Source organism: Peribacillus sp. R9-11 (genome assembly GCF_031345095.1).
Classification (GTDB): Bacteria; Bacillota; Bacilli; order Bacillales; family DSM-1321; genus Peribacillus; species Peribacillus butanolivorans.
This window is the reverse complement of sequence record NZ_CP133763.1, coordinates 5510524-5568194: the sequence shown is the minus strand read 5'-3', so window position 1 is coordinate 5568194 and position 57671 is coordinate 5510524. Positions and strand designations below refer to the sequence as shown.

Here is a 57671-nt window from a genome sequence, read left to right as displayed (position 1 = left end):
TTTCATTTAAGCAAGAAGCAGTTAGGGAATTAATCAAAGAATGCGGAAAAGCAAATTGTCTGGTTGTTTTGGATGAGGCTTTTTATGATTTTACGGAAAACGCCTTTACTTATGCTTCTTTAATTACGCAATTCCCTCATTTACTGATTCTACGATCAATGACGAAAATTTTTGCAATTCCAGGCTTGAGGTTGGGTTATTTGCTGGCGGCACCAGATATCATAAATCAGGCAAAAACCTATAAATCGCATTGGAGCGTCAATCATGTGGCATTAGAAGTCGGGAAAATCTGCCTTGCTGAAGAAGAATATATAGAAAAAACAAGAGCGTATATTCAATTCCAAAAGCAGAAACTTTTCCGGTTTTATGAAGAGCATGAGTTGATTGTCTCAAATAGCACGGTCAATTTTTATTTAGTGAAAGATGAATCCTTATCCCTTTTGCCTTTTTTATTAAAAAAGGGCATCGTACCACGTCATACGTATAATTTTCCAGGGTTAGATGGAATGTGGCTCCGGTTCGCAGTGAAGAGTGAGCGTGATAATGCCATGCTAATGGAGGGGGTAAGACAGTGGAGAACTCTAGGCTCTGTTTTATAACCGGTGGTGTCCGGAGCGGTAAAAGCCGTTTTGCAGAAAAAAAGGCAATAGAATATGCAATCCAATTGAGTGGGAACTTGCATTACCTCGCTTGTGGCCGAGTCAGTGATGCTGAAATGGAAGAACGCATCCGCCGGCACCAAAGGGATCGCAAAAGTAGTCCAATTGCTTGGAGGACTTGGGAATACTCGACGAATATTACACGGATAGGTGCAGATCTAAATCAAGATTCAATAATCCTACTCGATTGCCTGACAACCCTACTCGATAATGAATTATTCGGTCCCAATATACCGCTTGAAAAGGAGTTTTTACATAGTGTTTTCACAAAAATAATCAGCGGAATTAATGAGATAAGAAAACAAGCCAGCTGTTTGATAATCGTAAGCAACGAAGTGGTACAGGAGCCGATTTTTCAAAATGAGTTCCTCCATATATACGGAAAAATACTTGGCCTGCTTCATCAAGCGGTCGTCGAACAGGCAGATGAGGCTTATCTTGTTGAATCAGGGATTCCGTTATTGATGAAAGGGTGCATGCAGGAATGAACGGATGGATTGGATTCTTGATTAACCTGCAGTTCTTTACCGTGTTCCCAATAAAGAAACAGCTACCGATGGATAAGAAATATATCCACCGTGCGATTCAAACCTTTCCTTTAGTAGGGCTTTTCCTAGGCTTGATATTGGGAGGTGTTTTATACGCGTTAGTAGAATGGACCCCATTGTCATCCCTTTCGATTGCGTTTGTGGTTTGGTTTTTAACGATGGCATTAACAGGCGGTTTGCACCTCGATGGTTGGATTGATGCAAGTGATGCCTTCTTTTCCTATCAGGATAAAGAGAGGCGTCTAGAAATCATGAAGGATTCCAGGACAGGAGCATTCGGTGTCATCTCCGTCATCGTACTTTTGGCCGCCCGGTTTATATTTATTTATGAAATCGTCGATAGAGTCAATGAGTGGACATACTTTTTAATTATTAGTCTTCCACTTTTAAGTAAATGTGTGATGGGCTATTTACTTAGCCGGATGCCCTTGGCAAAAAAAGAGGGACTTGGTGCTTTCTTTCAAAGTGCAGTAAGGAAAAACAGTTTATATATTTATTGGTTGTATTTTATTGTGAGTTTTGCGGTTGCATGGAGCATCGATTTCAAGCTGGTCACTTTATTTTTTATCATGTGTCTGGCTGCTCTACTCTTCCTATTGTATATAAAGCGGAAAATCGTTAGTTGGTTCGGTGGGATAACGGGGGATGTATTGGGAGCATCCGTGGAAGGAGTTGAGCTTTGGTTATGGCTGATTCTGTGGCTATTACACTACTTCGCCATGGGCTGACAGAAGCAAATGAGCGAAGATCCTATTTAGGCTGGACAGATTCTCCATTAAGTCTGAAAGGAGAAAAGGAAATTCTAGACTTAAGGGGCTCTTACCCACAGTATGAAAAGATTCACACGAGTGATTTGCCTCGTTGTATTGAAACCGCAAGACTGTTGTTTCCAGATGTTGTTCCGATAAAACACCCTGCGTTCCGTGAACTGAACTTCGGCAGTTGGGAAGGGCGAACTTATGAAGAGTTGAAGACTGATGGCGATTATCAAAAATGGCTAGAGCATCCTATGGAGGCAATGGTTCCTGGTGGTGAAAGCTATCCGGCATTTTCCAAACGTATTCAAAATGGCTGGAGCCAATTGATTTCCGGTGAGGAAAGCCAATATGTATTAATGACTCATGGGGGTGTAGTACGTGAATTACTTGTCCGCTATGCACCGATGGAAAAGTCTTTTTTTGATTGGGAAATTTCCCACGGTATGGGATATGAGCTGATTTGGGAGGACCGGAACAGCTTAAGGAGGGGTGAACGTTGCACTTTGTTACAGGTGGCGCCTATAATGGGAAAACAAAATGGGTAAAGCACTTTTATGGGTTGGAAAGTGAGACTCTTTGGCTATCCGGTTATCAAAAAGAACAGCCGACTATGACGGATTTTCAAGGTAATACAGTGGTATTGCATGGCTTGGATGCATGGATCCAACAAGATGCAGAAAAGATGGATGCAGAGTCGATTCGAAAACGGTGGAAGGAAATCATGGCTGACTGGCGAATATGGGAGAAGGAAAAGGATGATCACAACTGTATTGTAATCGGATCAGATATTTCCAAAGGAATTGTTCCGATGGAGGCACAAGATCGCAAATGGCGCGATGCCTGCGGCTGGGTCTTTCAAGATGTAGCCTCCTTATCAAACCGTGTGGATGTCATTTGGTACGGTATCAATCAGCAAATTAAATAGAGGAGGAAATAGAGATGAAAATTTATACACGTACTGGGGATAAGGGACAAACTAGCGTAATCGGAGGACGTCTGGACAAGGATGACATCCGTGTAGAATCTTACGGAACAGTGGATGAAGTGAACAGTTATATCGGCCTTGCAGTAACTGAATTGGACTCAGCGATTTTTGCAGACGTACTAACGGACTTGGAAAAAATTCAGCATGAGTTATTTGACTGTGGCGGTGATTTGGCGACAGTTTCTGAGAAAGCCCCGCAGAAGCTAACGGATGAGGCGATTACCTATTTGGAAGAACGAATTGATGCCTTTATCGTCGAAGCACCGGAATTAGAAAAGTTTATCCTTCCAGGAGGCTCAAAAGCGTCTGCAACCATACATATTGCCCGGACGGTTACACGCAGGGCGGAGCGGTTGGTTGTTTCTTTGATTAAGTCGGGTGCGGCAGTTTCACCACTATCTCTTCAATATTTAAATCGTTTGTCTGATTACTTTTTTGCTGTAGCACGTGTGATTAACTTCCGCCTTGGCGTAAAAGATGTGGAGTATATCCGCAGCGCAAATGTATTCCGTGGAGGAAAAAGAAAGGAAAAAGAGTAAACATGAACGTAAGAAAAATTAGTACAATTGCTATTTTTATTGCTTTATCGGCGGTTGGGGCAATGATTAAAGTCCCTTCCCCTATAGGCAGTATGGCTTTAGACAGTTTTCCGGCCCTTTTGGCGGCTGTCATACTTGGCCCGGTGTCCGGAGCTATAGTAGCTGGACTTGGTCATATTATTTCAGCTTTCATCGGTGGCATGACACTAGGCCCTTTCCATTTTTTGATCATGGTAGAAATGGCGGTCCTCGTATGGATGTTTGGCGTTTTATATGTACACGGAAAGAAAATAGGCGCATTTTTCCTCTTTTTTATCGGTAATGCCTTCATCTTAGCTCTACCTTTCATATTTCTGGTTAGCCTTGAATTTTACACGATGCTAGTTCCGGGGTTAACAGGTGCTACAGCAATAAATGTAGTGTTGGCGGCCCTTTTACTTCCACGTCTAGAACCAGTTTTGAAAAAAGTGATTTTAAAAGATGGATTCGTAGAATGAATGATTCATTGATCTTACCGTTTACGGAGTCACAATCATTAGTCGTTTCTTGTGATAATAGTGGCGGAATTGGGTTGAAGGAAAAAGATCTTGTTCGAGTCCCATACGAAGTTGTTGGATATTTTTCGTTCCGGGTTGCCGTTATGGAGTGCCTGGCTGCTGGCGGAAGTCCAATGACCGTTGTCCTTCATAATTTCTGCGGCGATGAAGCCTGGGAGGCCTTGAAAATAGGCGTCATGAAGGGAATGGATGAAATCGGTCTGGATCTCTCTATTACAGGTAGCACCGAAAGTAACATGCCGCTTCTTCAATCCGCACTTGGTATTATGGTGATTGGAAAACGCAGGAATGAACGTGTAATGAAGCCAATTCTTCAACGGAAAATGGCCCTTATTGGCAGGCCACTTGTTGGGGAAGAAGTTATGAAACAACAAGAGTGGATCGCGCCGTTATCTTTATATAAAAGCCTTTGTGAGCTTGAAGAAGTTCAGGTACTTCCTGTTGGCTCAAAAGGGATAGCAAATGAATGGAAGCATCTGGACCCAAATGGGGAAGGTGTTTCTGCACATATAAGGAGTCAAGTCGATATCGAAAAATCGTCAGGACCATCTACTTGCTTTCTTATTGCTTATCCTGAACATCTGGAGGATGAAATCAAGCTCCAATCCGGTTCTTTTTTTATGGGTGAATGATTATTTTCTGAATTAATTAGGCATCGAGTTTAGTTCATAATGCTGGTTAGATGCTTTTTTTTGCAATTTAGGTTTGTACGGGTCACACTTTGTATATCTTTATGCTAAACTTCTTTAGAAACACTGTGAATTGCTATTTCTTAGCGTGGGTCCAGCCAATATTTCGATGAAAACATAAGGTGCCGTCAAAATTTTGTCAAACCCGCGCTAAGGCAACAAATGGAAAAATGAACTGATTTCCCCTATGTAAGGGAATGCAGTTCCTTTTTTATGTGTATAAAACCACCCTTTGTAGATTTTCAGCAAAGTAAATGATTAACTCAGGAAACAGTTTTTCACGGTTTCTTCCTGTAAAGTTTGATTTAGGATTTCTTTCTCTATAGCTGATTTCTTCGCAATCGCTCCAGCAGCCGTCAATCATGATTGAGGATCTTCAAAAGCGCGCTAAATCAGGACTATTTTCCATCAGACTTGCCTTCATTTGACTTACCTTCATTTGACTTGCTTTCATTTGACTTACCTTCATTTGACTTGCCACTAGCTTTTTTCCCTTTCGGCATGCAGACCCCTCCTTTATAAAAGAATAAAATATAATATGCAAAATAGCTCTAACATGTACGTTAGTTAACAAAATCGAGCTAAAATAAAATTAGATTAATATATCTTTTATTTTTCGAAAAGTTTCATTTTCACATGACCAACATTGCGAATGGAAGTCAGCTATGGGAGATTTTTCTGTATGGTTATCAACAAGCGTTTGGAAAACAATCCGACGATGATTTCATTTATGATTTGATCAAAAAAAATCAATATTACCCCATTAATTAATTCCCTAATGAAGCCTAATAGCATATTAATATTGGTAAATACCTACGCTGGCTAGTTGGAACAGTTTGTACAATGAAGAATGACGGGTTTACTCACATCCATTCCCTGTATCCGCAATAGTGAGTTTGTTCGAAATTATTCCTTGGGACAATGATGCTTGGGTAAAGTAAGTCAACGGTGGGAATCATGGAGTACAACACTTGCGTCCCTATATTTATAAAGCACCTAGGGAATTTAGATTAAAAGAGTACCTTAATACTAGACTTTATACTTGAAAAGTTATTAATAATTTCAGAAAGGAGCTACTACTGTGGCACCAATATGTATTAAAAATACTGGAAAGTATGGTAGAGGGGTATATTCTACACGTGATATTAAAAAGGATGAACTCATTGAGGCATCACCTGTTGTAATATCACCTGAAAATGAATGGAAATATCTAGAGAAGACTATACTCTTTAATTACTGCTTCTTTTGGGGGGATCATAATGACATAGCCATTGCATTAGGATATGGAGCACTATTTAATCATTCATACACTCCGAATGCGACGTTTAATAATAATGAAGATCATTTATCAATAGACTTTTATGCAATAACTAATATTAAGGCGGGGGAGGAAATCACCATAAATTATAATGGTGACCCTGAAGATAAATCTCCGTTATGGTTTAATGTGATTGAGTGAATGTTTCTATATTTCAGGTTGTGACGGTGGTAGTGGAGGTTTCGCCTTTATAGTCGTTTTGTTTTTACTCTTAATCATTGTTGGATGTAGTTGTGGCAGCGTTCCGGATAGGGCGCCATCTGATAAAAATAGTATGCAAAAAGCTGACCTTTATTGGTCGGTTTTTTCAAATTTGATTCCTATTTCAAGGGAAGGATTCCATTTGGGGATCCTAGTAGTAAGTTGAATAAGAAAAAATCAACAATGTCCATTAACATAGCAATAATTTAAGTAATGAGCTATTTGTATTAAAAATATAATTATTTACTGTATTGTTATATTTTATATAAAATATTATTTTCAGTTAGTTTATATAAATAGAAAGAATAGAAGGAATTTAAAAGATTTCAGCTGGAAGGGAAGTACCAAACAATCTTCGCAATCGATCCAATCTTTTTTTTTAACTACATAAAGAGATGCAAGATGTCTAGTTTATTTGGACTAAGATATAATAATAGTTTGTTGGTTTATGCGCTAATTTCAATTATTTTCTTAATCGTTATCATAGCTTAAACGAAATGGCACCCATTTATTGCGTTACTTCTTGCTTCCGTTATTTTAGGGATCATCGCATGTATGGATATTCCGGATGTTGCAGATGCTGTTCAGACAGGGGTAGGAAATACACTTGGTTGTCGGTCTGGGTACGATGTTTGGGAAAATGATGGCCGAATCAGGCGGAGCCGATCGGATTGCAAATACGCTTTTAGATAAGTTTGGAGAAAAGTAGGTACATTGGGCCATGATTATTGTTGCTTTTATCGGTGGTATGCCCGTATTCTTCGAAGTTGGCCTCGTCTTATTAATTCCAATCGTTTACACAATTGCTAAAAGAACGGATTTACCCCTTTTAAAAATCGGGATTCCGATGGTAGTTGGATTATCGACAGTACATGGCTTGATGCCTCCACATCCAGCACCAATGATTGTGGTTCAAGAATTTGATGCAAATGTTGCTAAAACCATTTTATATGCTTTGATTATCTGAATTCCAACAGCCATTATAGCTGGTCCAGTTTTCGGTTCCTTCATATTAAAAAGAATTAATGTACAAGCTGCTGAGGAGTTATCGGAACAGTTCTCTAATAAACATAATCGCAAGCTTCTAGGTTTCGGAATTACACTAATCACGATTTTAATGCCATTTATTTTGATGTTAGTGGGAGCTGTCGGTGCCGTTTTTTTCCAACGAGTCGATACTGAATGATTGGATTACATTCCTTGGAAAGCCAATTATCGCTCCATTGGTCTCTGTTGTGGTTTCTTTCTTTACATTAGGCTATGCTAGAGGTTTTAATATAGAAGAACTTAACCAATTTATGTCTGCCTGCCTTGCACCAACTGCATCCATTATCTTGATTATCGGAGCAGGTGGCGCATTTAAAAATGTATTAATCACGAGTGGAGTGGGCGGAATTTATTGCAAGCCGCATCCTTTGAAATTTCACCAATTCCGAATTCTTTAATTTAACAGTGACACAAACGTTTAAATCTGGGACGGTTATGGAAACGATAATTTCAGTCGTTTCTCTTATCCTAATCTTACTATTGAATTCAATTGTTTAAGAGAAAGGAGTACGATGTAAAAATATGAAACATTCAGGTTATATGATGGGGATCGATATTGGTACGACGAGCACGAAAGTTGTTCTTTTTTCAAAGAGGGGCGAGGTCGTCCATTCATGTTCTAAAGGATATCCGCTTCACAGTCCAACTCCGTCTGTTGCGGAACAAGATCCGGAAGAAATCTATAAAGCGGCTATTATTGCAATCGGTGAAGTGATGATTGCAAGCGGAATAGCAAAGGATGAACTAAGTTTTATTTCGTTTAGTTCAGCGATGCATAGTTTGATTGCCATGGATAAAGACGGTAAGCCGCTCACAAATAGTATTACGTGGGCAGATAACCGAAGTGTAGCCTATGCGGAGCAATTGAAGGCATCGGAACAGGGGACGCAATTGTATCACAGAACGGGAACACCAATTCACCCTATGTCCCCAATCACGAAAGTTATGTGGCTTAGAAAAGAGCATCCAGAAATCTTTAACAAAACGGATAAATTTTTAGGGATTAAAGAATATATTATCTATAAATTTTTCAAAGAGTTTGTAATGGATTATTCACTTGCATCTGCAACAGGTATGTTCAACTTGAAAAACTTGGCGTGGGATGAAGAGGCATTGGCCATTGCGGGAATTGGATCGGACAAGCTTCCTATGCTCGTGCCAACGACCCATATCCTTTCTGGATTGAGCCAGGAATTGGCAGAAAAAATGAACATTTGTGCTGGTACTCCATTTGTTATTGGTGCAAGTGATGGGGTGCTTGCCAACTTAGGCCAAAATGCTATCAAGCCTGGTGTGCTTGCGGTAACAATAGGAACAAGCGGTGCAGTGCGAACCGTCAGTGACCGTCCGCTTACTGATCCGAAAGGGCGGACGTTCTGTTATGCCCTCACTGAGAATCATTGGGTAATTGGCGGACCAGTCAATAATGGGGGAATCACTTTCCGATGGGCCCGGGATCAATTTGGTCGGGTAGAAATCGAAAGAGCTAAGGCCTCGGGTCAGGATCCATATGAGATATTGACCGAAATGGCTTCAAATATTGCACCTGGCTCAGACGGGTTAATATTCCACCCGTATATGGCAGGGGAACGGGCGCCATTATGGAGTGCTGATGCAAGAGGTTCCTTCTTTGGACTAGCTCTTCATCATACTCGCGATCATATGGTGCGGGCTGTGCTTGAAGGTGTGATGTACAACTTATACAGTGTCCTCCTTGCTGTAAGGGAACTGACAGGTGCTCCGGAGAAAATCCATGCAAGTGGCGGATTTGTCCGCTCCAAGCTATGGCGGCAAATTATGGCTGATGTATTTAATCAGAATGTGACAATCCCAGAAAGCTTTGAAAGCTCGAGTTTAGGTGCTGCCGTTCTAGGATTATATGCTTTAGGTGAAATTGAAAGCCTGGATGAGGTTGAAAACATGATTGGGCATACAAATGAACTTGTTCCAATCGAGGAGAACGTTAAAGTGTATGAAGAACTAATGTCGATTTATTTATCCGTAAGCCGGCAATTAGAAGGCGACTACAAGCGTATTGCTGATTATCAAAGACGTCATTTAGAATAAATTTGAGTGAAAGCACAGATGCAGAAGCGCTGTGCTTTTCTTTTTGCCTACAAAAAATGGTAAAATGGAGAAAAGGATAAGGGGACTTTTGAGATGGGAGCCAGTAAAACAAATGCAATGCGAATTCTCGATAACAAACATATAAAGTATGACATGATGAGCTATGATGTCCACGACGGCCAAATAGACGGTGTTACCGTGGCGAGTAAAATTGGTAAAGCGCCAGCAACCGTGTTTAAAACACTCGTTACTCACAGCGGACCTCAGCAGCTTTATGTATTTGTTATTCCTGTAGACACCGAGCTGGATTTGAAAAAAGCAGCGAAAGCAGCAGGTGCGAAAAAAATTGAAATGCTCGCTGTTAAAGACTTGCAGAAATACACAGGGTATATTCGAGGGGGCTGCTCACCAATCGGTATGAAAAAGCAGTATCCGACTTTTATTGATGAAAGTGCAACCAATCTGTGTGAAATCATCGTAAGCGGTGGGAAAATTGGGACACAAATTGTCTTGAAACCGTCAGAATTCCTTGTGGCTGCACAAGCGGAGCCTAGAGCTCTTATCAAATAGATAAAGAATACTATTAAACCTAAACCTTAGGCATTCACCTACCTGGGTTTTCCTGCATAAGCTGTCTTGAAGATGCACATCTGTATGGTGAAGGAGAGTGTGAAAGTGGCAGGAAAAGTGATGCATTATTTCGCTGGAGGCAATACGGCTAAAGGTTTTTATAGTTTATATGATTCCAATCTAGCTGGTTTGGAGAAATTATTTATTTTAAAAGGCGGACCTGGTTCAGGTAAATCGACTATTATGAAAAAAATTGGCCAGGAATGGCTGGATAAAGACTATGATATCGAGTTTTTGCATTGTTCGTCGGATAATGATTCCATTGATGGGGTAATTATTCCCGCCTTGAAAATAGGTCTTGTTGATGGGACTGCGCCACATGTGATTGAACCGAAAGCACCGGGAGCCGTTGAAGAATACGTCAACCTAGGGGCTGCCTGGAATTCTCAACAGCTGGCAGCTGAAAGAACGACAATCATAAGATTGACCAATGCTAGAACCAAGAGTTTTGAGAAGGCATATGCTCTTTTCACAGAAGCATTAAAGATACATGATGAATGGGAAGATATTTATAAGGCGAACATTGATTTCGTTAAATTAAATGGATTAACCAATAAATTGATAGAAGGCTTTTATAGAGATATTGTTCTCAACAAAAAAGCAGATGTTCGTCACCGGTTTTTAGGTGCCGCTACGCCAGAGGGAGCAGTTGATTACATCCCGAGTATTACAAAAGGAGTGCAAAAACGCTACTTTTTAAAGGGTCGACCTGGCTCAGGAAAATCGACGATGCTGAAAAAGATTGCAAAGGCTGCGGAGAAAAGAGGATTTGATGTAGAAGTGTATCATTGCGGTTTTGATCCTGAAAGTTTGGATATGGTAATCGTCCGGGAGGCAGGAATCGCTATTTTTGACAGCACCTCTCCGCATGAATATTTCCCGAGTAGAGAGGGTGATGAAATCATTGATATTTATAAAACAGCCATCCACTCTGGAACAGATGAAATTTATGCTGATCAGATCAAGGATGTTTCCTCCAGATACCGGGCGAAAATGAATGAAGCAACTGCATGTCTTGTAAAAGCGAAAGAGCAGCATGACGCACTTGAAGCCATTTATGTAAAAGCAATGGACTTTACTGCAATTGATGACATTCAAAAGGACATTCAAGAACAAATTACTGCACGGTCAAAGACTGTGGATAATCATACGATTTTACATTAAGAAAAAAAACTGTACCTATTCCAAATAGGTGCAGTTTTTTTATATACATAGAAGAGACAACTGAAAGATAATCATTTTTAGTTGGCGTTGAAAAGCTCTCCCGTTTGTTATACGTGTTTATCAACTCTCTTTCGGTTAAAATAAGGGTTATATTGAAAAAAAGGAGCGGGTTGAATTGATTAAGACGATTGCGATTGATATGGACGGAACATTATTAAACAAGATGCAAAAGGTGAGTGATGAAAATAAAGCCGCTATCCAGAGGGCGCAAAGAGAAGGAGTTGAGGTGATCATTGCTACAGGAAGATCGTACGAGGAAGCAAAGTACGCTTTAGATGAAACGGGCATTGTGTGTCCGATTATCTGTGTAAATGGGGCTGCTATTTTCACGCAGGACGGAAAAATTGCTGCTTCCAATCCGATGTCACTTGCTACTGCACAGAGTGTTGCCGAATACCTCGAAGAACAGGAAATTTATTTTGAAATTTATACGAGTCAAGGAATCTATTCTAAAGACTATGAAAACGCAATATCTGCTTTAGTGGATGTTTTTGTTACAGCTAATCCGGACATTGACCCTGTGGGAATCAGAAAATTTGCAGAGGACCGTTTACAGCTTGGACAGGTAAAGTCCGTTTCCAATTACTCAGATTTATTCAGCCACTCTGATAAAGAATATTATAAAATTCTAAGCTTCTCTAAAAATTTAAGTAAATTAGACCAAATTGCTTCACAATTGAAAACTCAGGATGGGGTGACCGTCACCTCTTCAGGACGTGAAAATGTGGAAATCATGAGTGGGCAGGCGCAAAAAGGTACTGCGCTTGAAAAATATGTGACTAAAAAGTCTGCTTCGATGCAGGAAACTATGGCCATCGGAGATAATTACAATGATATATCAATGTTTGAAAGAGTGGGTTTGTCTGTCGCAATGGGAAATGCCCCGCTTGATATTCAAAAGCTTTGTGATGAAGTAACAGGTATTAATGATGATCACGGTGTTGCTACAGCTATTCTAAAGGTACTTACGCAGTCATCAGCATACTAAATATGGAACGAAAGGAGAAGAGCTTTTGAAAAGATGGTGCTTATATTTTCTCATGGCCGCATTAACTTTAACTGGTTGTAACGTTAATAAAGAAGAGAACAGTAAAGCACAGCAGAGCCCTGATAAAGAAGTGTCGGAAACTCTAGGAGAGGGCCCTGAGGTGCTGTTAACGAACTTAATTGCACCTTGGTCGATTCAGAAGAATGGGGATACAATGTATGTGTCAGAGCGGACAGGCACCATCGTTCAATGGGAAAGGGGCGAGATGACGAGGCAAAAGGTTAAGCTTAAAAAGACATTGTCTGTGAAGGCCGAAGCTGGATTACTTGGATTTTTGTTAACTCCTGACTTCTCGAATAACAGGCGTGCAATTGCCTACTACACGTATGAAGAAGGCGGGAATTCTATTAATCGAATCGTTACTTTACAAAAGGATAATGATACGTGGCGGGAGTTGGAAACATTAATCGACGGAATACCAAGCGGTGACTACCATCATGGAGGTCGAATCAAGATTGGCCCGGATGATAAGATATATGCAACAACAGGGGACGCGAGGAATCCAACAATAGCCCAGGATCTTGATTCTTTAGGTGGGAAGGTCCTAAGAATGAACCTTGATGGTACCATTCCGAAAGATAATCCAATCGAAAACTCATACGTCTATTCATACGGACACCGCAACCCACAAGGCTTGGCCTGGGATGAGGCTGGTCAGATGTATGAAAGTGAACATGGTGAGTCTGCTCACGATGAATTAAATAAAATTGCCCCCGGTATGAACTATGGCTGGCCAGAAATAGAGGGCGATGAACAAAAGCCGAATATGGTAAACCCATTGATACATTCCGGTGAAAATACATGGGCCCCTTCTGGAATTGCTTATTTTGACGGAAAGCTATACATTGCAACCTTAAGGGGAGAATCGCTCAAGAGCTATGATGTACAAAGCGAAAAAATGACCGATATTATCACAGATTCCGGGCGGATACGTGATGTGTTTGTGGATGAAGATTCTCTCTATTTTATAAGCAACAATACGGATGGTCGGGGAAATCCTGATGAAAAAGATGATAAGCTGTATCGCTTGCCGCTATCTCATATAAATTGAAAAAGGCCCTAAAAGGGCCTTTCAGACTGTAGACAAACTCGATGAAAATCGAGTTTGTCTACAGTTTTTTTGAGGGGTTGTAAAAATTCGAACGTTGTTTTCCACTCCAGGCACTCGCTTTTCCCGCAGGAGTCTCGCACCTTCCGTTCCAATCAACTTTGTTTTAACAATTAGAAATAAACACTTTTTCCTACAGTCTTTTTTGTTTTAATATAGGAGTATTAAAACTTGAGGTGATGACGATGCTTTCGAAACATAATTCTATTCAGCGAGATCAACTTGAAATGATTACTTTGGATCAACTGGTGCCAGCGAACCATTTGGTTCGTAAAATTGAGGGGGCCATTGACTTCACTTTCATTTATGACTTGGTGAAAGAGATGTATTCAGAGATAGGCCGCCCAAGTATTGATCCAGTTATTTTAGTTAAATTGACATTCATTCAATATACCTTCGGTATTCGTTCGATGCGTAAAACGATTGAAGAAGTTGAAACGAATATGGCTTACCGTTGGTTTTTAGGTTACGGTTTCCATGATAAAGTACCTCACTTCTCAACGTTCGGGAAAAATTATGAGCGTCGCTTTAAAGATACAGACCTGTTTGAACAGATTTTTTATCGTATCTTAATGACAGCCTCAGAAAGAAAGTTAATTAGTGCAGAGCACGTATTCGTTGATTCAACACATGTGAAAGCCAGTGCGAATAAGCGGAAATTCGAAAAGAAAATCGTTCGTAAGGAAACACGAGCATATCAAGGACGCCTTCAAGAAGAAATAAATCAAGATCGTGAAAACAATGGAAAGAAGCCTTTTCCACCGGATAAATTTGATAAAGAAGAAACCAAAGAAATTAAAGAAAGTTCAACTGACCCTGAGAGTGGCTACTATGTAAAAGATGAACGAACAAAACAGTTTGCCTATTCATTTCATGCGGCTGCAGACCGCAACGGTTTTGTGCTGGGGACGATTGTAACACCAGGAAATACGCATGATAGTCATATCTTAGAGCCTCTTGTTGGACAAGTGATTGAGAAAGTTGGAAAACCTGAAGCTGTTGCCGCAGATGCAGCTTACAAAACACCAGCCATTACAAGCTACCTTTTTGGGAAAGAAATCACACCAGCTAATACACGTCCACGAACAAAAGAAGGGTTCTTTCGCAAGCATGACTATGTTTACGATGAACATTTTAATTGTTATCTCTGCCCATCGGGCGAGATTTTAAAGTACTCAACAACAAATAAAGAGGGCTATCGCGAGTACAAATCACCCAAACACACTTGTGCGACATGCTCATTTTTATCACAGTGTACAGTAAGCAAAGACCATCAAAAAGTGGTGACACGCCATATCTGGCAAAATTATATGGAAGAAGCAGATCATCTGCGTCACCACAAGGATGTAAAACCTATATATGCGAAATGCAAAGAAACAATAGAGCGTGTATTCGCAGATGCAAAAGAAAAGCATGGTATGCGTTGGACTACTTTAAGGGGACTTAAAAAATTGTCGATGCAGGCGATGCTTACATTCGCTGCCATGAATTTAAAGAAGATTGCCAATTGGACATGGCAAGGTCCAATAATGGCTTAATAAAGTGGGCTCGTAGAGACCCAATCTCTTAATCTTGATCAAAATTCAAAGGGAATTTCAAAAGGGGTCCAGAATTAAAACATTCTGGACCCCTTTTGTCTACAAACTGAAAGGCCCTAAAAGGGCCTTTTTTTGTGTGTTTTAAGAAGCATCGAACTTAGCGAATAATTAGCTTGAATACTGTTGAAGGTTTAGAGAAAAATATCAGTGCACTATTTAAGTAGTTGGGCATTTTCTACATCTGTAGGGTAGACATTTCTAATAAATCAGTGTATAGTTACCTAGGTAACTATTTAATAGGGGGAATACCTATGTCCTTTCATAATGGTTTTTTTCATCATAATCTGCAATTTTCAAGGTCATTTACTAAAAAGTTAAATGAACAATTGGCCAAGGTTAATCTTTTTCATTCTCAATGGTTGATTATATATTATTTGAATCAGTATGGTTGTTCTACGCTTGTCGAAATTAGTAATTATCTAGATGTGGAGAAACCGACAGTAACTCGGACGGTCAATCGTTTAGAAGAACGTAAGTTGATTGAACAAATACCCGGAAAAGATAAGCGGGAACGGAGAATACAGTTAACTGAATCAGGCGAAATAACCTATCAAGAAGCCAAAAAAGTAGTTGAGGAATTTGAACTTCAATTAATGAGTGGTTTGGCTGAAGAAGATCGTGAGACAACGTTACGAACTTTGCTTTTCTTAAAGGGAAAATTAAAATAATTAGGAAGGAAGAAGGATTGAAATGAATCAGAAACCGAAATTGTGGACGAAAGACTTTTTGATTGTATCGTCTGCGAACTTTTTTCTATTTTTAACATTTTATGTCTTAATGGTGACATTGACCATTTACACGATGGATAACTTTCATGCATCCCAAGCGCAAGCTGGTCTTGCTTCAAGTATTTTCGTCCTAGGGGCTGTACTTGTAAGGCCGATTGCAGGGAAAAAGATTGACCAGATTGGCCGCAGAAGAATGTTGCTTGGATCATTGATCTTATTTCTAATATCATCCATTGGATATTTTCTAGTAGATAGTTTATCACTTTTGTTAATTGATCGATTAATTCACGGTATCTCTTTTGGCCTTGCTACTACAGCAACGGGAACGATTGCAGCAGATATTATTCCGAATGAACGACGTGGTGAAGGAACAGGTTACTTTGCCATGAGCACAAACTTGGCAATGGCATTTGGGCCGTTTATTGGATTATTGATTACACAGCATTTTAGCTATTCCATTATTTTCTATGCTGCATCTTTATTTGCTGCATTCTCTTTAGTTGCTTCATTATTTATGCATGTACCTGAGGGGGAAAAAGAACGAGTATCTCAACAAAAAGGCTTTAAAATTGGCGATTACTTTGAAAAAAGAGCTTTACCTATTTCTATTTTTATTGGATTTGCCGGTTTTACGTATTCGAGCATCTTGTCCTATTTAACATCCTTTGCAAAGGAACTAAATTTAATGGACGCGGCGAGCTTTTTCTTTGTAGTGTTTGCTATATTCCTTTTGGTGTCACGTCCCTTTACAGGGCGTATGTTTGATGTGAAGGGTGAAAATGCAGTTATCTATCCATCGCTCCTACTATTTGCGGTGGGTATGGTCATTCTTAGCCAAGCCCATCATGGAATCACCCTCCTAATAGCTGGCGCATTAATCGGAGTGGGATATGGTACGTTCCAATCAAGCTGTCAGGCGATTTCAATTAAGGAGTCCCCATCAAACCGAATGGGATTAGCAACTTCTACGTACTTTACAATGTATGATTTTGGTATTGGTGTAGGTCCATTCCTACTTGGATTCCTTATTCCTTTTACCGGGTTCCAAGGGTTATTTATAGGCATGTCCATTTTGTCATTTGTTCTCATAGTCATTTACTATTTAGCGCATGGTAAAAAGGCTTCTGCAAGAAAGAAAATGCAATCTGAAGAGCGGTTTTCTGCTTAATTTTCTGCATTTTCTTGTTTAAAAACAAAAAAAATGGGGATGCTTATATTATGATTGATTTTCCAAGTAATCCCCCTTTTCTCCGCCTGTTATATACAGGCGTTTTTTTTATGTTATAACAAAAAAAACCGCCAAATTGGCGGGTTTAAAATTTATAGGTCCATAATCGTTCTTTGCGGATCCAGTCAAGAAAGTCAGCATCTTGGTTTTCGAATTTTTCTTTCCAGTCGACCACCATCGCCTCCGTTTGCGAACGGTGTGCTGTAAATGTATCTACCTTTTTGTTTTCGACGGCAGAAATATCATGGACGATGTCAGGTTGTCCTAAATCGTCGATGCAGTTATTGGAGAAAGCGACACAGTGAAGTTTAGGTCTCTCTTTTTCTTCGATTCTTTCCACAGCTCGGACCACAGCTCGTGCAGTTGCTTCATGATCCGGATGAACGCTGTATCCTGGGTAAAACGTAATGATTAATGAAGGATTAAGTTCATTAATGGCATCTGTAAATAAAGAAGTCAGCTTTTCATCATCTTCAAATTCGATGGTTTTATCACGCAAACCGAGCATGCGTAAATCTTGGATACCAATCGCGTTTGCAGCATCGATTAATTCCTTTTTACGAATTTTAGGAAGCGATTCTCTTGTTGCAAAAGGAGGATTTCCTAAATTCCGTCCCATCTCTCCTAGTGTTAAGCATAGGTAGGTAACGGGGGTGCCTGCTTCTCTATGTAAAGCAAGCGTTCCAGAAACCGAGAAGGCTTCATCATCAGGATGTGGGAAAATAACTAATACATGGCGTTCTTTTTCCAAGGTATATTTCTCCTTCCGTTCTACTTACAGTGAGTATAGTTATCTGCCAATTGGGGCGTGCATGGCGGATTTTTGACACCTGCAGCAAGATTGTAATTATTCAAAGGGAGTAGGACTAATTTGCATGGAAACAGCAAGTTTTCCGGTAAAATCAAGCCCTGCCAGTAGCAATCTCCCATGTTCATCAATTTCGAAGTGGTTTACTCCTTCAGCGTATACCCAGCCAATATTGAGCTTTAAGCCGATACGATAGGGTCCGTCCCCAACTATCTTCCCATGTTCATACTGTATAAAAGCATTACGGATATAAGCGCCTGCCGAAAAAAAAGCTTCATCTACATGAGTGGCATAGGCGCCGTTGGTTGTTTCAAGGTGAAGATATACATCTTGTCCTGCAAAAGAATCGATAGCATTCTGCACCTCTGTACGGTCTATAGGTTTCATTCTACAATTTCCTCCTTAACTGGGCGGCTAGATAAGCATTTCCTTCTTTCTATTTTACTAAATATAAACAAAAAAAGCGAAAAAGGCCGCTCAATGATTTTGAGCGGGCCCTTATTTTTAATTAATTATTTTGTTTTTTCAGCAACCCCGTATTTATGGTATGCACCATGATTGACAGGACCTACATAGTCATTCATCTTCCAAGAATGACGAACAGCTTCTGTTATGAAGTCTTTTGAAACATGAATCGCCTCGCGCGGACTTTTACCTTCAGCCAATTGAGCTGCAATAGCTGCTGAAGATGAACAGCCGGCACCGTGTGTATTGGTTGTTTCAATTTTTTCAGATTCAAGAATCTCAAATTCTTTTCCATCATATAAAAGGTCGATAGCTTTGTCATGATCCAGCTTATTTCCACCTTTGATCAAGACATATTTCGCACCAAGTGCATGAATTTTCTCAGCTGCACTCTTCATATCATCAATCGTCTTGATTGGCGCTGTGCCAGCTAATTGGGCAGCTTCGAAAAGGTTCGGTGTAACTACTGTTGCACGTGGAACAAGTAGGTCACGAAGTGCTACAGCTGTTTCTGGATGCAATACTTCATCTTCACCTTTACAAACCATTACTGGATCAATTACGACTTTGTCCAGTTTCAACTCGTCAATTTTACGGGCAACAAGTTCAATGATTTCGACTGATCCAAGCATTCCTGTTTTCATAGCATCGATACCGATTGATAAAATCGTCTCGATTTGGGCTTCTAAAATCTCAACCGGTGTAGGGAATACATTGTGAGACCAGCCGTTTTTAGGATCCATCGTAACGATAGTCGTTAAAGCGGACATTCCGTAAACACCGAATTCTTGAAATGTCTTTAAATCAGCTTGAAGACCTGCGCCGCCGCTGGAATCAGAACCAGCAACTGTCATAGCTCTTTTCATAGTCATTATGTGACCTCCTCAGGAGAATTGTATCGATATTATCAGCATACCAGGTAATATCCTGTTTTTAGAATATACCAAAATTTCTATTATGTAAAACTTAGTTGTCACCCTAAATGAGTACCTTTTTGAGAGACATGGAGAGGCTTCGAATAAACACGTTTTAATTGAAAAAATATTATCGGAAATTATGAACCAATGAACGAAATTTAAGAGATTAGGAAGTGGGAATTTCTGGGTGTTAGGGTTTGGTTCATATAAAAAATATGCTATATTCTATCTTTTAATTAATAAGCAAAGTTTGTGAAAGTGTCTTTATTTTCGAAGTTGATTTAAAATATGGATACATTGAAAACTTCTTTAAAGGATATATTCCTTATAGCGTTACCATTAGATGCAAGGTTAATCCCGAAATAGGAAGGGGGGAATCAGATGGAATGCACAATGCTGCTTTTGGCAGGCGGGAAATCTAGCCGTATGGGTGTGAATAAAGCTCTGTTGAAGATAGGTGAGGACGTGAACATCTCAAGAGTGGCTTCCGAGTTGAAAAAAGTTTCAGAAAACATTCTAGTCATTACGAATACATCTGAAGATTATCGATTTCTTCACCTTCCGCTAATTCCCGATTTACATAAAGATCGAGGCCCCCTTGGAGGACTACATGCAGGAATGTCCTACTCAAAAACAGAGCTGCAGTTTCTTACGGCCTGTGATATGCCTTTTGTGAGTGCAGAAGCAATAAATGAAATTATTTCCTATTATGAGTCTGATCTAGATGCCATCATCCCTGAAATCAACGGCAGGCTTCAGCCGCTTTTCGCTGTTTACCATAAAAGGTGTCTACCTGTACTAACGGATTGTTTAGTGAAACAGGAATTGAAAATGAGGATCTTTTTAGAAAAGATTACGGTGAAAATTATTAAGGAAACTGACTTTGAGCTATATCATAAGAATCCTAAGCGTTTTCAACGCCTATTTTTCAATATGAATACGAGGGAAGATTATCAAGAGGCAGGGCATATTAATCAAACTGAATTTTATATAAAGGATGGTAGCCATGAACTATGACATTTCTAAAGAACCGATTGTCATCCAGGAAGTGATTGATAAAGTAGTCAATCGTAATGCGGGTGCTGTAACGACCTTTATTGGTACAGTAAGGGAAATGACGAAGGGTAAAAAGACTTTATTCTTAATCTACGAAGCATATAAACCGATGGCAATTAAGAAACTAGAGCAAATCGGCTCCGAAATCAAGGAGCGTTGGCCTGATGCAGAAACGGCGATTACCCATCGCGTAGGTAAATTGGAAATCACGGATATCGCCGTTGTTATCGCCGTTAGTACTCCACATCGAAATGATGCCTATGAGGCAAATCGATATGCGATTGAAAGAATTAAAGAAATTGTCCCAATTTGGAAAAAAGAACATTGGGAGGATGGGGAAACATGGGTTGGTAATCAATTGGAAACTGTTCCTTATCCGAAAGGAAAACCAGAAGAGGTGGATATAGATGATTAATGTACTCTTATTTGCTCAATTAAAAGATGAATTAGGAAAAGAAACTCTTTCTATAGAAGGAAATGGAATTAGTGTGGCTCAGCTAAAAGGGAAAATGAAGATTGAATTTCAATTGGAGGGTCTTGAAACCGTGATGACAGCGGTTAATGAAGAATTTGCCGACGATGAAACGATTTTATCTGATGGAGATACAGTAGCCTTTATTCCACCTGTTAGTGGAGGCTGATTAGATCAGATAGGAGGGAATCATAGTGAACGAGCGATATTCAAGACAGACCTTATTTTCGCCCATTGGTGAAGGGGGACAGGTGAAAATTCAACAGAAGCATGTATTACTTCTCGGGGCCGGAGCACTGGGATCTGCTAACGCTGAAGCCTTGACTCGCGCTGGTGTAGGTAAGCTGACTATTGTGGACAGGGATTATGTCGAGACCAGTAATTTACAACGACAACAGCTGTATACTGAACAGGACGTTGAAGAAAAGCTGCCAAAAGCTGAAGCGGCAAAACGCCATTTGCATGCTATCAATCATGAAGTAGAAGTAAAGGCGGTCATAATGGATGCAACCGCGCAGACTCTGGAACCACTGCTAGGTCATGTTGATTTGATAATGGATGCTACTGACAACTTTGAAACACGGATGATTATCAATGATCTGTCACAAAAGCTTCAAATTCCGTGGATTTATGGGGCCTGTGTAGGCAGTGTTGGAATGACAATGACAATCCTGCCTGGACAGACGCCTTGTTTGCACTGTTTGCTAAAAACTATTCCGATTCAAGGAATGACCTGTGATACAGGTGGGATTATTTCACCGGCTGTAACGATGGTGGTAGCACATCAAATAGCCGAAGCCTTAAAAATTATCGTTGAAGATTGGGAATCAGTTCGTCCTTCGCTCGTTACTTTTGATTTGTGGCGGAATCAATACCAAACTGTTAGATTAACAAAAGTGAAAAAGAAGGATTGTCTTTCTTGCGGAGATCAGCGGACATATCCATTTTTAACATTGGAAAACGCGACGAAAACAGCGGTTCTTTGCGGAAGAGATACAGTACAGGTCAGACCGCCAAAACCATTGAAACTTCAACTAGAGAAGTTGGCCAAAGACTTGAACGGAAGTGGTTATTTGGTAAAAGTTAATCCATTTCTTCTCTCTTGTGAAAAGAATGGTGAACGGATGGTTGTTTTCCAAGATGGTCGGGCATTGGTTCACGGTACGAAGGACATGGTCCATGCAAAGGCCATGTACCAAAGTATTCTGGGATAGCGAATGTAAAAAGCGAGGCTGCCGGTAGAGGCGCCTCGCTTTTTTATAGAATGCTATATAGGGTAATGTATAAAGATTGATTAGAATTAGTGAGTAATACCGTCTTTATTATCTTGTTTGGATGCAACGATGACGACTTTTCCTTCATCAAGTACTTCCTCATAACGTTCTGCTTCCATATCACTAAGGCCAAGATTGCTCATTCGATTACGAAGTTCGTCTCCACGTGATTTAAAGAGATTTCCAACTGTATCGAGGAAGCCTTGTTCTTTCATGCCAACATCTTCTGTATTCGTGTTCTCGGTAAGATGCTTCGAACGAGTTTTGTCATGGGCAAACAAATATACATCATCCTTTGTATACCCGAATGTAACTATTTCATCAATTTTTTCCTTTGCTTGCAATCCGTTTTCTACAACATGTACTTGATACATATAAACTCCTCCTTGAATTTTAGTGTAAGACTTTCTTAAATTAGGTAAATAGTATCTTGCTTATCTTAGTTGTTGATTAGCTATAGTAGTATATAACCTTATTTGGACATGGATAAACATTTTGCAATGGAATAATGATAATAATATTTAGTATGTGGTGAAACGGAACACCTTTTGTAATCGGTAGGTTAAATATTTGAAAACAGGTAATTTATCCTGATATTCGCTATAATCCGCAGTGTATATTCCGTCTTGATTTTTCCAAAGTCTTTGAAAATAGTTATCGACATCCTGGGTGACTTCGGCATCATTCGGAGCGTGGATTTCAACATTGGCTTCGAGGTTATAGTCATCTAGATTGCGTGCAGTGTAATTAGCCGATCCTCCAATAATAATCATTTCATCTGCTTTTTGAATCATCATCAACTTTGTATGAAACTGTTCTTTATCTGTTTTGTACCAACGAATCGAGATGTTTTCATCACCCAGCTTTTCGAATTCAGCAGCAACTGGAAGATTAGGGAGCCCGATTTTCTCACTTCCAAATGCATTTTGATTCGGATCTAATATCATTTGAATTTTCACGTTTCGTTTAGCTGCATCTGTTAAGGCCTCGACAACATGGCGATCGGCAATATAAAACATGGCAAGCTGGATTTGGTCGCCTTTCTCCGTTTCCTTAATTGCTTTAAGAACATGTTTATTGATTTTTCCCTCTGTTAGTAACTGTACAGAAATCGGCCCTTTATCGGCAGAGGCCTCCTTGAATTCTGGAAATGCTTTCGGACCCCCTGAGAATTTCGAAGCAGCTTCTTCTGCTTTAACAAAATCGCTGATGATATTTCCATCCATCTGGAAGGCGATATTGGAGTGGAATCCGCTCGCGTCATGAGGGTTTGCTGATGAAATAATGGCCGTCTTTTCTGTAGCAATCACTTTCCTGTGATTGGCTTTGATATTCATCAATCTAAGATAAGAGCGCACGGTGACTTTTGGAGCGCTTTTGGCCATTGGGTTCACAATCCAACCTTTTCCGCTTTCGCCGAACCATTGGAAAAAGGTCCTGTATACACCTGAATAGAGCGGGTTTGGATCCCGTAGCCGATCTAAATTGGTTACAATAACATCAATGTCATTTTGCTTCAGGGTTTCCAGTGCCTCTAATTGGTAGGCGTTATAGGAAGTATTTACTTCATCAGTAATGAACATAACCTGGAGCTTAGGTTTCTTTTTCTTCTGGGCAACCAGTTTATCTGTTAGAGTCTCAGTTAACTTTGGAAAGTTTATCTTTTCATCATAAAAATTATTAAACAAAAACATATCGATTACGATAAAAGAATTAGCCTCTTCGATAGCTTGATTGATGGTTTGGAAGATTCGCTGCTCATGTTGCAGATTTCCCTGTTTATCGTGATAAGACAGGTCATAAATAAAATCAATATCCTCGACATGATGAATCTTCCCTTCATAAGAAATGCCATCAGGCAAGGGCTTGTAGCTGTTATAGATAATCACGAATGTAATGACAATCAAAATACTAACAAGCAGATAAAATTGTTTTCTTTTGTACCATTTTTTCATAGGGAATCCTCCAACATGGTTAAATTGCTTGCTAACTACCTATTTCCCCAATTTGGGGGTATATAGAAACATAAATCGTAACCTATTTGAAAAAGGGTAAGAAAATGAGTTTGATATAATAGTATAAAAAGAAGAAAGGGGCTATGGCAGATGGCAAAGCAGATATTAACAAATGATTGGTGGCCTCTGTTGGAAGAGGAATTCAAAAAAAATTATTACCAAGAGCTAAGGGAGTTTATAAAACAAGAGTACAGTCAGCATGTCATTCATCCGAATCAGGATGATATTTTCAATGCACTTCAATTTACTTCATATAAAAAGGTAAAGGTTGTCATTCTTGGTCAGGACCCTTATCATGGACCGGACCAAGCACATGGCCTTAGTTTTTCCGTGAAGCCGGAGGTGCGTATTCCGCCTTCTCTAAGAAATATTTTTAAAGAGTTACAAAGTGATCTAGGTTGTGCGGTTCCTGATAATGGTTCCCTTGTTGAATGGGCAGACCAGGGTGTACTTCTGTTGAATACCGTCTTGACTGTGCGTGAGGGAGAAGCCCATTCACACAGAGGAAAGGGATGGGAGATCTTTACGAATCAAGTTATCCGCTTGCTGAATGACCGACAAAAACCGGTTGTTTTTATCTTGTGGGGGAGGCCGGCTCAAACTAAAATCCCTTTGATCGATGAAAGCCGTCATAAGATCATTACGTCCGTCCATCCTAGCCCATTGTCGGCGACCCGAGGTTTCTTTGGTAGCAAGCCGTTTTCTAAAACAAATCAATTGCTGAAGGAAATGGGGGAATCCCCAATTGATTGGAAAATCTCGAATCGTTGATGTGGAGAAGAAAATTGAACGGGTAAATTGTATGGCGTGCAGGCATTTTTATGTAACTTGGGATCCTAATTTTCCAAAAGGCTGCCGTGCTTTTCAATTTAAAACGTTAAACCAACCATCTCTTGATGTTTTTCGTTCTTCCGGACAGCTTTGCATGAAGTTTGAATCCAAGTTGTTAAAAAAGTAGATCAGTATGCAAGGATGTTTTCTTCACCTCCAATTTTTGCTATGCTAGGTATGAAAGTTTTGACATGTATGTAGACGAGGTGGTAAAGGTGGATATTTCATCAAAACGAATGTTAGATAAAATGGAAGAGCTTGTCTTGAAAGCGAAACAGGCAAATTCAGAGGATAAGTTGCAGGGGTATGTAATTGCCATTCAGTCTCTATGTGAAGTAATGGTGGATGAAAAAGCTGGTAACATCAGCATTCCAAAGCCAATCACATTGACCCAGCCTGTTATATCATCTGTATCCAATGTAGAGCCGGTTAAAATGGATGAAGCAAATGGCACATCCTTATTCGATTTTTAAATTAAATAAAGAGGGGCGAAGAAAAAGTGAAACTGTTTATCATTTTAGGAGCATTGAATGGTTTTCTTGCCGTAGCGCTAGGTGCATTCGGAGCGCACGGACTGGAAGGGAAAATTCCTGATAAATATTTAGCAACATGGCAGACGGCTGTCGATTATCAAATGTTTCATGCAGCGGGTTTATTAGTGCTTGGTTTGTTGGCGGGAAAGATCTCAAGCCCGCTAATTAATTGGTCAGGCTGGCTTATGCTGATAGGAATTATCCTGTTTTCCGGAAGCTTATTCGTTCTTAGTGTTACTCAAATCAAAGTGCTGGGAGCCATTACACCAATTGGTGGAGTTTCATTCTTGGTTGCTTGGGTTCTAATGATCATTGCTGCATATAAATACTTATAAAAAAAGCTGACCTTTTTCTAGGTCAGCTTTTTTTGCATCATGGATGAAAAATGAATTATCTAGGTTATTTTCATATAAGAAACAGGCTCAAAATCACAAGAATTTGAGCCTGTTTCTTATAACATTAAAGCTTTCTTCACCTTGGCGAATACGTGGCAAGCCCAGCGCCTCCAAATGGATATTCATACTCAATTTCTTCGTCAAAGGTAATGTAATCTAAGTATACCATCGGGATTAAGTAACGTTTTCCTGTTTGCGGGTCGCTTATGATTAAGTGGTCGCGTCCCGCAGCCTCAATAATTCCTTTGAAGATCTTTGCATTCCACTCCTTGTTGTTTTCAAACGTCGTATAAACGGTCGCCAATTTCCCTTTATTTAGACGTAGGATGTTCTCGATATAAGATGCCTCGACTGGAAGCATGCCAGGTACCTGTGGTCCGGATGTGGGAGCATTCATCGGCATAGGTATTTGTTGAGGCGTGCCTGCTTTAGTGGGCTGCTGTGGCTGGTATGATGGTTGTTGGTAAGCCTGCTGCTGGAAATTTTGTTGCGGGTAAGGAGCCTGTTGTCGCAGGTCAGACTCATTATTTTCATAGGGGTAATATGGGCTTCCTCCGTACGGATAATTACCATAAGGGTTATTTTGTGACATTACATTCCCTCCTAAATTCAAGGTTTATTTGATTTTGTGGAATTTGGACAATCCGAGTGCGTGGGCTGGAAGAAACAGTGCGATTTATAGCGACCGGTATTGTATTGGTTATACCACTGTTCTTGACAATCCCCGGGTGGCTTAAAAAACCACAATGAATTTTAAGCGATACATAACGGTTGCCTTTAATGATTTACGGGTAAAGTCAAATCCTCTTGACGGGCTAGTAAGATAGAAGTAAAGTTCCTTCACCTCGCTGGAGTTAGGCATTGCCTTGGTCAATATTCCTTAAGTTGAATAAACCTGTGAAAAAATAAATTCATCACTATTGAAAATGTATGGGATGTGTCATTGATTTATTCCACAGCCGGGGAAATAAAAGGAGGGCTTCAAAAGAAAAAAGCTTCCGGAAGATCCGGAAGCTCATGTCTTATACGTATAAAAAAGAGGGTACGCTTTCTTCCGGAAGGATATTCCCTACAAAGAAAGAACCGAACGCAGCGTAGCGTGCGCTTACTTCATCAAAACGCATTTCATAGATTAACTTTTTAAATTGAAGGACATCATCTGCAAATAGCGTAACGCCCCACTCATAATCGTCAAAACCGACAGAACCGGAAATGATTTGTTTTACTTTACCGGCATAACTGCGGCCAATCAAACCATGTGAACGCATTAAGCCTTTGCGTTCTTCCATAGAAAGCATGTACCAGTTATCATCACCTTCACGACGCTTGTCCATTGGGTAGAAGCATACATGCTTCGCTTGTGGAAGAATCGGATAAAGTCTTGAACGTACATGAGGGTTTTGGTAAGGATCCTCATCATCTCCACCTGCTAGGTAATTACTTAATTCCACTACAGAAACGTAGGAATAAGCTGGGATTGTATATTCTGCAAGTTTCGTTTTATTGAATTCGTTTTCAATTGCATTCAATTCTTCCATTGTTGGGCGGGCAAACATAAGCATGAAGTCCGCTTTTTGGCCAACGATGGAATAGAGGGCATGACTGCCTTCATTATTGCTTTGAGTCGTATTCCATTTATCCAGTAAACCTTGGAATTCTGAGATAGCTAATTGGCGTTCGTCACTTGATAACGTTTTCCAAGAAGCCCAATCAATCAGACGGAAGTCATGTAAACAATACCAGCCGTCAAGTGTTTGTGCTGCTTCACTCATTGCGATCACTCCTAAGTCTTAGTATATCTTTAATATAACATAGTTTAAGTATAAGGAAATTTATATCAGTCCGCAAACACCGTTACTGTTCTTCGGTGTTCAAACAAATTTCATATTTGCCGATTTCATGATGGTGACCAAAGTGGCTGGAATTTACCTAGCTGCTAGAGTATTCTTAATAGAAGATGAAAATGGAAGTTTTGCTGAATGGTTGATATAGAAATAACAAGAGCAGCGTACATAAAAGGAGGAAGCGGTAGTGAGTGATTTATTTCAAATATTAGAATCGAAAATTACAGGGCATAATTTAAAAATCGTCTTTCCAGAAGGATTGGATGAACGTATTTTGGGAGCTGCGGGCAGGCTTGCCAAAGCTAAACTAGTAACGCCTGTATTGATTGGCGATATCGAGTTGATTCAAGAGAAAGCTAGGGAATTAAAAATTTCTCTTGAATCAATTGAAATATATGACCCGAAGAATTATATCATGATGGATGAAATGGTCGAAGCGTTTGTAAAGGTACGAAATGGTAAGGCGTCTGAAGAACAAGCCCGTGAAACCCTATTGGATGAGAATTATTTTGGAACAATGCTTGTTCATATTAAACAGGCACATGGCATGGTGAGTGGCGCAACTCATTCAACAGCTGATACGGTCCGTCCTGCTCTGCGAATCATTAAAACAAAGCCAGGTATTCAAAAAACATCAGGTGCCTTTATTATGGTCCGTGGCGAGGAAAAGTACGTGTTTGCTGATTGTGCAATTAATATTAACCCTGATTCCCAGGACCTGGCAGAAATCGCCGTAGAAAGTGCGAAGACGGCCCTTATGTTCGATATCGAACCGCGTGTGGCGATGCTGAGTTTTTCGACAAAAGGATCGGCAAAATCTTCGGAGACTCAGAAAGTCGTTGATGCTGTCAAATTGGCAAAAGAAATGGACCCTCAAATTCTTCTTGATGGAGAATTTCAATTTGATGCGGCCTTTGTTCCGTCGGTCGCTAGACAAAAAGCACCGGATTCTCCTATTCAAGGAGATGCTAATGTTTTTATTTTTCCAAGTCTTGAGGCAGGAAACATTAGCTATAAAATGGTACAGCGCCTGGGTGGCTTCGAAGCGGTCGGCCCGATCCTGCAGGGACTTAACCGTCCTGTAAATGATCTTTCAAGGGGATGCAGTGAAGAGGATGTATATAAATTAGCTGTTATCACAGCTGCACAGGGCTTAGTGGCCCAATATCAATAAGTCATGTCATGAAGGATAAAAAGTAGAGGGAGATTTATATGTGTGAAACAGATTCATTGTTAAAGCAGCAAGAGTGGCGGGTTATTGATCAATCATCCGTCGGTCCTCAGTTTCCTGCTCTAGAGTCCTTTGCTATGGATGATACGTTTTGTGCTTCCGTAGGGTCTGGTAAATCAATGGCCGTAGCAAGAGCGTGGGTACACCATCAGACGGTTGTGCTTGGTATTCAGGATACGAAGCTGCCTTTTCTTAAAAAAGGTGTGGATTATTTAAAAGAACACGATTTCCAGGCCATTGTACGGAATTCTGGAGGGCTTGCAGTTGTGCTGGATGAGGGAGTTCTTAATTTATCGCTCATTTTCCCCGAAAATGAGCGGAAAATTGAAATCAACCGTGGATATGATGCGATGTGGGAGCTTGTTCAATTGATGTTTGCTGATTTCCAAGTCGAAATGGAGGCAAGGGAAATCACCGGTTCATATTGCCCTGGAAGCTATGATCTAAGTATAAATGGGAGAAAGTTTGCCGGTATATCTCAGCGTCGGATTCGCAATGGAGTAGCGGTGCAAATTTACTTGTGCGTCAATGGAAGCGGTGCAGAGCGAGCCAGTCTTGTGAAGGGTTTTTACGAAGCCGCTAAAGGAGATGCAGAAACAAAATTTACTTATCCTGATATCATGCCATCTGTAATGGCTTCCCTTTCAGAACTATTAGACGTGCGATTGAGCGTGCAGGACGTAATGCTTAGATTCCTGCATGTATTGAAGGAACATAGCGGTAGGATTTTCTCCGATTCTCTTTCAGTGGAAGAATGGCCGTTATACGAAGCTTACTTAACAAGAGTGGTAGAACGTAATGATAAGGTATTTGATTCATTAAAAGAAGACTGATATGAAAAAGCTGTTTCTGTAAGTTGGAAACAGCTTTTTCATATTTCAATATGATGTTATCATTCACTGAAACTGTTAAAGGAACAGAGATTGGAAACCAAAGTAAAATCAGATAAGCCACGTCTTTAGTCCTTTCAACTATTATCACTTGAAGCCATGAAAAAAAGAGCCTTTTTTAGACTCTCTTTTTCGATCTGAGATAACCTATGGTTGGCCTTTACCATGTGGTTGATCTGTAAGCAGAACCCCACACTATTTTTGTTACTCAGCCATTTTTTCTAAATTTCCATTTCGGTCCATTTTGAACTTTGTTGCTGGCCGTTCCTCTTCCTCTAATAAGACCAGCTTTCTTGCTCGATTCATGATATTCATCAAAGTCTCATAATCTTCCTGCATCAAGCCGCTGTTCTGCTCTAGATGGCTGATCTTATTTTCAAGATCTTCATTTCGTTTTTTCAGACCTTTAATTTCGAGCTTCAATCTTTCATTTTCGGTTTTTAATACTTCAGCCTGAAGCATTCGGCCGTTCATAGATTCTAAATAGGCTATAATCGTATCAAGGTTCATAGTCTTTTCTAGTGTTACTGGTATGTTCTGTTGCTTTGGCATGAAAGCTTCAGCCACAACGAATTCTTCTGCTGTTTCATAATTAGTAGTTTCTACTTCGGATTCTAATTCTAGTTCCTCTTCTTGTAGGTGAGGAACCATAATATCAGTAATCGTTGGAGACGGCGGTGTATAAAGAAGCCGTTTTTTCCCTCCTTGATCTTTTCCAAGAATCCTTTGACGCTGCTTGCGCTGCTTTTTAGCAAGGGAAAGAGCTTTATCGTAATTATGGCGGACGACTGCATTCCAACGGAACCCGCAAGCGGCAGAGGTGCGGTTTAACTTGTCCCCAACCTCCTCAAAAGCATTCAGCTGAGTGCTGCCTTCCCGCACATGGCGCAATACCGTTTCTGCTAAAAGCAAATCATCTTCTTCTGTCCAGGCATCTTGACGAACCTTCATTTCTACATACTCCCTTTCTGGTAACTTTTAAAATAAATAACTATATAAAATATCGTGTGGCAATGATTTATGGGGTGTTCTACTAGCATTTTGGACAAAATCTGGATTTTTTATACAAAAAGGTTGAAAGGATACTAGTTTTTTGTAATTTTAGGGAAAATAAAGGATGCACTGACTCAGAAATCATTAATTACACCATTTCCTTTTGGCTGGACTTCCCTTTTCACATCCATCTAACCCTCTTGATATTAATAGGTAGAAACGGTAAAATACCCTTTAGTTATGTAAATGGGATGAAAAATAGTTTGTCATAGAAAGGATGGTGACCGAAGGATGTCCAATGAATTCAGAGTGTGTGATGACTGCTTGGCGGTAAATATTAAAACGTTAATTCCCCGTCTGGAAAAGCTTGATCCCGATGCGAAAATTGAAATTGGCTGTCAATCCTATTGCGGTCCAGGCAGAAAGAAATCATTTGCCTTTGTCAATAACCGTCCAGTTGCAGCTCCAACGGAAGACGAGTTACTAGATAAAATTAATAAAAAACTAAAGTAGAATTCATGATAGATAATTAGGGTAGATTGACTACTTTTGATAAATGAAACACGCCATTCATCACCCAGATTCAACAAACTGCGGTGATTTTTTATTTCCTTATTTTCGATACGCAAATCGATAAAAACTTCCGTTTTCTTACAAAATGGTCCCTCTTGCTATCAAGGGGTGAGTTAGGGTTTTTTGTCAAAACACGCTATAATGAAAGCAATGAGAATATGAAAAAGAGGGTAGTTCATGGGATATTCCGGCGAAAAATTACAGGAAGAAAAAGTATTCAAAGACCCGGTGCACCGATATATACATGTTCGTGACCGGGTTATATGGGATTTAATTGGGACGAAGGAATTCCAACGTCTTCGTAGAATCAAGCAACTGGGGACGACTTATTTAACTTTTCACGGTGCGGAACATAGTCGACTCAGCCATTCGCTTGGGGTATATGAGATTGTCCGGAGAATCGTTGATGATGTTTTCGAAGGCAGACCGGAATGGAAACCAGAGGAACGGCTACTTTCTCTATGTGCGGCACTTCTGCATGATTTAGGACATGGTCCATTCTCTCATTCTTTTGAAAAGGTGTTTGACCTAGATCACGAGCAATTCACCCAACAGATTATTGTGGGTGATACGGAAGTGAATAAAATCCTGCTCAAAGTAGGTCGTGATTTTCCTAAAAAAGTGGCAGAGGTTATTGCAAAAACGTATAAAGGCAAATTAGTAGTCAGCCTGATTTCGAGTCAGATTGATGCCGATAGAATGGATTATTTGCAACGGGATGCATACTTTACTGGGGTAAGTTATGGACATTTTGATATGGAACGGCTTTTGAGGGTAATGCGGCCTCGTGAAGAGCATGCCGTCATTAAGCAAAGTGGGATGCATGCGGTGGAAGACTATATTATGAGCCGTTACCAAATGTATTGGCAGGTTTATTTCCATCCAGTGACGAGGAGTGCGGAAGTCATTCTTACCAAAATATTACACAGGGCGAAGCATTTATATGAATCCGGCTATGAGTTTGCTCAGGAACCTCATCATTTTTATTCTCTGTTTAAGGGAGAAGTAACGTTAGCAGACTATTTGAAAATGGATGAAGCTGTGATGCTCTATTATTTTGAAGCATGGGAAGAGGAAAATGATGCGATATTAAAGGATTTATGCACTCGCTTCGTTAACCGTAAACTATTTAAATATGTAGAATTTCATCCATCTAATAGTCAGATGAACAGATTAATGGAGTTAAGAACATTATTTAAGAAGGCAGGAATCGATCCGGATTATTATCTCGTCGTCGATTCCTCATCCGATTTGCCGTATGATTTTTACCGGCCAGGTGAGGAAGAGGAGAGACTACCGATTCACTTGTTGAAAAATAATGGGGAAATCCGTGAATTGTCACGTGAATCTGAAATAGTCGATGCAATTTCGGGGAAAAGAAGAACGGATCATAAATTGTATTATCCATCCGATTTATTGCGCGATGAATCAACGAAGAAAAATATTAAAAAACAAATTCGTAAGCTTTTGGAGCTTTCGGATTAAAGTGGTACATTTTTGGTGAGGAGTGACGAGCCTTGTTTAAGGATCATGCAAACATTATCAATGCGATTTCTACTGCTGGTGAAATTTCAGGTCGGAAAAAACTACAAAAAATCGTGTATATCGCGAAGAAGCTGTCCTTTCCGTTTCATGAAAAGTTTCAGTTTCACTTTTACGGACCGTATTCGGAGGAGTTGACCTTACGAATTGAAGAGCTTTGCGATATGGGTTACTTGAATGAAGTAAGAGAAAAAAAAGCAGGTTATTACCAGTACTGTTATTCTATAACGGATGCTGGACAGGATTTCCTATCCATACAGGAAGTGGAGATGCCCGCTCTTGAAGCTTGCTTACTGGATATGAACGAACAAAATGCCCGTTTTTTGGAACTCGTTTCGACGGTGCTTTACTTCGATACTTTGGAAAAAGAAGAGGTTATCGAAAAGATCTTTACATTGAAAAGTAAGCAAAAATATACGCTTGAAGAAATTGATGAAGCATATGTATATATTGATCAATTAAAAACAAAAGCTAAGCCGAATTGATGGCTTAGCTTTTCCTAATTATGTAAATCTATTGATCGCTTTTGCGGACGCCTGCTACTGCTAAATGATTTTTTGTCATTTCTTCAATGAAAATCGTTACAGCTTCAGCTGGTGCTCCAGTCGTTTCCGTAACCGCTGCGGTTACTTTTTCAACTAAAGCCTTTTTTTGCTCGTCCGTACGGCCTTCAAGCATTTTGACTGTTACATATGGCATATTCTTTCCCCCCTTTCCCCTTATGTTGTAGTGTTTCACATTGGAAATGGAATTGCAAGATACTGAAATCAGAGTTTTTTCACTTCTTGGTCTTTTGTTGTATACTAACGGTAATAAATATTGGGGGAGAAGCTATTGGAGCTATTGATGCAATTCTTGAAGCAAATAGAACGGTTTTTGGCATATAGTTTGGAAGAACTTCCATATGTCATTGTGTCACTGTTAATCGCATTTACGGTTCATGAATTTTCCCATGCTTATGTAGCCTATAAGTTCGGTGACCCGACTGCAAAGAATGAAGGAAGAGTCACATTGAATCCGATTCAGCATTTGGATCCGATAGGAACACTGCTGATTTTGATAGCCGGATTTGGTTGGGCAAGACCTGTCCCGGTCAATCGTTTTCATTTTAAGAATCCAAAATTGGCAGGAGTACTCGTCTCTTTTGCCGGTCCGTTCAGTAATTTGCTTGTTGCAATTTTGGGGTTTTTAATTTTTTACGGGTTGCTTGCGTCAGGCGTTGGACCTGATTTACCTTTTTTCGTCGAGACCTTCTTAAGAATTCTAATAAACTTAAATATCCTTTTATTTGTATTTAATCTGATACCGCTACCACCGCTCGATGGTTATAGGATCGTACAAGATCTTGTTTCAGCAGACTTGCGGGCAAAAATGACCCAGTATGAACAATATGGCTCCCTGATTTTTTTGATTCTGATTATCACACCGCTGAGCCGTTATACAATTAGTCCGGTTTTGAATAAAGTTGTGCCATTTGTAGGTGGCACCTTGAGTCAATTTTTTTCACTTTTGTTTTTTTAACTGATAAGGAATGACAAACAATAAAGGGGGATATAAACATGGAAGAACAACCAAAGAAAAAGGTAGGGTTTAATATTATTAAAAACGATCCGATGAAAGGTCATAGCGGATATGGGGCTGGGGTTTTGACGCTCGATAATATTTCTCCGGTCATCATCGATGTTGACGCGGGCGAAGCCGAGGTCGATATTGGGGCGATGCATGCGAGAAGTGCAGTGGAAAAAGGAATCAAATTTTTAAAGACTAAGGAAGAGGTCCCGAATGCCAAACCTTACTGGCTTGTTTGGGTGACTATTGAAGCCACTCAAAATGGTCCGCATTATGCAGGTGTGACAGCATGTGAAATGATGGTCGATCGTTCAATTAGACGCGGGTACAAATCCCTTCCGGAGCATGTTAACCGGATGGATAAATCGCTAAAACGACATATCATCGTCGACGACATGGATGACAAATCAAAGCGGATACTTGCGGACTTCCTGAAAAACCATGACGCAGGCATGTGGGAACGCTCATCAGCCCAGCTCAAGCAGTCATTGACGGTTTGAATGTGATTTAATGTATTAATGTATGAAATTTGAAGTTTAGTGAAAAATGCACTTGTAGGAAACAGATAAAATCAGTAAACTTAAAGACAGCAGTTTAGACACTGTGGAACTAGGACAGAAAAACCCCGAAGCCGCTACCGGCTTCGGGGTTTTTCGTTATCCCCATGGCTTTAATACTTTTTTGTACCATGGAGTCTTTTGTTCTTCTTCCTTCGGAGTACGTTTTGAATTCTTGCCCTTGAAGTGCTCTGCACAGTATTCGACTGGCTCAGTTCCTTTAACATAGTAGGTCAACCTCGAAGCAGGACAGGCCTTCGTTGCCAATTTACCGCTTTCAGGATTCACATAAACTCCGATTACATTTTCCGTTTCCTTAAACGATTTTGCGGGTTGTCCATGTAGGCCTTTTTCCATATAGGAAGCCCAAATCTTCTTCGCATAGCTTTTTTCAGCTGGAACTTCGATTTTCTTTCCTTGATCATAACCCGTCCAAACTCCGGCAACAAGGTGCGGTGTGTAGCCAATCATCCAGCTATCTGTAGAGGTGGAGCCGGACTTTCCAGCGTATGGGCGTGTCAACTGGGAACTGATTGTGCTGCCAGTCACTTTCGTATAGCCATTTAAAGTTTCATCAAAAACCCCTGTAAGCATCTCGGTCATTACAAAGGCTTTATCCGCATCCAGAACCTGTTCCGTTTTCTTAGTATGGTCAAAAATCACTTCGCCTTTTTGATTTTCAACTCTTTTGATAAAGATGGGTTCAACTTTTTTACCGCCGTTAGCCAGAATGCTGTAGGCATTAACCATTTCAATGGCTCGAACACCTGACGTGCCAAGTGCTAGAGATGGAACAGCATCCATTTTCGAAGTGATGCCGAACCTATGCGCCGTATCTACCAAAGATTGTTCACCAAGGAACAAATGCGTTTTTACGGCAAAGATATTGTCCGATAGAGCAACGGCCTGAGCCATTGTGATTTCGCCTTCCGCATATTGATGATTGTAATTGTGCGGCGTGTAAGAAGAGTGACCATCATCAAAAGAAAACGTAGTTGTCTCACTTTTCAAGGTGGTAGATGGTGTAAAACCATTTTCCAGTGCTGAATAGTAGAGCAATGGCTTCATCGTAGAACCAGGCTGGCGAACGGCCTGTGTGGCACGATTAAACGGTGATTCTGTGTAATTTTTACCACCGACTAATGCACGGACTTCCCCTGTGCCCGGATCCATTGCGACTATAGCAGCTTGAATGTCTGAGGACTTGGGTATGGTAGTAGAAAGAACCTCTTCAGCAATGTCCTGTTGTTTTTCATCAAGAGTCGTATAAACCTTAAGCCCGCCCAGTTCAATCGTCCGGTCATCTATATGAAGCTGAGATTTTAAAGCCTGCTTAACAGCATCCTGGAAATAAGGGGCTGTTTTATTGGTTACAGTCCCGTGCTCGCCTTTTAATGTAAGAGCTGTTTGCAAGGCTTTATCCATATTTGCTTCTGAAATGTAGTTTTTGTTTTTCATGGCTCGCAGGACAATTTGTTGCCTTGATTTTGCTTTTTCCAAGTTATCCAATGGAGAGTAGTTGGACGGCCCTTTAGGTATCCCGGCTAGCATGCTCGTTTCTGAAAGAGTTAAATCCTTAGCATCTTTGCCAAAGTAATATTGACTAGCGGCCTGAGCTCCATAGGCGCCATGACCGTAGTAAATCGTATTTAGATAGCCTTCTAGAATTTCCTTTTTGGAATAGTTCATTTCCAGCCGTATCGTATAAAAGGCTTCATTAAACTTTCGCGTCCACGTTTTGTCATGGCCGAGAAACAGATTCCTGGCATACTGCTGGGTAATCGTGCTTGCCCCTTGGACCTTCGACCTTGCACGAATATCGGCAAGGATAGCTCCGCCGATTCGTTTTATATCAAAGCCTTTATGGGTGTAAAATTGTCGATCCTCAACCGCAACAGTAGCCTTGATAAGCTGTGGAGAAATCGATTCCATTCCAGCCCAATAACGTTTCTGGCCATTATCGGTTTCACCAATCACATTTCCGCTATCACTATAATAGAGAGTGGACTGTGGCACAACCAAAGGCGGCGGACCTAATATTTTTGCATACACCAGTAAAGAGAGAAGCAATACAAAGAGTATTGTAAGTCCGATTGTGGCAAGAATAATAAAGGCCCGCACATATTTAGTTGTCCTTTTAAATCGTTCGCTTGGAATTAACTCCAATTGCTTTCACCTCTCTTTTTATAAAAAGAATCTATTACTATTATGGAAAAAAAAGAAATTTTTAAACATAAGAACTGCATTTGTGAAATTTAACTTGCAATTCTGCTAGATTCGTCTATAATTTTTCTAGCTAATGACAATAACGAAAATGGGAAACCTATTAGGTGACTTACTATATGAATTGGAAAAGGAGCGTTAATAAATGAGCATTTGGTTTACTGAGAAACAAACAGAGAATTTTGGTATTACGATGAAAGTGAATCGTACTTTACATACGGAGCAAACTGAGTTTCAAAAGCTAGATATGATTGAAACAGAAGAGTGGGGCAATATGCTATTGCTAGATGACATGGTAATGACTTCACAACGCGATGAATTCGTTTACCACGAAATGGTAGCCCATGTTCCTTTATTTACTCATCCTAATCCAGAGAACGTTTTGGTTGTAGGCGGAGGAGACGGTGGAGTAATCCGTGAAATCCTAAAACACCCAAGCGTAAAAAAAGCTACTTTGGTTGATATCGATGGGAAAGTTATCGAATACTCAAAGAAGTTCTTACCTGAAATTGCAGGTATGCTTGAAGATCCGCGTGTAGACGTACAAGTAGGGGATGGCTTCATGCACATCGCTAAAAGTGAAAATGAATATGACGTGATCATGGTTGACTCTACTGAACCAGTTGGTCCCGCTGTAAATTTATTTACTAAAGGCTTTTATGCTGGGATCTCCAAAGCACTGAAAGAAGACGGGATTTTTGTGGCACAATCTGATAATCCTTGGTTTAAAGCAGACTTAATACGTGATGTGCAACGCGATGTGAAAGAAATATTCCCGATCACTAGCCTTTATTTAGCAAATATCCCGACATATCCAAGTGGTCTTTGGGCATTCACAATCGGCTCTAAAAAGTATAACCCGCTTGAAGTGACAGAAGAGCGTTTCCATGAAATTGAAACAAAATATTATACAAAAGAACTTCATAAAGCAGCTTTCGTTCTGCCTAAATTTGTTCAAGATTTAGTGAAATAAGGGAGGCATGAATATGCGATTTGATGAAGCCTACTCTGGTAATGTATTCATTAAAAGCCACCCGAGTTTTGAGGAATCTGAAGCAGTGCTTTACGGTATGCCTATGGACTGGACAGTAAGTTTCCGTCCAGGTTCCCGCTTTGGTCCTACTCGAATTCGTGAAGTTTCTATCGGTTTGGAAGAATACAGTCCGTATTTAGATCGTGAATTAGAAGAAGTGAAATTCTATGATGCTGGGGATATTCCATTGCCATTTGGGAATCCACAACGCAGTATCGATATGATTGAAAAATTTGTTGACGGCGTACTTGATGCAGGTAAATTCCCATTGGGTATGGGCGGGGAGCACCTCGTCACTTGGCCTGTTATTAAGGCTATGTATAAGAAATATCCAGACATGGCTATTATCCATATGGATGCCCATACAGATTTACGCGAGGACTATGAGGGTGAGCCGCTTTCACATGCGTCCATCATCCGCAAATCAGCGGAGCTTATTGGTCCGAAAAATGTTTACTCTTTCGGCATTCGTTCCGGCTTAAAAGAGGAATTTCAATGGGCAAAAGAAAACGGCATGCATATCTCGAAATTTGAAGTTCTTGAGCCACTGAAAGAAGTATTGCCTCAGCTAGCAGGTCGTCCAGTATATGTGACGATTGACATCGATGTTCTTGACCCTGCGCATGCACCGGGAACAGGCACTGTTGATTGTGGAGGCATTACATCTAAAGAGCTATTAGCCTCGATTCATGAGATAGCGCGTTCTGAAATTAATGTAGTAGGTTGCGATTTAGTTGAAGTGGCACCGATCTATGATCCATCCGAGCAAACAGCGAACACAGCAAGCAAGCTGATTCGCGAAATGCTCCTGGGTTGGGTTCAAAAAGGTTAATGGATGGAAGACTGTTCCTGTTTTTAAGCAGGAATGGTCTTTTTTGTATACTGAGAACAAGAAGACGTGTAGATTTTCTGTATCTGAAAGATACTTTTTAAAAAATTCCACCACACGAAGCAATTATTGCGTTAAAATCAAATGAATTGGCATCACATGTTTTTCAGCAGACTATTCCGCCCAATTTAGATTCAAACTTTATTTTCCGCTCCAAGTTGAAACTTCCCTGAAGAATATTTATACTTATAAAGTTAAGAACGACATGATGAAGGAAGTGTAGCTTTGTCTCTTCATGATATAGATAAACATAATATTAAAGTTACTTTACAGACAAAAATCAAGCATGGCTCGGAAACGGAAACGTATGAGTTGGTTACATTTGGTACAAAAATGTATAAAGGTTCCGATTTGTATTTGCAATATACAGAAGAAAATGAAGCCGGTAAAACGCAGACAACAATCAAGCACAAAACGAATGATACGATTCTGCTTAGAAACGGTGCCATTAAAATGAGGCAGCTTTTCCGCTTGCAGGAAGCGACAAATGGACATTATGAAAGTATATATGGCAGGCTCGGGTTACTGACGACCACGAAGAAAATTCATCATCAATGGGATGAGCAAAAAAAGGAAGGGAAGCTGGTCCTTCACTATACGTTACATATGCAGGGAAGCGAACCCGGGCAATATGAAATGACGATTTCCTACAAGGAGGAAGCATAGAACATGAACATAGTAAAAGAGGTACAGGAAAAACTGAAACAAGAAATTAACGCTGCAGTTATTAAGGCTGGTTTAGCAACGGAAGAGCAAATTCCAAACGTAGTATTGGAACTTCCGAGAGATAAAACACACGGAGATTATTCCACAAATATGGCGATGCAATTAACAAAGATTGCAAAAAAAGCGCCGAGAATGATAGCTGAGGCAATCATTGAAAACTTTGATAACTCAAAAGCATCAATCGAAAAAATCGAAATTGCAGGACCAGGGTTCATTAACTTCTACATGAATAATTCGTATTTGACAGAACTAATTCCGGTCATTTTGAAAGCGAACGATGCGTATGGAGAAAGTGACTTTGGAAAAGGTGAAAAAATCCAGGTTGAATTTGTTTCTGCCAATCCGACTGGTGATCTTCATCTTGGCCATGCTCGTGGTGCTGCAGTAGGTGATACTTTGTGTAATGTATTGTCTAAAGCAGGTTATGATGTTTCACGTGAATACTACATCAATGATGCAGGAAACCAAATTAATAATTTGGCTATTTCAATAGAAGCACGCTATTTCCAAGCGCTAGGCCTCGAAAAAGATATGCCAGAGGGTGGCTATCATGGCGAAGATATTATTGGCATCGGTAAAACACTTGCAAGTGAATATGGCGATAAATATGTAAACGTTGATGAAAAAGAACGTTTTGACTTTTTCCGTGAGTATGGTTTGAAATATGAAATGCAAAAACTGAAAACAGACTTGGAAAACTTCCGTGTCGGTTTTGATGTATGGTACTCTGAAACTTCTCTTTATCAAGACGGTAAAATTGACGAAGCGCTTGAAGTGTTGAAGGGAAGAGGTCATATTTATGAGGAAGATGGTGCGACATGGTTCCGTTCTACAGAACTTGGCGACGATAAAGACCGCGTTCTTATTAAGCAGGATGGGTCTTACACATACTTGACACCGGATATTGCATACCACCGCAATAAATTGGAGCGCGGCTTTGAAACGTTGATTAATATTTGGGGTGCGGACCACCATGGTTATATCCCGCGTATGAAAGCAGCAATCGAAGCGTTAGGTTATAAACGTGAGCAGCTTGAAGTAGAAATCATTCAGCTTGTCCATCTATACAAAGATGGCGAGAAAATGAAAATGAGTAAGCGTACTGGTAAAGCAGTGACGATGCGTGATCTTATTGAAGAAGTGGGTCTGGATGCAACACGTTATTTCTTTGCGATGAGAAGCGCGGACACACATATGGACTTTGATCTGGATCTTGCAGTGTCACAATCCAATGATAACCCAGTTTATTATGCACAGTATGCCCATGCTCGTATTTCAAGTATTTTACGCCAAGGTGTGGAACAAGGAATCAGCTATGAAGGTACCACTGATTTCTCTGCTCTTTCTACTGAAAAGGAAGTAGAATTATTGAAGAAATTGGGAGAGTTCCCTCAGGCAATTGCAGAAGCTGCCGAAAAAAGGATGCCTCACCGCATGACAAATTATATTTTCGACCTGGCTTCTACATTCCACAGCTTCTACAATGCTGATAAAGTATTGGATGTTGAGAAGATGGATAGAAGTAAGGCCCGTCTGGGTCTTGTCAAATCAGTTCAAATTACGTTGAAAAATGCATTAGCACTGATTGGTGTTTCAGCTCCGGAAAAAATGTAATAAAAAAAGCGACTGATTCTTGTGAAACAGTCGCTTTTTATTGTATTGATTAACACTCTACAGCACCGCCGCTAATTCTTTTCACACCACGTACCTTAGCGACATCTTCAATAAGTTTCAACATTGCCCGGTCCTTCATTTTAGCTTCAATCATGAAATCGACGTCTTGTCTGAGTTCCCTTAGTACTTTCAAAAGGGGAATAATGAATTCAAAATCGATATAATCTGCATGCGAGCGAAATTCAACTGCCGACTTTGGAGAAGAAATATGAACCTTAGGTACCGTCCCAGACTGACTCCAGGTGGAGAAAATTTGGATGAGCAGCTCGTTAAGCGGCTCATCGGATAGATTCGCAAGATGGTGGTGGTAATCAAAGACAAGCGGAATGTTTTCCTTTTTACACACGATCAAGGTTTCTGATGCTGTATATGTTTTATCGTCATTCTCCAAGGTCATCCTTGCTTTCACATGCCTGGGGAGCGACTTAAGGTTGTCATGAACCCGTATTATGGCTGATTCTTTATCACCATAAGCTCCACCGACATGGATATTGATAAAAGAGGAGTCGGCAATCCCCATCGCATCAAGCATCTTATAGTGAAACTCCATATCTTTTACGGCATTTTGTGTAATCTCGGGTTTAGGGCTTGTAAACAACGTAAACTGATTAGGGTGAAAGCTAACCCGCATTTTATGTGCAGATATCCAATCGCCGAGCTGTTTCCATTCTTGTTTAAAAGGAGTGACAAAATCCCATTCTACCTCGGGGTGCGTGGCTAAAGGAACAATTGAACTGGACATCCGGTAGATTTCTATTTGGTGAGCTGTATTATATTGAAGGACCCTTAATGTACTTTCAATGTTCTGTTTTGTCACACTAAGAAGCTTTTGCATCCCTTCCTCTTGTCCAAGTGCGCTGTACCGCTTAAAGGTAAGCGTCTTAGCGGGGGAAGCTTCCCAAAGACAGGTGGCATTAGATACATATCCAAATCTAATTTTCATTTAATTCTCTCCCTAAAAACGCGATGTTAAAGAAAAGGAGAAAGGATGGAAGCCAGTGACTCTTTTGCTGTACGGGCTACATTAATGGAGGATAGTGAATCCCTGCTTAATGGCTTAGATTCAGCTATGTCTACCGCCAATTCCTTTTTTACATCTTCTATAAATGCTTGGTCAAATATCAAACAATTGATTTCACTATTTAAAAATAGACTTCGTTTATCAAAATTAGCAGTACCAACATCACAAATTATATCATCAATCAATATCACTTTAGAATGGTAGAACCCTCTTTGAAATTGCAGAATAGTAGCACCTTCCTTTAATAAAATCCGGAAATAGGGGAAGGATGCCTCTTTGACAAGGGCGTGATCCGACATTTCAGGAACAATGACCGTCACAGAAACCTTGCGTGCAAGGGCTGACCTTAATTCCTGAAACAGTGTTTGACTGGGGATGAAGTATGGGGTTCCGATAATGATTTTTTTCTCAGCTTGCTGAATTAAGCGTGTTAAAGTCTGCTCAAGATGGCTTCCGTTCGTGACAATAACCTGATGAGCCTGAGTACCAGGAACCAAGGTAGGAAAATATGCAGGTGTTCCCCGGTAATCTTCGTTTGTATCGTGAACCCAGTCAGAAAGGAAGACTTCCTGCAAATCCTTAACTCCTTCCCCAGTTATTTTTACATGGTAATCTCTCCAAGGATTTAACTTTTCCCCTTGGTTAATATACTCCTTGCCGATATTAAATCCGCCAAGATAGCCGATCCGACCGTCTATTACGGTAATTTTGCGGTGATTTCTTTTTTGTATCGAATAAAAAAGGAAAGGGAGCTTGGGTTTAAAGCTAAATGAAAAATGAACGCCGCTTTTCTTTAATTCCTGAATGCTCTCCCGGGAAATGTTTTTACTGCCAATCCTGTCGACTAACAGTCTTACTTCAACACCCGCTTCAGCTTTAGTTTGAAGTAACTTTAAAAACTCCTTGCTAAATTTATCATTTTTTACTATATAAAAAAGAATATGGATAGAATCCTGAGCTAGCTTGATTTCTTTCATGAAATCATCAAACAGTATTTTCCCTGATGTGAATACAGTCAAGTCACTTTTCCGAGGCGGATATTTAATGTTCGTTACCTGCTTCATATTACGCTTATGCCCTAACTTAAAATCGACCCAACACCAAGTGAAGATCAATAAAAAAATAGAGGCAAGCGTAGTGATTATCTTCAACAAAATCCCCCCTAATTGATTTAATTTAGTTTGGCTCAAGTTACTTGTTCATAACCATCAAAAAAAGAGTGAAGATAAACTACATTTTTTTTCTAAAATAGAAGGTAAATTTACAGAATTGTCGAACTATACAATTAAGATGTTGAAAAACAAACTATATTTATTTAGAAAGAAAAAGTTGACTGAATGCTCATTCATTATATAATGGAATTAATCAAATTTCAGAAAAATGCCATATTTTCAAATTTATTAAAATGAGCAACTAGGCATTTTACTTGAATAAAAAACTTTTTAGAGGGGGAAAGAGTGCATGGAAATGAATGGCCTGCTGTGGATTAACTTAACTGCATTTTTACTTGTAACCGCTTACGCCGCTGGATTATTTGTCTATTTGATAAGGACTCGAATAGCTTATATAAAACTTGGTAAAAAAGTGGAATTCGATAACCGTGTGAAAGATCGTCTCGTGAAAATAGGGGTTTATGTGTTTGGACAGAAGAAGCTCTTTAAAGATAAAAAGAGCGGAATCATCCATGCCATGTTATTTTACGGTTTCATCTTAGTGCAATTTGGTGCACTGGACTTTTTTATAAAAGGCTTAAAGCCTGGGTGGCATCTACCGTTTGGCCCCGTATACCCGGCCTTTACTTTCTTCCAAGAAATCGTGACGCTTACGGTTCTTGTCGCAATCCTTTGGGCAGCTTATCGTCGTTACGTAGAGAAACTTGTTCGTTTGAAAAGAGATTTTAAAGCAGGATTGGTTGTTATCTTCATAACAGGAATCATGATTACAGTGTTACTAGGTAATGGGATGGGAATGATCTGGCACGGACACGAAGCAACTTGGTCAGAGCCAGTTGCCTCTAGTATCGCCTACCTATTTGGCTGGATGGGACCAACAGCAGCGACTGTTGTGTTTTATGTAGCCTGGTGGATGCATTTGCTAATCATATTATCGTTCCTCGTTTATATCCCGCAGTCTAAGCATGCTCACTTAATTGCTGGACCAATAAATGTATTTCTTAACCGTCTGGATAATCCAGGAAAATTAAAGTCGGTAGATTTAGAAGAAGAGGTTTTAGACAAAGAAGGCAATCAATATTATGGTGCCAAATATATCGAGGACTTAACGCAATATCAAATGGTGGACCTCTATGCATGCGTAGAGTGCGGCCGTTGTACGAATATGTGCCCGGCAACTGGTACAGGGAAAATGCTGTCGCCGATGGATATTATCATCAAGATGCGTGACCATTTAACAAATACAGGTGCAGCTGTTACAACAAAGCAGCCATGGGTTCCATCCTTCGTTTTTGGCAATTCAAAGGGAAATAAGATAGCACTAGCCAGTGCCACGCAGGGAGCACAGGAATCAGCTGCAGCAACTGAAGCTTACAGCCCGAGCTTAATTGGAGAAGTCATTACTGAAGAAGAACTTTGGGCATGTACCACTTGCAGGAACTGTGAAGACCAATGTCCGGTAATGAATGAACATGTCGACAAAATTATCGATATGCGCCGATATCTAGTCTTGACTGAAGGTAGGTTGGATCCAGATGCTCAACGTGCGATGACAAACATTGAGAGACAAGGGAACCCTTGGGGATTGAATCGTAAAGAGAGAGAAGACTGGAGAGTCCTGCGTGATGATGTTAACATCCCGACAGTTAAAGAATTGCAAAAAGCAGACGAGGAATTCGAATATTTATTCTGGGTAGGTTCAATGGGATCGTACGATAACCGAAGCCAGAAAATTGCCCTTTCCTTCGCTAAACTAATGAATGAAGCGGGCATCAAATTTGCAATCTTAGGAAATAAGGAGAAAAACTCAGGAGATACTCCTCGCCGGTTAGGTAATGAGTTTGTTTTTCAAGAGCTTGCAATGAAAAATATAGAGGAATTCCAGAAAAATGAAATTAAAAAAATCGTGACAATTGATCCTCATGCCTACAATATTTTTAAGAATGAGTATCCGGATTTTGGTTTGGAGGCTGAGGTATATCACCATACTGAATTACTAGCCAAACTTGTCAGTGAAGACAGATTGGTACCACAGTATCCGGTTAATGAAACGATTACATTCCATGATTCTTGTTATTTGGGAAGATACAATGATGTATACAGTCCGCCACGTGAAATTTTACAATCTATTGAAGGCGTCAAGCTTATTGAGATGGAACGTAACCGTGAAAAAGGCATGTGCTGTGGAGCTGGAGGCGGCTTGATGTGGATGGAAGAAGAAACCGGAAACCGTATAAATGTGGCACGTACTGAACAAGCACTCGCCGTTAACCCAACTGTTATCAGTTCCGGCTGTCCGTACTGTTTGACCATGTTATCTGATGGTACAAAAGCAAAAGAAGTTGAAGAAAATGTAAAAACGTATGATGTAGCCGAATTACTCGAAAAAGCGGTTATTGGTGAAAATAAGTCAATAGCATCTTAATTTTAAAATAAAATTGCCTGCTTCTTTTAAATGAATATATTCAATTGAAGTAGGCAATTTTTAATTAATTTTGAACTAAATATTTTAATTTTTGTAAAAATTATGTAATATAATATTAAGCGCTTACAATAAATATTTTTTTGATCCTATATTGAGCGAGCGTTCAATCAATGTTACTTAAAGGAGGAAAAAATGATGACAAAAACAGTGATTGTTAGTGGTGTGAGAACACCTTTTGGTAAATTCGGCGGAGGTCTTAGCAGTTTGACAGCATCACAACTTGGAGGAATTGCAATCAAGGAGGCGGTTAAGCGGGCAGGGATTGAAAGCAGCCAGATAGACGAGGTCATTATGGGGAATGTGCTACAAGCAGGTCAAGGCCAAATACCTTCTCGCCAGGCAGCACGTCTTGCAGGATTACCTTGGGAAGTGAAAACCGAAACCATTAATAAAGTATGTGCATCAGGACTTCGTAGTGTGACATTGGCTGATCAGATTATTCGCTTGGGGGAGGAAGAAATCATTGTTGCCGGCGGGATGGAATCGATGAGCAATGCACCTTATATTATTCCGAAAGCAAGATGGGGACTTAGGATGGGTGATGCCCCGCTTAAGGACACAATGATTTCTGATGGGCTTAGCTGTAGCTTTACCGGCGTACATATGGGTACATACGGCAATAGTACTGCTGAGGAACTTGAACTTACCCGTGAGGACCAAGATAGCTGGGCCTACGAAAGTCATCAAAAAGCGATAAAAGCAATTGATGGCGGTATCCTTGCTGAAGAAATCATTTCCGTACAGGTTCCGGTACGAAAAGGTGAACCAATTACAATTGAACATGATGAAGGGCCAAGAAAAGATACATCCTCTGAGAAGCTCGCTAAATTAGGTCCGGCTTTTAATAACGAAGGGACTATAACTGCAGGAAATGCGCCCGGCGTCAATGATGGAGCAGGTGCACTCGTGTTAATGAGCGAAGATCGTGCGAGAAAAGAAGGGAAAACGCCTTTTGCTTATATTTTAGGTCATGCCGAAGTGGCTGTTGAAGCAAAGGATTTTCCTAAAACACCGGGCTTAGTCATAAATAAAATCTTAGAAAAGACTGGTAAATCGATAGAAGACATTGATTTATTTGAAGTAAACGAAGCATTTGCTGCGGTGGCACTGGCCAGTGGGAAAATTGCCAACATCGAGCCGGAAAAAGTCAATGTGAACGGTGGAGCCGTAGCATTAGGGCACCCAATCGGAGCCAGTGGAGCTCGAATCATCATTACGCTGATGCATGAATTGAAACGGTGTGGCGGTGGATTAGGTATTGCAGCAATTTGTAGTGGCGGCGGCCAAGGAGATGCCATATTAATCGAAGTACCAAAGCAGGGCTGATAGATTCATAGATAAATAAGGAGGGATATTCATGAGCATTCATAAAGTGATGGTCATTGGCGCGGGGCAGATGGGATCTGGTATTGCACAAGTTTGCGCAATGAGCGGTTATGAAGTTCTTTTACATGATTTAAAAGAAGAATATGTAGAAAAAGGCTTAGGCACAATTATCAAAAATCTTTCCCGTCAAGTTGAAAAAGGGAAAATGGCAGTTGGGGATAAAGAGGCAACCCTTTCACGATTGACTTCATCAACAGATTTAAAAAATGCCGCTGGGGTTGATTTGGTGATTGAAGCGGCGATTGAAAATATGGAAATTAAAACAAAGCTATTCGCCGAGTTGGATGAAATTACTCCGAAACACGTAATTCTTGCATCCAATACTTCTTCTCTACCGATTACCGAAATAGCCGCCGCCACAAGAAGACCGGAAAAGGTAATTGGCATGCATTTTATGAATCCCGTTCCGGTCATGAAGCTGGTTGAGATTATTCGAGGTCTTGCAACAACGGACGAAGTTTATAAAAAAGTTGAGAAAATGGCGGAATCTCTAAGCAAGGTACCAGTTGAAGTAAATGATTTCCCTGGCTTTGTCTCGAACCGGATTTTGATGCCGATGATTAATGAGGCCATTTATACACTATACGAGGGTGTCGCTACTAAAGAGGCAATCGATGACGTGATGAAGCTAGGAATGAATCATCCGATGGGTCCGTTGACACTAGCTGACTTCATTGGGTTGGACACATGTTTATACATAATGGAAACCCTTCACCAAGGGCTAGGAGATGATAAATACCGTCCATGTCCTCTGTTAAGAAAATATGTAAAAGCAGGGTGGTTAGGTAAGAAGTCAGGACGTGGCTTTTACGAATATAACAAATCATAGAGAGTATGCAGCTAGGGAGGAATGAAGGAATGGATTTCAAGTTTACAGAAGAGCAGGAAATGATGCGGAAAATGGTACGTGATTTTGCGGTGAATGAGATTACCCCACATATCGAGGCAATGGAAAGAGGAGAGTTCCCCAAAACAATCCTGCATAAAATGGGTGAGCTTGGGTTAATGGGAATCCCGATTCCAGAACAATATGGGGGAGCGGGTATGGACTTTATGTCTTATATTATCGCCATTAATGAAATTTCCAAAGTTAGCCCGACTCTCGGTGTCATATTGTCTGTTCATACTTCTGTTGGAACAAATCCAATCGTTTATTTTGGAACGGATGAGCAGAAGCAAAAATATGTGCCTAAGCTTGCCGCGGGAAAATTGTTAGGTGCTTTTTGTTTAACAGAACAAAGCTCAGGTTCCGATGCTGCTAGTTTGAAATCAAAAGCGGTCAAGGAAGGCGGTATGTATCGAATAAATGGATCCAAGGTATTTATCACCAACGGTGGCGAAGCAGATGTATATATTATTTTTGCCTCAACCAACCCTGAGAAGGGGAGCAAGGGAATCTCTGCCTTTATCGTAGAAAAAGGAACCCCGGGCTTAATCATTGGAAAAAATGAACGTAAAATGGGTCTTCATGGATCGAGCACCGTACAGGTAACCTTTGAAGATATGAAAATACCTGCAGCTAATATCCTTGGCAACGAAGGAGAGGGCTTTAAGATAGCGATGGCCAACTTGGATTCTGGAAGGATAGGCATTGCTTCTCAAGCACTTGGAATCGCTGAAGGTGCTTTGGAACATGCTGTCCAATATGCAAAAGACAGAGTGCAATTTGGTAAACCAATTGCAACCCAGCAGGGGATTGGTTTCAAGCTGGCTGAAATGGCAACGAACATAGAAGCTTCTAGACTACTGGTCTATCGAGCGGCGTATTTACGCTCCAAAGGGTTGAATTGCGGCAAGGAGGCGTCCATGGCTAAGCTATTCGCTTCGAGGACGGCTGTTGAGGTGACAATAGAAGCCGTTCAAGTTTACGGCGGCTATGGATACACAACGGAATATCCAGTCGAGCGCTATTTCAGGGATGCAAAGGTAACCGAAATATATGAGGGTACCAGTGAAATACAGAGGATGGTCATCAGTAAAAATCTATAAAAAAGAAAAAAGTGGGGGACATAGTCATGCAATTTAAACTAACAGAAGAACATGAAATGATCAGAAAAATGGTACGCGACTTTGCCCAAAATGAAGTGGCTCCGTCAGCCGCTGAAAGGGATGAAGAAGAACGATTTGACCGTGAGATTTTTGATAAAATGGCTGAACTGGGATTGACAGGGATTCCATGGCCAGAAGAATATGGCGGCATTGGAAGCGATTACTTAGCTTATTGTATCGCGATTGAGGAACTTTCCCGTGTTTGCGCTTCTACGGGAGTAACTTTATCCGCTCATACCTCTCTTGCAGGATGGCCAATTTACAAATTTGGATCTGAAGAGCAAAAACAAAAATACCTTCGTCCGATGGCGCAGGGTGAAAAAATAGGTGCGTATGGTCTGACGGAGCCAAGCTCAGGCTCTGACGCTGGTGGTATGAGAACGACTGCAAAGCTTGTAGGTGATGAATATATTATTAATGGTTCAAAAATTTTCATCACGAATGGCGGGATTGCTGATACGTATGTAGTTTTTGCATTGACAGACCCTGAATCCAAACAAAAAGGAACAAGTGCCTTTATCATTGAAAAAGACTTCCCGGGCTTTAGTGTGGGTAAAAAAGAGAAAAAGCTGGGGATTCGTTCATCACCTACCACGGAAATTATTTTTGATGAGTGCCGTGTGCCTAAAGAAAATCTTCTTGGCAAAGAAGGAGAGGGCTTTAAAATTGCGATGATGACGCTTGATGGTGGCCGTAACGGAATTGCGGCCCAGGCAGTCGGCATTGCACAAGGTGCATTGGATGCAGCAGTTGACTATGCAAAAGAGCGTGTCCAATTTGGAAAACCAATTTCCGCACAGCAAGGCATCGGTTTTAAATTAGCGGATATGGCGACAGGAGTGGAGGCTTCAAGGCTATTAACCTATCAGGCAGCTTGGTTAGAGTCAGAAGGTCTTCCTTATGGAAAAGAGTCGGCAATGTCAAAACTATTTGCAGGGGATACAGCAATGAAAGTGACGACAGAGGCCGTGCAAGTTTTCGGTGGTTATGGATATACAAAAGATTATCCAGTTGAACGCTATATGCGTGATGCAAAAATCACCCAGATCTATGAAGGTACGCAGGAAATTCAAAAGCTGGTCATCTCAAGGATGATAACTAAATAGAATTGAAATCAGGTTTTCCGGTGAGGAATCGTTCTTCCCGGAATACCCTTTTCATTTTTCAAAAGACTGTCTTTTGAACATTAAATGATAGGCTTTCCAAAAGGGGTTAGAAAATGGAGAAAAGAGAAGTTCATGCGTCAGTAAAGGATGAGCGGCTGGTTGAAAAAAGGCGCACACAAATGATAAAAGGTGCGGTGACCCTTTTTAAAGAAAAGGGATTTCATCGTACTACGACGAGGGAAATCGCTAAAGCCGCTGGTTTCAGTATAGGTACGTTATATGAGTATATCCGGACAAAGGAAGATGTTTTATATTTGGTCTGTGATTTTATTTACGATGAAGTTCAGGAAAAACTTCAGAAAGAAATTGAACAGAGTGATGGGACACTAGAAAGTCTGAAACTGACAATCGCTTATTTTTATCAAGTAATGGATGAAATGCAGGACGAAGTTCTAGTTATGTATCAAGAAGTGAAAGCTCTGACGAAAGATGCATTACCATACGTGCTAAACAAAGAAATCCAGATGGTAGGTATGTTTGAAAAGGTCATAACAAAATGTGTCGAAAATGGGGAGCTTCTGTTAACGGAAAATCAAATAAGTCTTGTTTCTCATAACATTTTTGTTCAGGGACAGATGTGGAGTTTTAGAAGATGGGCTTTACACAAAAAGTATACGCTTCAAGAGTATGTTGAACTGCAGACACAATTATTGATTCAAAATGTATCGATTCAGAAAAGTACTTTGATATGAATTCGTTTCAATAAGGAGGAGCTAAATGAGTACAGTTGAGGTGTATAAACCAAAGAACCATATCCGATTCGTGACTGCTTCGAGTTTATTTGATGGACATGATGCATCTATTAACATCATGAGGAGAATCCTTCAGGCTAGCGGTGCGGAGGTTATTCACCTAGGCCATAATCGCTCGGTAGAGGAAATAGTTAACGCGGCGATCCAAGAGGATGTTCAAGGTATAGCGATGTCATCTTACCAAGGTGGGCATGTGGAATATTTTAAATACATGTATGATTTGTTGAAGGAAAAGGGAGCTCAGCACATTCGGATTTTTGCCGGCGGAGGAGGAGTCATCATCCCACGGGAAATTAAAGAGCTTCATGAGTATGGAATTGCCCGTATTTTCTCTCCTGATGAGGGACGGGAGTATGGGCTTCAAGGCATGATTAATGTATTGATGGAGGAGTGCGACTTTTCAACCGTCAAACCATCCTTGCAGGAACGCTTTGATGAACTGATCGCAGGGGAAATAAGCGCCATTGCCCAATATATTACCTTCGCTGAAAATAGACTCGATGCTGTAAATGAATCTGCGGCTGCAGTGGAGAGCCTCCTTGAGCAAATCAAGACATCTGAAAAGCAGGTTCCGGTTCTTGGGATAACAGGGACGGGAGGAGCAGGGAAAAGTTCGCTGACTGATGAATTGATTCGTCGATTTATAAACGAAATTCCAGATAAGAAGGTGGCCATCCTTTCTGTCGACCCGACAAAGCAAAAAACAGGTGGTGCCTTGCTTGGTGACCGAATCCGAATGAATGCAATTTTTTCTGAGCGTGTTTACATGCGGAGCCTAGCCACTCGTCGTTCAAAAAGTGAGTTGTCTTTAGCGATTAAAGATGCCATTTCGGTTGTGAAGGCAGCTGGCGTCGATTTAATTATCGTTGAAACGAGCGGAATTGGTCAGGGGGATGCGGAGATTGCTGAGATATGCGATGTGGCTATGTATGTGATGACGAGTGAGTTCGGTGCTCCTTCCCAGCTTGAAAAAATTGATATGATTGATTATGCCGATTTAATAGTGATAAACAAATATGAGCGTAAAGGTTCCGAGGATGCAAAAAACCAAGTTCAAAAACAATATCAACGGAGCCGTACGCTTTTTGATCAAGATCCTTCTGAAATGCCTGTCTATGGCACAATTGCTTCCCAATTCAATGATCCAGGAACGAATGCATTATTCGCTGCACTAATTGAAAAATTAAATGAAAAAGCAGGGACAGAGTGGAGTACTACTTTTTCAAAAGAAGCGGAAGTATACAAACAAAATGTCATAATTCCAACCGACCGCCGCTATTATTTACGTGAAATCAGTGATACGGTCCGATCGTATCATAAGCGGGCTAGTGAACAAGTCCGTTTTGCCCGCAGACTCTTTCAGCTCGAAGGAGCAATTGAAGCAGTTAAGGAAAATGAAAGTAATGAAGACGTTATCAATTCTCTGGAAACACTGAAAAAGGAAACCGCTTCTAAATTATCTTCTGAATCAAAAAAGATCCTTTCTGGATGGATGGACTTAAGAGAAAAATATGCAGGGGAGCAGTTTGTAACAAAAATCCGGGATAAAGAAATCATCACAAAGCTGAAAACTAAAAGCTTATCAGGTCTAATGATTCCGAGAGTATCACTGCCTAAATATGTGGACTATGGAGAAATATTAAGTTGGGTCTTCCGTGAAAACGTACCTGGCTTCTTCCCTTATACAGCCGGAGTCTTTCCATTCAAGCGTGAGGGAGAAGACCCTAAGCGGCAATTTGCTGGTGAAGGTTCACCGGATCGAACCAACCGACGTTTTCATTATTTGTCAAAGGACGATAATGCCAAACGACTCAGTACGGCTTTCGATTCTGTGACGTTATATGGGGAAGATCCTGATTACCGGCCGGATATTTATGGAAAGGTAGGTGAAAGCGGCGTCAGTATCTGTACGTTGGATGACATGAAAAAATTGTATGCCGGCTTCGACCTATGCCACCCATCGACCTCTGTATCCATGACTATCAATGGTCCTGCGCCAATTATTTTGGCCATGTATATGAATACAGCGATTGATCAGCAGGTTCAACTGAAAGAAAAAGAGTTGGGCCGTTCTCTTACAGATGCCGAAACTGAACAAGTGCAGGCTTACACGCTTCAAACGGTACGCGGGACCGTTCAAGCCGATATTCTAAAAGAAGACCAAGGGCAGAATACATGCATCTTTTCCACGGAATTTGCCCTAAGGCTGATGGGGGACATCCAAGCGTATTTCATTGATAATAAAGTCAGAAATTATTATTCGGTATCCATTTCTGGGTATCATATCGCTGAAGCAGGCGCCAATCCTATTTCACAATTGGCTTTTACTTTAGCAAATGGATTTACTTATATAGAGTATTACTTAAGCCGCGGAATGAATATTGATGACTTTGCACCGAATTTGTCTTTCTTCTTCTCGAATGGGCTAGACCCGGAATATACGGTTATCGGAAGGGTTGCAAGACGGATCTGGGCGACAGTCATGCGTGATAAATATGGAGCGAATGACCGTAGTCAGAAGTTGAAATATCATATCCAGACGTCGGGGCGCTCTCTCCATGCGCAGGAAATTGATTTTAACGATATCCGAACGACACTTCAGGCATTAATGGCCCTGCAAGACAACTGCAACTCCCTGCATACGAATGCATACGATGAAGCTATTACTACACCTACGGAAGAGTCTGTACGTCGTGCAATGGCTATTCAAATGATCATTACAAAGGAGCACGGGCTATCAAAAAATGAAAACCCGATGCAGGGTGCTTTTGTAGTAGAAGAGTTGACAGATCTGGTTGAGGAAGCGGTACTACAAGAGTTTGATCGCATCAATGATCGGGGCGGTGTATTGGGTGCTATGGAGACACAATATCAACGCGGGAAAATCCAGGATGAATCCATGCATTACGAAATGAAAAAGCATACGGGAGAATTGCCGATTATTGGGGTTAATACGTACTTGAATCCTAATCCTCCTTCAGAAGAAGCTGTGAACAGCATGGAGATTGCCCGTGCCACGAAAGAAGAAAAGGAAGGGCAGATCATTAACTTGCAGGCATTTCAGGAAAAAAATAAAGCGTTCATAGAAGAAGCCCTAACTAATTTAAAAGCAGCGGCGATGAACGGGGAAAATATTTTTGCTGAACTCATGAATTGTGTGAAAGTGGCTAGTTTGGGCCAGATTACACGTGCATTATATGATGTCGGCGGACAATATCGAAGAAATATGTAAAGTTAAGGGGTACTCCGAAATTGAGGAGGCCCCTTTTTCAAAAAAATTCCGAGTTTTTTTCGCAAAATGTAAATTTTCCCTTATAATTATTTGGTAAAGGGGCAAAAATGATGAATCAGCCCTATTGGAGTTGAGAAAATGAACCTGAAGATGATTGGATTAATCATAGGTTATATTTTTGCTATCATTATTTTATTTGAGTTGTATGAGCATCAATTAGGCGCCGTTTCCTTTTTTATTCTATCTGTAGTATTTTTTACTGCAGCCTATCGTCAGAAATCATTGAAGAGTAAATAAAATCTGTTTAAAGATTTCTGTTTACATAAACGTAAGGGTAAATCTGTGAAAGTATCAGATAGAACTAGCATAAACCCAATTAGATTGTTTATAATGGAGTATATGTCTAGCAGGAATTGTCGTTATTTTATCGAAATACTGTTTTAGATTATTTTTTTATGTGAAAAAACACAGAATTTAGTGTTTGAATAGAGAAGGGAAGTGCGGAATTTGAGTTTAAAACAATACTCAAAAGAGCAGTTATTGGAAATGTCCTTAATAGAGATGGCATATGATTTGTTAGTGGAAAGAAATGAACCGATTCCATTTAAAGATTTAATAAGTGAGTTAGCTACGCTTCATCATTTATCTAAAGCAGAAGTGGCAAAAAGAATTGCTCAATTCTATACAGATTTGAATGTAGATGGCCGATTTACTTCACTTGGAGACAACCGCTGGGGATTGAAAACATGGTACCCAGTTGACCAAATTGAAGAAGAAGTTGTACATGTTGTAAAACCGAAGAAGAAAAAGAAAGCTAAAAAAGCCGCTGTGGTTGTCGACGATTTCGATGAGCTTGAAGATGAAGATCTTGATTTTGAAGAAGATATCGATGATTTAGACGAAGATGAGGATGACGACGACGATGATCTTTTAGGTGCTCCAGTAATCGACGAGGAACTTTTAGAAGATGACGTAGACGATGATGACGATCTAGAAGAAGAAATAATTGAAGACGAAGCATTTGTCATAGAAGACGATGAGGACGAAGATGAAGACGAAGAAGAGCTTGATGAAGATCATGAGAAATAAATAATCGCCCTTGACTTTTTAAGGCGAAATTTGTAGAATCATTTTTGGGCTCCTTAAAAAAGGACACAATGATTAAATTATATCGCTCCCTTACTTTTATTGTAAGCGGAGCGTTTTTGTTTTTAATGATGGAATGAATAAATGACATCATTTTTTTATTTTTTTAAAATGATTTCTCTTATAAGGGTAAAACTATAGAGAACATAATTAAATGTTACTGTCATTTAAGGAAATTTATTCTTATTCGTGTATCCGGCATGACTCTCACTAAAGACCTTTAAGTAATTATTGGTTTGTACTGCTTTGCGGTCTTAAACGAAAAGGACAAGAAGTTAAAACCTGCCTTGTGCTTTTAAACCGCCAGTGTGGCGGCAGAAAATTAATTTATATCATAAAGATGCGGGTTCTGTTTTAAATGTATTTGAAAAAGTAAGAGAACAGCATTGGATGAAAACATTCTATAGGAGGATATGAGATGACAAAATATATTTTTGTAACAGGTGGAGTAGTTTCTTCCTTAGGAAAAGGGATAACAGCTGCTTCTTTAGGTAGACTTTTAAAAAATAGAGGCTTGAATGTAACGATTCAAAAATTTGACCCTTATATTAACTTAGATCCAGGGACAATGAGTCCTTATCAACATGGTGAAGTGTTTGTAACAGATGATGGTGCTGAAACAGATTTGGACCTTGGTCATTACGAGCGTTTTATTGACATTAACCTTGGTAAACACAGCAATGTGACAACAGGTAAAATTTATTCAACCGTCCTAAGAAAAGAGCGCCGTGGCGACTACTTAGGTGGAACAGTTCAAGTTATTCCCCATATCACAAATGAAATTAAAGAACGGGTATTCCGTTCAGGTAATGAAACTAATGCGGATATAGTCATCACTGAAATCGGTGGTACGGTCGGGGATATTGAGTCTCTTCCATTCCTTGAAGCGATTCGTCAAATTAAAAGTGATATCGGAATCAATAATGTTATGTATATCCACTGTACACTTGTTCCTTACATCAAAGCTGCTGGTGAAATGAAAACAAAACCGACACAGCATAGTGTAAAAGAATTACGTAGTCTTGGAATTCAGCCGAATATCATCGTTGCACGTACAGAAAGCCCAATTTCACAAGATATGAAGGATAAAATTGCGTTATTCTGCGATATCGATAAAAATTCAGTTATCGAATGTCTAGATGCAGATACACTTTACTCTATCCCTCTTGCGCTTCAAGCACAAAACATGGACCAAATCGTTTGTGATCACTTGAAATTGGACTGTGGCGAAGCGGATATGGAAGATTGGAAAGAGCTTGTCAAAAAGGTTACTTCTTTATCAAAGAAAACGAAAATCGCTCTTGTCGGAAAATATGTTGAATTGCAAGATGCTTACCTTTCTGTTGTGGAAGCACTTAAGCATGCAGGTTACGCATTTGATGCGGATGTTGAAATCGACTGGGTAAATTCTGAAGATGTTACAAAAGAAAATGTGGCTGAACTTCTTCAAGATGCAGATGGAATCCTTGTTCCTGGAGGATTTGGAGATCGTGGAATCGAAGGGAAAATTGCAGCTACTGAATTTGCCCGCACCACAAAAACACCATTCTTCGGAATCTGTTTAGGTATGCAGTTGGCATCCATTGAATATGCACGCAACGTTCTAGGATTGACAGAAGCGCACTCAGCTGAAATTAATGAGGAAACTCCAGACCCAATTATTGACCTTCTTCCTGAGCAAAAGGATGTAGAAGATTTGGGTGGTACACTGCGTCTTGGTCTATACCCTTGTAAGCTTATCGAAGGAACTAAAGCATACGAAGCGTATAATGATGAGGTTGTTTATGAACGTCACCGTCACCGTTATGAATTCAACAACC

The 57671-nt window shown here is 40.3% G+C and carries 57 protein-coding genes and 2 pseudogenes (2 of these 59 only partly in view); 47 read left to right on the top strand and 12 right to left on the bottom strand.

Annotated features, from left to right (window positions below):
* From cobD to RE409_RS26970, 19 genes and pseudogenes are all read left to right on the top strand, one after another.
* A protein-coding gene (cobD, locus tag RE409_RS27060) for a threonine-phosphate decarboxylase CobD (protein ID WP_201222549.1) crosses the window boundary here: on the top strand, positions 1–599 show its 3' portion. It extends 475 nt beyond the left edge of the window; 599 of the gene's 1074 nt are visible here — the last part of the coding sequence; the start codon falls outside the window, past its left edge; the stop codon is at positions 597–599.
* On the top strand, positions 572–1147 hold the full coding sequence (locus tag RE409_RS27055) for a bifunctional adenosylcobinamide kinase/adenosylcobinamide-phosphate guanylyltransferase (RefSeq protein ID WP_201187570.1): 576 nt from the start codon (positions 572–574) through the stop codon (positions 1145–1147). The genes cobD and RE409_RS27055 overlap by 28 nt, the downstream gene beginning before the upstream one ends.
* Entirely contained in the window at positions 1144–1935 is a 792-nt protein-coding gene (gene cobS / locus RE409_RS27050) for an adenosylcobinamide-GDP ribazoletransferase (RefSeq protein WP_056527433.1), read from the top strand. The genes RE409_RS27055 and cobS overlap by 4 nt, the downstream gene beginning before the upstream one ends.
* A complete protein-coding gene (locus tag RE409_RS27045; RefSeq protein WP_201222550.1) occupies positions 1893–2510 on the top strand; it encodes a histidine phosphatase family protein in 618 nt (205 codons plus the stop codon). Before cobS ends, RE409_RS27045 begins: the two co-directional genes overlap by 43 nt.
* Complete coding sequence (locus RE409_RS27040; protein WP_201187565.1) at positions 2462–2890, top strand: bifunctional adenosylcobinamide kinase/adenosylcobinamide-phosphate guanylyltransferase; 429 nt, start codon at positions 2462–2464, stop codon at positions 2888–2890. The genes RE409_RS27045 and RE409_RS27040 overlap by 49 nt, the downstream gene beginning before the upstream one ends.
* 14 nt (positions 2891–2904) lie before the next feature.
* Positions 2905–3489, top strand: a complete 585-nt coding sequence (locus RE409_RS27035; RefSeq protein ID WP_053348407.1) for a cob(I)yrinic acid a,c-diamide adenosyltransferase — start codon at positions 2905–2907, stop codon at positions 3487–3489.
* 2 nt (positions 3490–3491) lie between these two features.
* Positions 3492–3986, top strand: coding sequence for an ECF transporter S component (locus RE409_RS27030; protein ID WP_201187561.1), 495 nt, complete (start codon positions 3492–3494; stop codon positions 3984–3986).
* On the top strand, positions 3983–4678 hold the full coding sequence (locus RE409_RS27025; RefSeq protein ID WP_309558323.1) for an ATP-binding protein: 696 nt from the start codon (positions 3983–3985) through the stop codon (positions 4676–4678). The genes RE409_RS27030 and RE409_RS27025 overlap by 4 nt, the downstream gene beginning before the upstream one ends.
* A gap of 1138 nt (positions 4679–5816) precedes the next feature.
* Positions 5817–6194, top strand: a complete 378-nt coding sequence (locus RE409_RS27020) for an SET domain-containing protein (protein ID WP_201187557.1) — start codon at positions 5817–5819, stop codon at positions 6192–6194.
* A gap of 10 nt (positions 6195–6204) precedes the next feature.
* Positions 6205–6288: pseudogene (locus RE409_RS27015) on the top strand (YjcZ family sporulation protein); the annotation flags it as partial.
* A gap of 368 nt (positions 6289–6656) precedes the next feature.
* Positions 6657–7799 (top strand): annotated as a pseudogene (locus RE409_RS27010) (gluconate:H+ symporter).
* Between the two features lie 24 nt (positions 7800–7823).
* Positions 7824–9368, top strand: a complete 1545-nt coding sequence (gene gntK / locus RE409_RS27005) for a gluconokinase (protein WP_201187555.1) — start codon at positions 7824–7826, stop codon at positions 9366–9368.
* Between the two features lie 93 nt (positions 9369–9461).
* Positions 9462–9938 (top strand): Cys-tRNA(Pro) deacylase, encoded by a 477-nt coding sequence (ybaK, locus tag RE409_RS27000; protein ID WP_201187553.1) that lies wholly within the window; start codon positions 9462–9464, stop codon positions 9936–9938.
* Between the two features lie 105 nt (positions 9939–10043).
* Positions 10044–11162 carry a PRK06851 family protein gene (locus RE409_RS26995; protein ID WP_309558321.1) on the top strand — a complete coding sequence of 373 codons (1119 nt, stop codon included), beginning with the start codon at positions 10044–10046 and terminating at the stop codon, positions 11160–11162.
* Between the two features lie 175 nt (positions 11163–11337).
* Positions 11338–12210, top strand: coding sequence for a Cof-type HAD-IIB family hydrolase (locus RE409_RS26990; RefSeq protein ID WP_309558320.1), 873 nt, complete (start codon positions 11338–11340; stop codon positions 12208–12210).
* 25 nt (positions 12211–12235) lie between these two features.
* The gene (locus tag RE409_RS26985) at positions 12236–13321 is read left to right on the top strand and encodes a PQQ-dependent sugar dehydrogenase (RefSeq protein ID WP_397444147.1); all 1086 of its coding nucleotides are present in this window, start codon (positions 12236–12238) and stop codon (positions 13319–13321) included.
* Positions 13322–13563: 242 nt separating this feature from the next.
* Positions 13564–14916 (top strand): IS1182 family transposase, encoded by a 1353-nt coding sequence (locus RE409_RS26980; protein ID WP_309558319.1) that lies wholly within the window; start codon positions 13564–13566, stop codon positions 14914–14916.
* A gap of 311 nt (positions 14917–15227) precedes the next feature.
* On the top strand, positions 15228–15644 hold the full coding sequence (locus RE409_RS26975) for a MarR family winged helix-turn-helix transcriptional regulator (RefSeq protein ID WP_201187545.1): 417 nt from the start codon (positions 15228–15230) through the stop codon (positions 15642–15644).
* A gap of 22 nt (positions 15645–15666) precedes the next feature.
* Entirely contained in the window at positions 15667–16872 is a 1206-nt protein-coding gene (locus RE409_RS26970) for an MFS transporter (protein ID WP_201222554.1), read from the top strand.
* Between the two features lie 145 nt (positions 16873–17017).
* On the opposite strand, the gene bshB2 is transcribed toward RE409_RS26970, so the two are convergent.
* The 3 genes from bshB2 to pdxK all read right to left on the bottom strand — a co-directional run bounded on the left by bshB2 (position 17018) and on the right by pdxK (position 19077).
* Entirely contained in the window at positions 17018–17683 is a 666-nt protein-coding gene (gene bshB2 / locus RE409_RS26965; RefSeq protein WP_053348416.1) for a bacillithiol biosynthesis deacetylase BshB2, read from the bottom strand.
* Positions 17684–17779: 96 nt separating this feature from the next.
* A complete protein-coding gene (locus tag RE409_RS26960) occupies positions 17780–18127 on the bottom strand; it encodes a YojF family protein (protein WP_201187541.1) in 348 nt (115 codons plus the stop codon).
* 125 nt (positions 18128–18252) lie between these two features.
* Positions 18253–19077 (bottom strand): pyridoxine/pyridoxal/pyridoxamine kinase, encoded by an 825-nt coding sequence (gene pdxK / locus RE409_RS26955; RefSeq protein ID WP_082527519.1) that lies wholly within the window; start codon positions 19075–19077, stop codon positions 18253–18255.
* Positions 19078–19503: 426 nt separating this feature from the next.
* Here pdxK and RE409_RS26950 point away from each other — a divergent pair, with 426 nt between their 5' ends.
* The 4 genes from RE409_RS26950 to RE409_RS26935 are packed head-to-tail and all read left to right on the top strand — an operon-like array spanning position 19504 to position 21864.
* Positions 19504–20139 carry a molybdenum cofactor guanylyltransferase gene (locus tag RE409_RS26950; RefSeq protein WP_201222556.1) on the top strand — a complete coding sequence of 212 codons (636 nt, stop codon included), beginning with the start codon at positions 19504–19506 and terminating at the stop codon, positions 20137–20139.
* Positions 20129–20593 (top strand): molybdenum cofactor biosynthesis protein MoaE, encoded by a 465-nt coding sequence (locus RE409_RS26945; protein ID WP_053348419.1) that lies wholly within the window; start codon positions 20129–20131, stop codon positions 20591–20593. The genes RE409_RS26950 and RE409_RS26945 overlap by 11 nt, the downstream gene beginning before the upstream one ends.
* Positions 20586–20819: a molybdopterin converting factor subunit 1 gene (gene moaD, locus RE409_RS26940; RefSeq protein ID WP_201222557.1), complete on the top strand. Its 234-nt coding sequence runs from the start codon at positions 20586–20588 to the stop codon at positions 20817–20819. Before RE409_RS26945 ends, moaD begins: the two co-directional genes overlap by 8 nt.
* A 25-nt stretch (positions 20820–20844) precedes the next feature.
* A complete protein-coding gene (locus RE409_RS26935; RefSeq protein ID WP_309558317.1) occupies positions 20845–21864 on the top strand; it encodes a MoeB/ThiF family adenylyltransferase in 1020 nt (339 codons plus the stop codon).
* 86 nt (positions 21865–21950) lie between these two features.
* Here RE409_RS26935 and RE409_RS26930 read toward each other — a convergent pair whose 3' ends face one another.
* The gene (locus tag RE409_RS26930; RefSeq protein ID WP_309558316.1) at positions 21951–22298 is read right to left on the bottom strand and encodes a YflT domain-containing protein; all 348 of its coding nucleotides are present in this window, start codon (positions 22296–22298) and stop codon (positions 21951–21953) included.
* A 147-nt stretch (positions 22299–22445) separates the two neighbouring features.
* On the bottom strand, positions 22446–23879 hold the full coding sequence (locus RE409_RS26925; RefSeq protein WP_309558315.1) for a phospholipase D family protein: 1434 nt from the start codon (positions 23877–23879) through the stop codon (positions 22446–22448).
* Between the two features lie 150 nt (positions 23880–24029).
* Here RE409_RS26925 and RE409_RS26920 point away from each other — a divergent pair, with 150 nt between their 5' ends.
* The 3 genes from RE409_RS26920 (at position 24030) to RE409_RS26910 (ending at position 25638) form a co-directional block, all read left to right on the top strand.
* Positions 24030–24710, top strand: coding sequence for a uracil-DNA glycosylase (locus RE409_RS26920; RefSeq protein WP_309558314.1), 681 nt, complete (start codon positions 24030–24032; stop codon positions 24708–24710).
* Positions 24711–24985: 275 nt separating this feature from the next.
* Complete coding sequence (locus tag RE409_RS26915) at positions 24986–25243, top strand: YwdI family protein (RefSeq protein WP_309558313.1); 258 nt, start codon at positions 24986–24988, stop codon at positions 25241–25243.
* 26 nt (positions 25244–25269) lie between these two features.
* Complete coding sequence (locus RE409_RS26910; RefSeq protein ID WP_056524091.1) at positions 25270–25638, top strand: DUF423 domain-containing protein; 369 nt, start codon at positions 25270–25272, stop codon at positions 25636–25638.
* A gap of 136 nt (positions 25639–25774) precedes the next feature.
* Here the strand turns inward: RE409_RS26910 and gerQ are convergent, their stop codons facing one another.
* Together gerQ and hemQ are read right to left on the bottom strand one after the other, a co-directional pair.
* Positions 25775–26290 (bottom strand): spore coat protein GerQ, encoded by a 516-nt coding sequence (gerQ, locus tag RE409_RS26905; RefSeq protein WP_082612735.1) that lies wholly within the window; start codon positions 26288–26290, stop codon positions 25775–25777.
* Positions 26291–26720: 430 nt separating this feature from the next.
* A complete protein-coding gene (gene hemQ / locus RE409_RS26900) occupies positions 26721–27470 on the bottom strand; it encodes a hydrogen peroxide-dependent heme synthase (protein WP_053348428.1) in 750 nt (249 codons plus the stop codon).
* A 259-nt stretch (positions 27471–27729) separates the two neighbouring features.
* Between hemQ and pta the strand changes: the two genes are divergently transcribed.
* Both pta and RE409_RS26890 read left to right on the top strand, forming a co-directional pair.
* Positions 27730–28716 (top strand): phosphate acetyltransferase, encoded by a 987-nt coding sequence (pta, locus tag RE409_RS26895; protein WP_201187530.1) that lies wholly within the window; start codon positions 27730–27732, stop codon positions 28714–28716.
* A gap of 38 nt (positions 28717–28754) precedes the next feature.
* Complete coding sequence (locus RE409_RS26890; protein WP_201187528.1) at positions 28755–29606, top strand: octanoyl-[GcvH]:protein N-octanoyltransferase; 852 nt, start codon at positions 28755–28757, stop codon at positions 29604–29606.
* Between the two features lie 261 nt (positions 29607–29867).
* Here RE409_RS26890 and RE409_RS26885 read toward each other — a convergent pair whose 3' ends face one another.
* On the bottom strand, positions 29868–30614 hold the full coding sequence (locus tag RE409_RS26885) for an RsfA family transcriptional regulator (protein WP_053348431.1): 747 nt from the start codon (positions 30612–30614) through the stop codon (positions 29868–29870).
* 333 nt (positions 30615–30947) lie between these two features.
* Here RE409_RS26885 and RE409_RS26880 point away from each other — a divergent pair, with 333 nt between their 5' ends.
* The 3 genes from RE409_RS26880 to RE409_RS26870 all read left to right on the top strand — a co-directional run bounded on the left by RE409_RS26880 (position 30948) and on the right by RE409_RS26870 (position 33256).
* On the top strand, positions 30948–31169 hold the full coding sequence (locus RE409_RS26880; RefSeq protein ID WP_053348432.1) for a YuzB family protein: 222 nt from the start codon (positions 30948–30950) through the stop codon (positions 31167–31169).
* Between the two features lie 237 nt (positions 31170–31406).
* Complete coding sequence (locus RE409_RS26875) at positions 31407–32714, top strand: HD domain-containing protein (RefSeq protein WP_053348433.1); 1308 nt, start codon at positions 31407–31409, stop codon at positions 32712–32714.
* Between the two features lie 32 nt (positions 32715–32746).
* Positions 32747–33256, top strand: a complete 510-nt coding sequence (locus tag RE409_RS26870) for a YwgA family protein (protein WP_053348434.1) — start codon at positions 32747–32749, stop codon at positions 33254–33256.
* Positions 33257–33284: 28 nt separating this feature from the next.
* Here RE409_RS26870 and RE409_RS26865 read toward each other — a convergent pair whose 3' ends face one another.
* A complete protein-coding gene (locus RE409_RS26865; protein WP_053348435.1) occupies positions 33285–33470 on the bottom strand; it encodes a 2-hydroxymuconate tautomerase in 186 nt (61 codons plus the stop codon).
* Between the two features lie 165 nt (positions 33471–33635).
* Between RE409_RS26865 and RE409_RS26860 the strand changes: the two genes are divergently transcribed.
* Both RE409_RS26860 and RE409_RS26855 read left to right on the top strand, forming a co-directional pair.
* Positions 33636–34292, top strand: a complete 657-nt coding sequence (locus tag RE409_RS26860) for a site-2 protease family protein (protein WP_201225055.1) — start codon at positions 33636–33638, stop codon at positions 34290–34292.
* A gap of 38 nt (positions 34293–34330) precedes the next feature.
* Positions 34331–34840 (top strand): YwhD family protein, encoded by a 510-nt coding sequence (locus RE409_RS26855; protein WP_201222567.1) that lies wholly within the window; start codon positions 34331–34333, stop codon positions 34838–34840.
* Between the two features lie 156 nt (positions 34841–34996).
* Here the strand turns inward: RE409_RS26855 and RE409_RS26850 are convergent, their stop codons facing one another.
* Positions 34997–37063, bottom strand: coding sequence for a transglycosylase domain-containing protein (locus RE409_RS26850; RefSeq protein WP_309558312.1), 2067 nt, complete (start codon positions 37061–37063; stop codon positions 34997–34999).
* A gap of 202 nt (positions 37064–37265) precedes the next feature.
* On the opposite strand from RE409_RS26850, the gene speE reads away from it, so the two are divergent.
* The 4 genes from speE to argS all read left to right on the top strand — a co-directional run bounded on the left by speE (position 37266) and on the right by argS (position 41382).
* Positions 37266–38093 (top strand): spermidine synthase, encoded by an 828-nt coding sequence (gene speE / locus RE409_RS26845; RefSeq protein WP_056524113.1) that lies wholly within the window; start codon positions 37266–37268, stop codon positions 38091–38093.
* A gap of 13 nt (positions 38094–38106) precedes the next feature.
* Positions 38107–38985 (top strand): agmatinase, encoded by an 879-nt coding sequence (speB, locus tag RE409_RS26840; RefSeq protein ID WP_056524116.1) that lies wholly within the window; start codon positions 38107–38109, stop codon positions 38983–38985.
* Between the two features lie 282 nt (positions 38986–39267).
* A complete protein-coding gene (locus RE409_RS26835) occupies positions 39268–39708 on the top strand; it encodes a YwiB family protein (RefSeq protein WP_053348440.1) in 441 nt (146 codons plus the stop codon).
* A 3-nt stretch (positions 39709–39711) separates the two neighbouring features.
* On the top strand, positions 39712–41382 hold the full coding sequence (gene argS, locus RE409_RS26830; RefSeq protein ID WP_201187522.1) for an arginine--tRNA ligase: 1671 nt from the start codon (positions 39712–39714) through the stop codon (positions 41380–41382).
* 49 nt (positions 41383–41431) lie between these two features.
* On the opposite strand, the gene uvsE is transcribed toward argS, so the two are convergent.
* Both uvsE and cls read right to left on the bottom strand, forming a co-directional pair.
* Positions 41432–42385: a UV DNA damage repair endonuclease UvsE gene (uvsE, locus tag RE409_RS26825; protein WP_309558311.1), complete on the bottom strand. Its 954-nt coding sequence runs from the start codon at positions 42383–42385 to the stop codon at positions 41432–41434.
* Between the two features lie 26 nt (positions 42386–42411).
* On the bottom strand, positions 42412–43614 hold the full coding sequence (gene cls / locus RE409_RS26820) for a cardiolipin synthase (RefSeq protein ID WP_242485354.1): 1203 nt from the start codon (positions 43612–43614) through the stop codon (positions 42412–42414).
* Between the two features lie 316 nt (positions 43615–43930).
* Here cls and RE409_RS26815 point away from each other — a divergent pair, with 316 nt between their 5' ends.
* From RE409_RS26815 to RE409_RS26770, 10 genes are all read left to right on the top strand, one after another.
* Positions 43931–46060 (top strand): (Fe-S)-binding protein, encoded by a 2130-nt coding sequence (locus tag RE409_RS26815; protein ID WP_201225057.1) that lies wholly within the window; start codon positions 43931–43933, stop codon positions 46058–46060.
* 195 nt (positions 46061–46255) lie between these two features.
* The gene (locus tag RE409_RS26810) at positions 46256–47446 is read left to right on the top strand and encodes an acetyl-CoA C-acetyltransferase (RefSeq protein ID WP_309558310.1); all 1191 of its coding nucleotides are present in this window, start codon (positions 46256–46258) and stop codon (positions 47444–47446) included.
* Between the two features lie 31 nt (positions 47447–47477).
* Positions 47478–48335, top strand: coding sequence for a 3-hydroxybutyryl-CoA dehydrogenase (locus RE409_RS26805; protein WP_201250225.1), 858 nt, complete (start codon positions 47478–47480; stop codon positions 48333–48335).
* Between the two features lie 29 nt (positions 48336–48364).
* Positions 48365–49495 carry an acyl-CoA dehydrogenase gene (locus RE409_RS26800; RefSeq protein WP_201222577.1) on the top strand — a complete coding sequence of 377 codons (1131 nt, stop codon included), beginning with the start codon at positions 48365–48367 and terminating at the stop codon, positions 49493–49495.
* Between the two features lie 26 nt (positions 49496–49521).
* A complete protein-coding gene (locus tag RE409_RS26795; protein ID WP_053348446.1) occupies positions 49522–50661 on the top strand; it encodes an acyl-CoA dehydrogenase in 1140 nt (379 codons plus the stop codon).
* 113 nt (positions 50662–50774) lie between these two features.
* Entirely contained in the window at positions 50775–51413 is a 639-nt protein-coding gene (locus RE409_RS26790; protein WP_201187512.1) for a TetR/AcrR family transcriptional regulator, read from the top strand.
* A 25-nt stretch (positions 51414–51438) separates the two neighbouring features.
* Entirely contained in the window at positions 51439–54705 is a 3267-nt protein-coding gene (gene icmF / locus RE409_RS26785) for a fused isobutyryl-CoA mutase/GTPase IcmF (RefSeq protein ID WP_309558309.1), read from the top strand.
* A 138-nt stretch (positions 54706–54843) separates the two neighbouring features.
* The gene (locus RE409_RS26780) at positions 54844–55002 is read left to right on the top strand and encodes a hypothetical protein (protein ID WP_157443906.1); all 159 of its coding nucleotides are present in this window, start codon (positions 54844–54846) and stop codon (positions 55000–55002) included.
* Between the two features lie 210 nt (positions 55003–55212).
* The gene (gene rpoE / locus RE409_RS26775; RefSeq protein WP_201187508.1) at positions 55213–55794 is read left to right on the top strand and encodes a DNA-directed RNA polymerase subunit delta; all 582 of its coding nucleotides are present in this window, start codon (positions 55213–55215) and stop codon (positions 55792–55794) included.
* A gap of 475 nt (positions 55795–56269) precedes the next feature.
* Positions 56270–57671: the 5' portion of a CTP synthase gene (locus tag RE409_RS26770; RefSeq protein WP_056524140.1), read on the top strand. It continues 206 nt past the right edge of the window; the window shows 1402 of its 1608 coding nt (coding positions 1–1402); its start codon is at positions 56270–56272; the stop codon falls past the right edge of the window.

What these genes read in the sequence shown, in the direction of transcription:
- cobS (WP_056527433.1), top strand. Translation starts at nt 1,144, where the DNA reads ATGAACGGATGGATTGGATTCTTGATTAACCTGCAGTTCTTTACCGTG.
- RE409_RS27045 (WP_201222550.1), top strand. Translation starts at nt 1,893, where the DNA reads ATGGCTGATTCTGTGGCTATTACACTACTTCGCCATGGGCTGACAGAA.
- RE409_RS27035 (WP_053348407.1), top strand. Translation starts at nt 2,905, where the DNA reads ATGAAAATTTATACACGTACTGGGGATAAGGGACAAACTAGCGTAATC.
- RE409_RS27030 (WP_201187561.1), top strand. Translation starts at nt 3,492, where the DNA reads ATGAACGTAAGAAAAATTAGTACAATTGCTATTTTTATTGCTTTATCG.
- RE409_RS27025 (WP_309558323.1), top strand. Translation starts at nt 3,983, where the DNA reads ATGAATGATTCATTGATCTTACCGTTTACGGAGTCACAATCATTAGTC.
- gntK (WP_201187555.1), top strand. Translation starts at nt 7,824, where the DNA reads ATGAAACATTCAGGTTATATGATGGGGATCGATATTGGTACGACGAGC.
- ybaK (WP_201187553.1), top strand. Translation starts at nt 9,462, where the DNA reads ATGGGAGCCAGTAAAACAAATGCAATGCGAATTCTCGATAACAAACAT.
- RE409_RS26980 (WP_309558319.1), top strand. Translation starts at nt 13,564, where the DNA reads ATGCTTTCGAAACATAATTCTATTCAGCGAGATCAACTTGAAATGATT.
- RE409_RS26975 (WP_201187545.1), top strand. Translation starts at nt 15,228, where the DNA reads ATGTCCTTTCATAATGGTTTTTTTCATCATAATCTGCAATTTTCAAGG.
- RE409_RS26970 (WP_201222554.1), top strand. Translation starts at nt 15,667, where the DNA reads ATGAATCAGAAACCGAAATTGTGGACGAAAGACTTTTTGATTGTATCG.
- RE409_RS26960 (WP_201187541.1), bottom strand. Translation starts at nt 18,127, where the DNA reads ATGAAACCTATAGACCGTACAGAGGTGCAGAATGCTATCGATTCTTTT.
- pdxK (WP_082527519.1), bottom strand. Translation starts at nt 19,077, where the DNA reads ATGACTATGAAAAGAGCTATGACAGTTGCTGGTTCTGATTCCAGCGGC.
- RE409_RS26950 (WP_201222556.1), top strand. Translation starts at nt 19,504, where the DNA reads ATGGAATGCACAATGCTGCTTTTGGCAGGCGGGAAATCTAGCCGTATG.
- RE409_RS26945 (WP_053348419.1), top strand. Translation starts at nt 20,129, where the DNA reads ATGAACTATGACATTTCTAAAGAACCGATTGTCATCCAGGAAGTGATT.
- moaD (WP_201222557.1), top strand. Translation starts at nt 20,586, where the DNA reads ATGATTAATGTACTCTTATTTGCTCAATTAAAAGATGAATTAGGAAAA.
- RE409_RS26930 (WP_309558316.1), bottom strand. Translation starts at nt 22,298, where the DNA reads ATGTATCAAGTACATGTTGTAGAAAACGGATTGCAAGCAAAGGAAAAA.
- RE409_RS26925 (WP_309558315.1), bottom strand. Translation starts at nt 23,879, where the DNA reads ATGAAAAAATGGTACAAAAGAAAACAATTTTATCTGCTTGTTAGTATT.
- RE409_RS26920 (WP_309558314.1), top strand. Translation starts at nt 24,030, where the DNA reads ATGGCAAAGCAGATATTAACAAATGATTGGTGGCCTCTGTTGGAAGAG.
- gerQ (WP_082612735.1), bottom strand. Translation starts at nt 26,290, where the DNA reads ATGTCACAAAATAACCCTTATGGTAATTATCCGTACGGAGGAAGCCCA.
- hemQ (WP_053348428.1), bottom strand. Translation starts at nt 27,470, where the DNA reads ATGAGTGAAGCAGCACAAACACTTGACGGCTGGTATTGTTTACATGAC.
- RE409_RS26890 (WP_201187528.1), top strand. Translation starts at nt 28,755, where the DNA reads ATGTGTGAAACAGATTCATTGTTAAAGCAGCAAGAGTGGCGGGTTATT.
- RE409_RS26885 (WP_053348431.1), bottom strand. Translation starts at nt 30,614, where the DNA reads ATGAAGGTTCGTCAAGATGCCTGGACAGAAGAAGATGATTTGCTTTTA.
- RE409_RS26880 (WP_053348432.1), top strand. Translation starts at nt 30,948, where the DNA reads ATGTCCAATGAATTCAGAGTGTGTGATGACTGCTTGGCGGTAAATATT.
- RE409_RS26875 (WP_053348433.1), top strand. Translation starts at nt 31,407, where the DNA reads ATGGGATATTCCGGCGAAAAATTACAGGAAGAAAAAGTATTCAAAGAC.
- RE409_RS26865 (WP_053348435.1), bottom strand. Translation starts at nt 33,470, where the DNA reads ATGCCATATGTAACAGTCAAAATGCTTGAAGGCCGTACGGACGAGCAA.
- RE409_RS26855 (WP_201222567.1), top strand. Translation starts at nt 34,331, where the DNA reads ATGGAAGAACAACCAAAGAAAAAGGTAGGGTTTAATATTATTAAAAAC.
- speE (WP_056524113.1), top strand. Translation starts at nt 37,266, where the DNA reads ATGAGCATTTGGTTTACTGAGAAACAAACAGAGAATTTTGGTATTACG.
- speB (WP_056524116.1), top strand. Translation starts at nt 38,107, where the DNA reads ATGCGATTTGATGAAGCCTACTCTGGTAATGTATTCATTAAAAGCCAC.
- argS (WP_201187522.1), top strand. Translation starts at nt 39,712, where the DNA reads ATGAACATAGTAAAAGAGGTACAGGAAAAACTGAAACAAGAAATTAAC.
- uvsE (WP_309558311.1), bottom strand. Translation starts at nt 42,385, where the DNA reads ATGAAAATTAGATTTGGATATGTATCTAATGCCACCTGTCTTTGGGAA.
- RE409_RS26815 (WP_201225057.1), top strand. Translation starts at nt 43,931, where the DNA reads ATGAATGGCCTGCTGTGGATTAACTTAACTGCATTTTTACTTGTAACC.
- RE409_RS26810 (WP_309558310.1), top strand. Translation starts at nt 46,256, where the DNA reads ATGACAAAAACAGTGATTGTTAGTGGTGTGAGAACACCTTTTGGTAAA.
- RE409_RS26805 (WP_201250225.1), top strand. Translation starts at nt 47,478, where the DNA reads ATGAGCATTCATAAAGTGATGGTCATTGGCGCGGGGCAGATGGGATCT.
- RE409_RS26800 (WP_201222577.1), top strand. Translation starts at nt 48,365, where the DNA reads ATGGATTTCAAGTTTACAGAAGAGCAGGAAATGATGCGGAAAATGGTA.
- RE409_RS26795 (WP_053348446.1), top strand. Translation starts at nt 49,522, where the DNA reads ATGCAATTTAAACTAACAGAAGAACATGAAATGATCAGAAAAATGGTA.
- RE409_RS26790 (WP_201187512.1), top strand. Translation starts at nt 50,775, where the DNA reads ATGGAGAAAAGAGAAGTTCATGCGTCAGTAAAGGATGAGCGGCTGGTT.
- icmF (WP_309558309.1), top strand. Translation starts at nt 51,439, where the DNA reads ATGAGTACAGTTGAGGTGTATAAACCAAAGAACCATATCCGATTCGTG.
- RE409_RS26780 (WP_157443906.1), top strand. Translation starts at nt 54,844, where the DNA reads ATGAACCTGAAGATGATTGGATTAATCATAGGTTATATTTTTGCTATC.